The sequence below is a fragment of the Diplocloster hominis genome, assembly GCF_032380655.1.
GTDB lineage: Bacteria > Bacillota > Clostridia > Lachnospirales > Lachnospiraceae > Diplocloster > Diplocloster hominis.
Map to the genome: position 1 here is coordinate 1 of NZ_JAWDIY010000038.1, position 45,053 is coordinate 45,053.

Consider the following 45,053-nt stretch of genomic DNA (forward strand, 5'->3'; position numbering starts at 1 on the left):
GCCCGGAACACTGTCCGAGCCGTCCTGTGGCGAGTTTGTTCCGGGCCCTGCCAATAAGAGGTTCTCCCGTCTTCGGAGTTAGCCGTTCTTAGGTCCGGCCGAAGTGATTTGGCCCCGCGGGATTTGCTGCCCGGCTCCCCAAGACACGCCGCTTCCCTTCAGTCCGGACCCCAGTATCAAAATCCCCATTTCCCAAAGTTGGCCGTGAATCATAACGATTTTATATTAACGCTTTTCTGTTACGATTCCAGTCTCACCCCATATTAAAAAGAAGGTGGCCGAATAAGTATTCCGTCCTGCATAGGACAGAATGTTTTGTTCAGCACCTTCTTTTCCATTTTTCAAATCCATTATACAAAACCAGGATTATTGTTGGTCGCAGAGTGGGTCTGCGCTTCGTATATGCCGGGCGGTCAGTCTTGGGAACCTCTTTGCAGGATCGTTCCGCCTCCCAGTACACAGTCTCCGTCGTAGAAAACTACGGCTTGTCCGGGAGTTATGGCTCTCTGCGGGTCCGCAAAGGTACACCGGATGCGGTCGTCATCCGTTTTTTTGATGCGGCAGGGCGCGCCTTTGTGGCTGTAACGGATCTTTCCGGTTACTTCCAGTTCTTCCCCGTTCTCCATGCCGGGGACCGACATGAAGTTCAGGTGGTCTGCAGTTAGTGTGGCACTAAAGACGTCCCCGCTTTCTCCGATTACGACTTCATTGGTTTCCGGGCGGATCTCGGTCACAAAGACGGGATGGCCCATGGCGATGCCCAGGCCTTTCCGCTGGCCCACGGTGTAATGGATGATGCCGGCGTGGCGGCCTATGATCTCTCCGTCCTTGGTTACAAAGTTGCCCGGGGGGAATTTGGTACCGGTGTATTCTTCGATGAAACCGGCATAGTCCTGGTCCGGTACGAAGCAGATCTCCTGGCTGTCCGGTTTGGCCGCTACCCTCAGTCCGATCTTCTGAGCGATATCGCGGATTTCTTCCTTCGTGTATTCGCCTACCGGCATCAGCGTGTGGGCAAGCTGCTGCTGGGTCAGGTTATAGAGCGCGTAGGTCTGGTCTTTGGCTGCGGTGGCTGAACGGCAGATCGCATATCGGCCGTTTGGCAGCCGGGTGATACGGGCGTAATGCCCGGTGGCAATATAGTCCGCACCGATGTCCAAGCTCCGTTTTAACAGGGACTCCCATTTGACATAGCGGTTGCAGGCGATGCAGGGATTCGGTGTCCGGCCCCGCGTATATTCTTCTGCAAAATAATCGATGACATGCTTCTGAAATTCGGATCGGAAGTTCATGACATAGTAGGGGATGCCGAGGCTTTGGGCCACTCTTCTGGCATCGTCCACAGCGCTAAGACCGCAGCAGCCTCCGTTTTCCTCCTGTATGTCCCTGTCCTCTTCCTGCCAGATCTGCATGGTGACACCGATCACTTCGTATCCCTGCTCTTTTAATAAGTAGGCGGCCACCGAGGAATCCACACCTCCGGACATGCCCACCACTACTTTTTTTCTATCCATGGAGGTTCCTCCGGCTTTAGTAGTCTTCTTCGTCTTCTTCCTCACTGATATCGGATTTGGGCTTCTCCAGCCCCTCTATTTTGATATCGTGCTTTTGTGCATAATCCCACAGTGCGGCATGGATGGCTTCCTCCGCCAGAAGAGAACAGTGGACTTTTACCGGAGGCAGTCCGTCCAGTGCTTCCATAACTGCTTTATTGGTTATTTCCAGGGCTTCCTGGACAGTCTTGCCTTTGACGAGTTCTGTAGCCATACTGCTGGTGGCTACGGCTGCCCCGCAGCCAAAGGTTTTGAATTTACAATCCTGAATGATTCCGTTGTCATCGATATCCAGGTACATCCTCATAATATCTCCGCACTTGGCGTTTCCTACAGTGCCGACACCGCTGGCATTTTCTATTTCCCCTACATTTCTGGGATTTTGGAAGTGATCCATCACTTTTTCTGAGTACATAGTTTATTCCTCCTACTGATCTTTGTTTTCCCGGCCTGCCGCCTGATGCAGCTGGCGTTTATTTTTACCGGCTTCTTCAAAATTAATCTGTAATTCTCTTTCAGTCAGACGTGGCTTTTAATTCTGCCTGATAAAATCCTCATACAGAGGCGACATGCTTCTGAGCTTTGTGACAATCTTTTTAATGGATTCCACAACAAAATCGATGTCATCTTTCGTTGTCTCAGCGCTTAAGGTGAGACGCAGGGAGCCGTGAGCGATCTCATGAGGCAGTCCGATGGCCAGCAGTACATGGGAAGGGTCCAGAGAGCCTGAGGTACAGGCCGAACCGCTGGAGCCGCAGATGCCGTCCATATCCAGCATGATCAGCAGGGATTCCCCTTCTACGAACTGGAAACTGAAGTTGGCATTGTTGGGAAGGCGGCTGGTCCGGTGTCCGTTCAGTCTCGTGTAGGGCACTTCCTTTAACACGCGGTCAATCAGGTAGTCCCGAAGTTCCTTCTCCTGCGCCGTTCGGTTTTCCATCGTACGAACCGCCAGCTCCACCGCTTTTCCGAGGCCCACGATGCCGGGGACATTCTCTGTGCCGGCCCTACGCTTACGCTCCTGGGCTCCTCCGTGGACAAAGGAACGAATTTTTACACCTTTGCGAATGTACAGGAAGCCGATTCCTTTCGGTCCGTTTAATTTATGGCCGCTGGCGCTTAACATATCGATCTGGTATTCATCCACATCGATGGGCACCTGGCCGAAGGCCTGAACCGCATCCGTGTGGAATAGAATTCCGTGCTCACGGGCGATCTCACCGATTTCTTTGATGGGCTGTATGGTTCCGATCTCATTATTGGCAAACATCACGGAAATTAGTATGGTATCCGGACGGATGGCTTTCTTTAACTGATCCAGTTTTACGACTCCGAATTCGTCCACATCCAGGTAGGTTACCTCGTATCCCTGCTTTTCCAGGTATTCCCCGGTATGCAGGATCGCATGGTGCTCGATCTTCGTCGTGATAATATGTTTTCCTTTATTCGCATACGCCTCGGCGGTGGCTTTTAACGCCCAGTTATCGGCCTCGCTGCCGCCGGCGGTAAAGTAGATCTCATTATCATTGGCATGCAGGGCTTTCGCGATGGTTTCCCGGCTTGTGTCCAGTGCTTTCTTACTGATTCCGGCAAATTCATACACGCTGGATGGATTCCCGTAGTACTCTGTAAAATAGGGAATCATGGCTTCCATAACTTCCGGTGCAGTCTTTGTTGTCGCAGCATTATCTAAATAAATTAATTTTTTCATGGCCCTTTCTCTCCTTAATTTTTGCAGCCTTTGTGATAATCCTTCAGATGGCTGTCACATTGCTTTGTCTTACTTTCTTCTATTAACTGGCTTAAATAGATCTCATCCACCGTCTTGTTGACGCTGTCGTTAATCCTCTGCCAGACATACTTGGTTACACAGGCTCCCGCTCCACTGCAGCCGCCTTCGTCGCTGATCCCCGGGCACTCCACCGGGTCTAAACTTCCCTCCAGTGCCCTTAAGATATCTCCCACGGAGATCTCTTCGGAAGGTTTGGACAGCATATATCCTCCGGACGCTCCCCGGATGCTGGTGACGATACCCGCTTTCTTAAGCTTCGCAATCAGCTGTTCCAGATAGCTCTCCGATATATCCTGCCTGGCGGCGATACTTGCAATCGATACCGCTTCCTCTTCGCTGTGGACTGCGAGGTCTATCATAGCCCTTAATCCGTATCGTCCTTTTGTGGACATTTTCATAGGCTTCACCTCAATTCCCAGTAATTTACTCGGATTTCGTTCTAAGAATATCACCCTTTCCATGTTCTGTCAAGACGTCTAAAAGAATATATTTACATAGATTATAAATTTGGAGATTCCTATGAAAAAGCACATGCTGATCCGCGGAACCCTGATTTTGACCATTACCGGGCTGGTCACCAGAATCATTGGGTTCTTCTATAGAATATTCTTATCACATACGATCGGTGCGGAAGGGATGGGAATTTACCAACTGATTTTCCCCATTCACTCCATCTGTTTCTCCCTGACTGTGGCCGGTATCCAGACTGCCATCTCCCGCTTCGTGGCTGCAAAAGTCTCCACCGGTGACGACCGCAGCGCCAAGGATACCCTGTATGTAGGCCTGGGCCTTTCCACTGTTCTGTCCTTCCTGGCCAGTTACCTATTGTTCCAATACGCGCCGTGGCTGTCCGTACATATGCTGGGCGAGCCCAGATGTTCGGTTCTGCTGCAGATCACAGCGATTTCCATCCCGTTTGGTTCCATCCACGCATGTATCAACGGTTATTATTACGGGCTGCAGAAAACCTCTGTTCCCGCCATGACTCAGCTCATCGAACAGGTGGTGCGGGTGGCCAGCGTCTACCTGCTGTATCTGATCTGTCTGGAGAAAGGATTTGCCGTAACCGCTTCCATCGCAGTGATCGGGCTGGCGGTGGGGGAACTGGTCTCCACCCTGTACTCCCTGACCGCACTGGGGTACCACTTTCACCGCAATCCGGTTCAGTCCTCCAGGACGGCCACTCCCTTCTCCCAGCTTCGCAATATTTTCACCCTCTCGCTGCCCCTGACGGCTAACCGGGTACTGATCAACCTGCTGCAGAGCGCGGAAGCGATCCTCATACCGGGCCAGCTTCGACTGTTCGGAATGGATAACACCGGGGCGCTCAGTGTATACGGTGTGCTGACCGGTATGTCCATGCCGCTGATTTTATTTCCCTCCGCGATCACCAACTCCGTGTCCGTGATGCTGCTGCCGGCGGTGGCTGAGGCTCAGGCCAGAAATGACCGCCGCATGATCGGGAGGACCATCGAAAATACGATCAAGTACTGCCTGATTCTCGGCATTATGTGTACCGGTGTATTTCTGGCCTTCGGGGATGAGATGGGGCTGTTTATCTTCAATAATGAAATGGCCGGCAGTTTTATCGTTACTCTGGCCTGGATCTGCCCGTTTCTCTATCTGACTACCACCTTGTTCAGTATCATGAACGGATTGGGTAAAACCACTACGACTTTCCTTTTTAACATGTTCGGGCTTGGGGTAAGGATTGCTTTTGTGTTCTTCTGTGTCCCCCGCTATGGGATCAAGGGCTACCTGTGGGGTGTTCTGGTAAGTGAACTTGTGCTGACATTTATGGGAATGTTCGTGCTGAACCGGGAGGCGGCCATGGATTTTCCTTTGCACGACTGGGTGGTGAAACCGGTGATTTCGATTCTTATCGCCATAGGAGGCGGTCTATTGAGTTATTCCGTATTAAAAAAACTTTCGATTCCGCTGGATCTGATTGTCATGGGTATTTCAGCCGGGATTATCTGTGTGCTTTATGTTATCTTACTGCTGGCTTTTGGGGCGTTACATTTGCGGAAGCCTTATTCCGGGGTGAAGGAGGGGCGGTAAATGATTCTGTTTGCATATTTTCTCGCTGAGACAATTCAATCCCACTGCCTCACAGATAGCATGTATCTCGTTGCAAATATGCGGTAAAATCACCTCAATATCCAATGCCTTTACCAATCCATCACACCGAGTTCCCTTAATATAGGTTCTGTTTGCTTTATGAAACAGGTATTCCAGCCCTTTTGTCCCTGTATAGGCGGTCATATTGATCTTCTTGGACAATTTTAGATATGTACGCAGGCCCTCATAATCGTATAAGAACCAATCCTCAATAGATTTGCGGGCCTGTACCCTGCTGACCCGATAAGCCCCTTTATATTTCAATTCCCTGATAACCTCAGGCCAATCGATTGGCGGTTTCTTTGCAAATTCAAATACATCTGTATCATAACATAAAATAATATCGTATAAGCAGTCAGGGTAGTCTTTCTTTATTCTTTTTTCGAAGATACGTGAAACTTTACTTTTATAATTGCCAACTCCCTTTACATTCTTTAGGACGATATTGCAAAGAAACCTGCCACCACATTTCTGCCGCAAAGAAGCCAACAATACTTTATAAAATTCTTCTTCCGTATCTCCCTCAACAAAAATAACAACTACTTTATCTGTCATACTATTTCTCCAAATATTCTAATAAAATATCAATGTCATCTTTTCCACCAGACAAAAGATCAAAAATGTAGCTGCCAACTGATTCGCTGCAATCTGAAGCATCCTTCAGCAGCTGTTTGATCTTACGATCGTCAATTTTTGAGAAATCAGCAATCCCCTGATTATTTGGCTTTCCAATATAAATATCCTCTGTGTTAACATACTGCATCAAATATGGAGAATGACTGGCTATCATGATTTTACAATCTCTTGACAATTGAGACAGCACACTCAGATATCCCTGAAGCAAATTTGGGTGTACTGAATTTTCCGGTTCTTCAAATGCAATAAGCGTAATATCAGATATATCCGCCAGCACAATATAAGTCAGCATCAGGAATATTCTTTTTGCACCGTCAGACAGACTTTCAAAGTCTAATGGTTGATTCATATTATCATCCTGCACATACATGGCATATACTTTGTTTGAAACCATATACGGCACTTCATTGGAGAATTTTGATGAATAGGTTTCTCCTAAATCAATTTCTCTCACATCAATCATACTGATGTTGGGAAAAAGTTGAAAAAAAGCATTTACTAAAATGTCATATTTCGCTCTAAACTTCTTTTTAATATAGAAAATTGCTCTGGGAATATTCTCAATTTCATTGAGATCAAATTCATCGAAATTCGTATGAATAAGAGGATTTTTACAATACCATCCAGACGCATCCAAATGCCTCTCAATATATACATTGATTTTGTTTAATTCAACAATCACATCTGTATAATAAAGTGAATCGATCAGCATTAGCTTATTCACCATCAATTCATCTTTTTCTACTTTTAATATATTATTACATCTGCCGGTAACTGAAGTCTTATATAAATTTTTTTCATCTCTGCAAATCAGTTTATTATACTTTTGAGCCTTTTCGTCCTCTTTCAAAGCCAGCCATTCTTTCACAATTTCTTTGCCACTGCCATTGTTTTTAATCCAAACAAACTCAAATCCATAGTTCACAAAATATACTTTTCCATTATGAATCGTCGTAAATACAAAATCTGCCACAAAATTTTTAGAATCAATATATTTATTCAAAGGAATACCATGATTCCAAGACATCATGGTGTTTTTATCTACTTTATCTGCCCGAATAAAATCAATAGCAAATTCAATCGCCTTCATCAAATTAGATTTCCCATAGCTATTAACAGAAATTAAAGAAGTAATATCTCCAAATGTGATCTCTGTATTTTCAATATTTCGGAATCCCTCAATTCTTACACTAACTATTTTCATATTATTTAATCCTCTTCTTAAGCCATTATCTATAATCCATCTTTTCATATCCATTATACCACTTATTTCATTTCACGCAATATTATTTTTCGTTTATTTGACTATATTATATCCGATTTTATCATTCTAATTCATTTGCGAAATATTTATTTGCATTTATTTATTTTTTCAATAGAAAAGATGTTTACAAAACTCTCTGCCTGTGGCAAAATCGTTCCCCTTCCCCCTCTTTTTGTTCCCCATAATTATTATATCGAAGGGCTTCACTTTTTATAGCTATGAGCACTTAGCGGCTGATTTTTAGCCGCTTACGTGCGATGCATGAAAAATAGTCAGCGAGGCTTTTTCGAGCGCTACTATTTTTTATATAACTATGATATATGGGAATGCCCGCAATTAGATTTATAACAGGATTATTTATTAAGACTCATTAAACACGTATATCACATCGAATATTGATACAAAATATCAGTATATTAAGAAATTATGAAAAGAGATAAAAACAAAAACCCTGACAGCCAATTATCAACCGCCTGCGATCTATGAGCTTCCGTACAAACCAGATCCACCGCATCGGAAATAATCAGATTCTGAATCCAATCATTGGATTCAGCAATACAAAGTATGGGAAAGGTGTTTCATAATAGAGACAGAAAACTAAGAAAAGGAAAATAAAACAATGACTTTTGAAGAACTGTATCGGGAAGTGTTGAAACGAACTTTGAAGCCGGACAAAAAGCCGCTGCCGGAGCACGAAGCCGGCCATCTGGACTGCCTGCTGTACCCGGAAAAATATCCGCCGGTTTTGCGTACCGAGTCCTGTGAGAAGTGTGAATATGACCAGGCCTGTGAGAAGAGCTGTGTATTTGACGCGATCGTTCCTGGTCCGGATGGGAAGCTTATCATCGATCCGGATCTGTGTACCGGCTGCGGCGCCTGTATCGAGGCCTGCCATTCGGACAAGCTCACCGCCAGCAGAGATATCCTGCCCGCTTTAAAAGCGGTACGGGATAAGGAGAAACTGGCCTACGCTTTAGTGGCGCCGGCTTTTCTGGGCCAGTTCAGCGAAGATGTGACACCCGGAAAGCTGCGCAATGCCTTCAAGGCCCTGGGCTTTGACGGCATGGTGGAAGTGGCTCTTTTTGCGGATATCCTGACCTTAAAAGAAGCGCTGGAATTTGACAAGAACATTCTGCATGACGGGGATTATCAGCTGACCAGCTGCTGCTGTCCGGTATGGATCGCCATGATCCGGAAGATTTACCGGGATCTGATGCCCCATGTACCCGGTGCGGTTTCGCCCATGATCGCCTGCGGCCGCGTGATTAAAAAGCTGCATCCGGAAGCGGTTACCGTGTTTATCGGCCCCTGTATCGCGAAGAAAAGCGAGGCCCGGGAACCGGATCTGGCCGGAGCCGTTGATTATGTTCTTACGTTCCAGGAGATACGGGATGTTTTTGAGGCGGCCGACATCGATCCTGCCCTTCTGCCGGAGAGCGAAAAGGATCACTCTTCCCGGGCAGGCAGGATCTATGCCCATACCGGCGGAGTCAGTGAAGCGGTAAAATCCACCGTGGAACAGCTGAATCCCCACCGGAATATCGCGATACACACCAGACAGGCCGACGGTGTGCCGGCCTGCCGGGCCATGATCCAGCAGCTGGAGAATGGAGAGATCGACGGTAATTTCTTCGAAGGTATGGGCTGTGTCGGGGGCTGCGTCGGCGGTCCCAAAGCGATTCTGAACCGGGAAGAGGGCCGCAGGCATGTGGAGGTCTACGGCGATGACGCCGCCTATTACACTCCCCTTGAAAACCCATACGTGATGGAATTGCTTCATCGGCTGGGATTTGACACGGTGGAGGATTTACTCCACAAGAGCGATATCTTTACCAGGGATTTTTAAGCTTCTGAACTCTGCCTCAGATTCCTTATCCTTCCGGCTTTGGACCGTCTTCTTCACTCAGAATAACCGGAGCACAGATGCCTGCCTCCCCATTTTCCGTATTCTGATTGCGAATCACCACGGTACAGATTCCTGTCTTGCCAAACGCGGCAGGAATCTCTGCTTTCAGCGGTCCTAATGTCTGTTGGACCCGCTCTGCCACCTGTTCTTGATTCAGGCTGACCCAGACCTGGCCTTTGATTTCCGGAAAGTACAGGTATCTGCCTCCCTTATTTCCAGTTAAGGACAGCTGGGTTTGATAAACTCCGTATTTATCCAGCTTCCCGGTAAATTCGCTCTGGGGCCTGCCGTGGAACTCGATGGGCTCGAAGCTGTTCCGATCGTTGACATCGGCGTTTAACAGAGCGTCCGGCTTCTGGTCAAGAAGCTGGTGATACATCCTCCATCCTTCCACGACGGTGTCTTTCGCCTCTTCCACGTACGGGATATGCGCTACCGGCCGCACCGGCAGGATTACCTCCGCTTCCTTTAACCCCTCCGATCTCACACGGACAGTGACGGTATCCGAACCATGGTTTCGAATCACCGCCTGGGCATATCCGTGAAATAATTTCCGGCATGGGGCAGTATCCGGCTCGTGGGAATTGGGATCTCCGTTACCGGTGCCGATCAATACGCCTCCGCCGCTTATTTCAAAGAATACGGTCTGGTCTGCGTCAGGAATCACATGCCCTTCCTGATCCACCGCGCAGACATTAACGACGACGGCATCCAGGCCATCCCCGCAAAATTCTGCACGGCTGGTGCTGACCTTAAGCGCACAGGCCGCCTGGGGCGCCTCCAGCGTGTGCCGGGCCGCCGGCTCCTTGTCCCTGTACCCTACGGCCTTCAGCTTACCAGGTTCATAAGGAACACAGATCAGCTCCGGCTTGAAACGGTCTGCTGTCTTCCTCTGAATCATCCGTCCATTCACCGTAATTTCCACTTCCTGGCAGTTCGTTATAATCAGCACTTTCACCGGTTCGCCGGGCGTACTTCTCTCTCCCCACGGCGCCGCCAGATGCACCATGGGCGCTTCCGTCCAGAACGCCTGATATAAATAACAGGCCTCCTTTGGAAACCCGCAGGAATCATAAGTCCCGAAGAAGGTTCCCACACTCGGCCACTCAAATGGCGTGGGCTCACCCCGGTAGTCGAATCCGGTCCAGATAAAGCCGCCCGCCACATACTGCCGGTCCATCACCCAGCGCCATGCTTCCCTGTGAACAGCGCCCCAGGGAGCACAGGACTCGTCATAGCTTGCAATCTTATGGCGTTCTTCGTCATCCTCATACTCGCCGCGGACCATAAATGCGCTGGCTGTCTCAGAACCTACCAGAGGAATATCCGGATACTTGCTGTGGAACTCATCATAGCGCTGTGGATTGTAGTTGATTCCCACCGCATCCAGAGACAGGGCAGCGCCTTCCTCCTCCAGATACCCCCCGTTAAATGATCCCAGCACCGGCCTTGTGGTGTCCATTTCATGGACCGCCTTGCGCATCCTGGCCGCCATGCGTCCTCCCCGGAGTGTTCCCTGCAGCGGCTCCTCATTGAAAATAGAATACAGGATCACACTTGGATGATTCCTGGCATTGCGGATGATCCCTCTCACCTGGGCAAGCGTGTCCTCATCAGAGGAAAACGTCCGGTTTTCTTCCATCACCATCATTCCCAGCCGGTCACAGATATCCAGGATCTCCGGGTCCGGATTGTGGGCACACCGGTACGCGTTGGCTCCCAGTTTCTTCAGCAGGCTGACCCGGTATTCCTTGACCGCATAGGGGACTGCCACTCCGGTCCCCGCGTGATCCTGATGGCAGCAAAACCCCTTTAACTTTATATTCTCACCGTTGAGCCAGAATCCGGTGTCTGCATCCAGACGGATCGTGCGGAATCCGAATCTTGTGTTCAGATAGTCCCGGGAACCTGAATCTGATCCGGAGGCTTTCTCAGATCTTGTTCCTTCTTTCCTCTCTTCGGACTTTTCACCATCCGTTCCCCTGCAGACAGACCGTACTTCATAGAGGACCGGATTCCCGGTACTCCAGATTTTTGCCTGATCCACCGTAATGCTCTGCTTATAAACGGCACTCTCAAATCCGGGCACATATCCGCACACCGCAGGAAACTCCTGCTGCTTTTTCCTGTCCAGATACAGGGCGGCTTCCAGCCGCATCCTCTGATCCCGTCCGAAGCTGTTTTCGACCGTCGTCTCTACGTCCAGCTTCCATGTACCGTCCGATTGCTGTTCCGGTTTTACATATACTCCCTGGTACGCGATATGAACAGGGCTTTTTTTGACCATCCAGACATTCCGGTAGATTCCGGCCCCTTCATACCACCAGCCCTCCCAGGCGTCTGCCTCGATCCTGACAGCCAGCAGGTTGACCGCAGGAGCAAAACAGACCATATCCGTGATATCAACGCAAAAACTGTTATAACCGTAGAACTGCCGTTTACACAGGGTACCGTTTATATAGATAAATGCTTTGCTGCTCAGGCCCTCAAATTCCAACAGGATCTGCTTATTCCTGTCCTCCTCCTGAAACCGGAATTTTAAACGGTACCATCCTGTCCCCCGCTTCTTATAGCCGTGATTAGGGGACGCCTGTTCCTCAAAGGGCTTTCCCGTCACCCAGTCATGGGGCAGGTTCACCGGTTCCCAGTCCGAATCATCAAAGGACAGCTCCGCGGGGCCCTTGGCGCCGCCCGCCTTTGTATAGTCGTATATATCGTCATGCCGTACTCCGGCCGGCAGATCATTGCAGTCCGTTTCCTTAAATTTCCAGCCCCGGTTTAAGCACCAGACACCCGGCTGATCTTTATAAAATTTCATGTTCTACCTCCTCAATGGGGATTTCTATCGTAACACAGGTTCCCTCCTGCTCCCGGCTGTCAATCTTCAGGCCATATTTCTCTCCATAACGCAGTTTCAGCCGTTTATTCACATTCTGCACACCGATAGACATATGTTTTCCATTCGTCTTGTCCGTAGGATCTTCCAGGATATGACGGACCATTTCCTCATTCATTCCGATTCCGTTGTCACTGATTTTAAGCTCGATTCCTTTTTTCATCATGCAGCCGGTGATCCGGATCTGCCGGTCCCCCTGTTTTTTGGACAAACCATGCTCAATGGCATTTTCGATCAGAGGCAGCATAATATGCCTCGGTACCTGTTCATACAGGACATCCTCCTCCACATCGATCTCTATCTTCAATGATTCCCCATACCGGTACCGCTGTATGCGCACATAGGCCTCCACCGCATCCAGTTCTTCCTCAAAACTGATCAGTTCCTCCTCCCTCAAAGAGAAACGCATCAGATAGCCCAGGCTTCTGGAGACCTCGGCGATATCCTTCTCCTGATGCAGATTGGCCAGCCAATGGATGGTGTCCAGCGTGTTATACAGAAAGTGAGGGTTGATCTGCATTTGCAGTGCCTTGATCTGCGCCTGCTGCTTCAGGCTCTTTTCTTCATACACATCATGAACCAGGCTTTTCATATCGATAACCATTTTATTAAAACTTTTATGAAGCTGTCCCACCTCGTCATTATATTTCTCTGTGGTATGGATATTAAAATCCCCTTTTGCAAATTGTTCCATCGCAAAGGCCAGTTCCCTGACCGGACGGGATATCCCTCTGGCTACCCAGATACTTAATATGGTAATGACGGCCAGGATCAGCATTAAAAGGCCCACCGTGATTTTCTGCAGGTTTCTGAGCTGTTCATTATATTTTTCATCTTCCGAGATGCTGACCAGTGTCCAATCCACAGTGTCTAAGGCTACGGAGCACACCTGTTTTTGGGTATCCGCCGCATTGACCCGCCTGACCAGTCCGTTTCCTTCCGGATCTACCAGCAATTCCATATTAAAGGGAGTGTTTCCCGGATTCCCGGTCAGAATTGTGCCTCCTGCATTTACCAGAAATATCTGATCATTTTTTGTAAATACAATATTCCGGAACACATCCTCAATGTATGACTCATTTACATACAGCACGATATACCCTAAAGGTTTCTGGTTCGTAATGCTGTAGATTAATTTTCCAACCGGGATCACGGAAAGGGAATTGTCCGTGTCAAACCATACGTTTGAGCCCTTGGCGTCATAGATGGCCCCCACCGGCAGACCGGACGGGTCCGGATAGTTATCATCCTTGGTCACATAGACCGTTCCATCCAGCCTGTACAGAAAGGCTGCCCGGATGGCATCCACCTTAGTGATCTGGCTGATTAACTTATTTTTCAGATCAATTCCTATCTCGACCGCCTCATAGTCATCCAGTTTTTCCTGGTTCACCAGTTTTAACTGCTCCTGGATCTCCCGGTTGGTGGAGATATCAAATAATACCCTCTCAACAGCTTCGATGTTGTAATCAATATTTTTACCGATCTGGCTCATAGTATTCTGGATGTAATGTCTGGAATTATCCAAAATCAGTGCGGAAGAAGTCCTGTAAAAATAAGCCGTCAGGGAAGCCAGAGAAAGGAAAACCAAGCCAATCATGATCAGAATCAGCTTGGTCTGGATCGGCATATTTCCGAAGAACCGTTTGATATGTTCCAGAACCGTTTTCATTCTTCCCTCCCGCTGTTATTTCGGATAAATTCCATCAGGCTGCCCTCCGACCTGCCCGCGCAGCTTCTGCGGTATTCCATCGGAGTTTTCCCGAAGGTCTTTCGGAACAGCTGGCTGAAGTAACGCTGGTCATTGATACCGATCTTTCCGCAGATGGCATAGATCTTCAGGTCTGTGTTGGCCAGCAGTTCCGCCGCTTTGAGCATCCGCATGAGCCCCAGTATCTTTGTAAAATTATAATTGGTCTCCTTTTTGATGAGCCTGCTCAGATAAGTCGTGGAGAAATGGGTGTATTCGGCCAGGGACGTCAGGGTGATCTCGTTCATGTAATTCTTTTCAATGTAGTCCAGGATCCATTTGATCCCGCCGTCCCCGCCGGCGGAAAACACTTCATCCCTTGCCTGCTCCATATTCTCCCTGCGGACCCTCGCCGAGTCCTGCCCTAATTCTTTGACAGCCCGGCTCACCGTCTCCAGGATTTCATCCGGATTCGACGGCTTCAGCAGATAATCAAACACCCCGGTATTGATGGCCTGTTTGGCATATTCGAAGGTCCCGTATCCGGACAGCAGGATCAGTTTGCATCTGCGCTCCCCGGAAGCGATCTCTCTGGACAGCTGCAGGCCGTCCAGTCCCGGCATCCGGATATCGGTTATGACTATATCCGGCTGGTAAGCGGAGATCAGTTTCAATGCGTCCACCCCGTTATCCGCCACCTGCGTCTTTGTAATACCAGCCTTTTCCCAGGGCAGAGCCATCAGACCCTGCCGGATAATCATCTCGTCATCGACTATGAGCAATTTCATGGATTTTCCCCCCGGATTCCTTCCTACCCCTTGACGGCGCCCGCGATCATGCCGTCTATAATCTTCTCATGCAATATTACATATACAATAATTACCGGAATGACAGTGATCACAATCGCCGCGATCATTCCCACATAATCCGTGGAGTAAATCCCCTGAAATTCTGTCAGCCCGATCGGCAGCGGCATTTTCTTCTTATCTGTCAGGAATATCTGGGAGAATAATAAGTCATTCCAGATATTGATAAAAGAAATAACGGTAACCGTCACGATCCCCGGAACCACCACCGGCGTTACCACCCTGCGAAATGCCTGGAACAGGGAACAGCCGTCTATGATAGCCGCCTCCTCAAGCTCCCTTGGTACCGCGATAAAAAAGCCGGTCAGGATAAAGATCGCGGTGGGCAGCGCGAAGGTGATGTGGGGTATGATTACGGCCAGATAGGTGTTTAATATCCCGATTTTATTGAATATGGAATACAGCGGGATCACGGATCCATAGGCCGGTATCATCAGTCCCAGCAAAAAGATGCTGAGTGTTGTCTTTGAGAGCTTCCATTTTAACCGCGTCACCCCGTAGGAGGCCATGACCGACAAAACGATCGTCCCGGCCACGGATATGGCGCTTACCACCACGGAATTCAGGAAATAGATCCCGATCTTGCCGTCAACAACCGCATGCTTATAATTATCAAGCGTCCATACGCGGGGGAATCCCCAGGTATTCGTAAACAACTCCTCCTGTGTCTTAAATGAGTTCAGGATAAGCCAAAGCAGTGGGTACAGACAGGCGATTAAAAACAGAATCAATATAACATATTTTAATATAGTTAATACCCTTTGTCTATTCATACTTTCCTCCCGCCTAGTAATCAATTTTTTTGCTGGAGAATATCAGGTTGATAATCACCGTCGCGCCGATACACAGCACCAGCAGCATGGTCGCTATGGTACTGGAGTAGCCGAATTTCAGCGCTTTGAATCCCTGGGTGAACATATAGGTGGAAAGCACTTCACTGGCGTGATTCGGACCTCCTGAGGTGGTTACGGCCACCAGGTCGTATAATTTCAACGATCCGGTTACGATCAGTACGGAATCGATTTTCAGGATCGGTTTCATCAGGGGGAAGGTGATTTTGGTAAACTGCTGCCAGCGGCTGGCACCGTCTATCGATGCCGCCTCGTACAAAGCGGCGTCTATGTTCTTCATTCCCGCCAGCTGAATCACCATATGGTATCCCACGAACTGCCACATAGTGACCACGATCAGAGCCGGTATGACCGTTTTCTCGTCCGACAGCCAGATATGGACACAGGAATCCAGACCCACCGCTTTCAAGAAACCATTGACCAGCCCGAAGTCCGGGTGGTAGATAAAGGTCCACAGCATTCCAATGGCCGTACCGCATATGACGGAAGGCATAAAGTAGACGCTCTGGAATAACCTGGAGCCCTTGATTTTCTGGAATAATATGTTGGACAGCAGCAGGGCCAGCAGCATATGGGCTGCGTAGGACCCGAGCACAAACTTCAGGTTATTTGCCACCGCCTGCCGGAAGAACTGGTCCTGAAACAGATGCACATAATTTTTCAGGCCCACAAACGTGGAGTCTCCCAATAAATTGGTCTTAAAGAGGCTTAAATAAAGATTATACAGGATCGGAATCAGCCCGAATAACAGGTATACGAGGAAAGCCGGTCCCACGAATAATGCAATATATTTCTTTTTGCTGAGGATCTTATCCATCCTTTTTGCTCCTTTCCGGTAAAGTAAGCCGGCAGTCTGCGGTTCTAACCACAGACTGCCGGCCATAAACTCTACCGCCTGTTACTGTTCGGCTTCCTGCTCCGCATATTTTTGCAGGGCCGTGAACTGTTCCTGTGCATCCTTGCCTCCGGCTATGGCCAGAGAGATATTGTTGAATTCTCCGCCAACATTGGCTCCGAACTGCCGGTCCATGGGAGTGAGGGCTTTTTTCACCTGTCCCTGCAGCTTCATGATCTGTGCGGTTACCGGATCTACCTTGGATTCATCGATCTGCAGGTTTGTGGCGGAGAGCGCTCCGCAGTCTACGACGTATTTTTCCTGGATCTGCGGGTCGGATAATAATTTCAGGAACGCCATCGCCGCTTCTTTGTTTTCACATTTTTCACTGATGGCAAAAAGCTTCTCCACGCTGGCGATATGTACGTCATTGTATTCCGGGTTTTTCGCCGGTAACAGGAATACACCCACATTATCTGTGCCGCCCATGCCCTCGATCACTGCCGATGTATCCCAGGTTCCCATTGGGTACATGGCCGCTTTCTGGCTTGTGAACAGGCTTCTTCCCTCATCATAGGCAAGTCCTAAGAAGCTCTCCGGGAACGCGCCGGCCGCCGCCATCTCCTGAAGCAGTTTTCCGGTCTCCACATAGCGGGGATCGTCCCAGGTTGTTTTGCCGGATACGATATCGTCGAAGAGTTCCTTGCCCGCGACTCCGCCGGATAATTCCAGAAGCATCTGCGCAGGTACCCACGCATCCTGGCAGGCCATGGAGACCGGGATCACCCCTGCGTCCTTAAAGGTCTTGACCGCATTCATGAATTCGTCCCAGGTCGTGGGAACTTCTACGTTGTTCTCCTTGAACATCTGGGTATTATAGTAGACCGGTATAATGGCCTGGCCCATGGGAACCGCATAGATCTGATCGTTATACGTAACCGCATCAAAAACTCCGCTGTTGAAACGTCCCATCCATTCGCTGTCGGCATTCAGCCCCTCGCTCAGGGAATATACCTTGCCGCTGTTCACATAATCCTCCATGAAGCCTGCCTCCCAGGTAAAGAAGATATCCGTCACATCGTTCTGGGTCATAAGCGTAGCCAATTTCGTCTTATACTGCTCATTTTCATACCACTCCAGCTCGATCTTCGCATTAAAGTCATTTCCCGCGTTGAAGAGGTCGGCCGCGGCTGTAATGACATCGGTAAATGCCTGCTCATTGGAGCCTCCCACCGCCATGAAGGTCAGCACCGTCTCCGGCTTCGCTTCCCCGGCCTTGGCATCTGTCTGATCAGCCTCCTTGGAAGCTCCCTCCTCATTCGAGCTGGCCGCCGCGGGTTCCTCCGTGCCGGCTGCCGTATCCTTTGTTCCTCCACATCCTGCGGCTGTAACCGCCATCGTGATTCCCAGCAAAAGTGCTAAAATTTTTCGTTTCATCCCTGTTCCTCCTAAGCTTTTTTAACTGATAACGTCATTATAGAGGATTTATTTTTGGTTATATATGCTTGTTTTTATCTGAAATGTTGATTTTTTTGTCTTTTATAGACAATGTGTCCCAAAAGGTAAATACGGCATTTTATCCTTCGGGCGCCGGCTTCCTGATTGGAAACCGCCGCCCGAAGGATCTGTTTGGTCACATCTTATAGCTATTGTATCTTATTTTTGTTTTTTCTTATAGAAGTACCAAATTGCTGCAATTATGAGTAACAACAGGAGGATTCCGACCGCAACAGGCAGGACTCCTGTCCCTTCTGAGTTCTTCTGTACATTCTCGTTTTGGGTGTCTGTGTCCGTCTGGCCTGCAGCGGCATCCGAAGCTGCTTCCTTAGGTTCTTTTGTATCATTCCCATTCTGATCTTGTTCGCTGCCAGAAGATTCTGCGCCGCTGCCATCCGGATCAGAAGGTTCGGAAGCGCCCTTGGTTTTGTCCGTGCTGTCGGGAGCGTCCGCAACCGTAATATTTACGTTTACCGGTCTGCGGTAAGTGCCCTGGAAAGACACCTGGGTCTTAGGATCCTTTTCCGTATTTTGCTCCTTATCTTCGGAATCTTTCTTATCGTTATCGGAATCATTGTCCGTATCCTTGTTGTCTTTGCCCTCATCGGACAGTCCGGGCTTCCCGTTGTCGTCATTCCCAGCCGGAACCTCTACCAGTCCCGCCACCGCATCCTCAATCTCCCGAACGGCCTGATCGATCTGATCTTTTGTAGCGTCACCATTCTCCGCCACACTCCGGCCGCGCATTATAGCGGCGCCGAGCAATGAGTAGCTTTCCGGAGTATAGTTTTCCGCCTTGTACAGTCCGGCCCTTTGTATTGCGTTGAACAGAACCTCTTTCTCTTCTTTTACCTTTGCCTTCGCATTGGCTGCCGTCAGCTCTGCCGTCACCTGGTCCACCTGCTCCTGCGCCGCCGCTGGATCGTCATAGATACTCCTGGCGCTGTCATAGATTCCCTGCAGCCCTGCGATCGAGCCGGGCATAAAGCTGTCGGCACTGCCCAGAATAACCGCTGCTTTCTCCAGCGCGTTCGCAAGCGCGCTCTTATCCGCCGTATCCCGTATAAGCTGCGAGAAGCTGTTCTGAAGATCCTGATAAGCTTTCAGGATATCTGCTTCCGAAGAATCGTCATTGATCAGTCTGGCCGCGTTCAGCGCACTTATTAGTGCCTCATAGCTTGCCGGTGTATAATCATTTCCGTCCAGTTTCTCCAACAGGCCGATCAGTTCCGTTAAATCTGCCCTGTCTGCGATTTCCTTCAGATTCACGATGGCCTGTAACAGCGCATCCGCAGCGCTATTGATATCATCCTGGCCAGCCTCTCCATTTTCAGCTTTTGCGAAAATTTCCTTTGCGTAATCCAGTGCCTGGTTAAGTTCCTCCACTTTACCGGGACGCAGATTCGTGGTATCGATGGCAGCCGCCTGATCGATCAGCGTACTCAGTTCGGTGGTGTTAAGCGGCGGTGCGGTCCGCTCTAATGCCAGCCTGGCAGTCAGCAGACGATTATAAGCCTTGTTGGCTGCGCTTTGTGAAAGGTTCTCATCTGTCAGCAGCGGGCTGATTTCTCCTAAGACGATCTGGAATGCAGCCCAGCTCTCAGGCACATACTCCTCCTCGTTTAAGGCATTGCATTCTTCTATCAGTTTGCTCAACTGTGTTTTATCCGCTTTTCGTTCCAACGCCAGGTAAGCGGCTTCCAGCGCATCCAAAGCATCATCCAGTTCCTTTTGGGTCACCGCGGTCACCAGAGTGCTGCCGGCTGCGGCCAGTGCCTGTTGGAAATTCTCCCAGCCGGCAGGAGTATAATTATCATTTTCAAGCTCCCCGTATCGTTCACAGGCCTCCCGGAGTCCGGTACTGTCCATTCCTGCCGCCGTGTCGATATACACAATGAAGGCGTCCACATCGATCCGGCCCTTGCCGCTGCCTCCCATGGAAGTAATTTCTATCGTATGTTCCGTGTTCGCCAGATTCCTATTGGAATAACCCACGTACTGACTGGCTCCGTCCTGCACGTTGACGCTGATTTCATTCTCCACTACCTGGCCGTCCAGTGTCACACAAAAGCTCCCCAGATGCCCGCCGGTGGATGTGATGAATTCGATTCCGGTTCCTGTGAAAGTCAGAGCAGCTTTGTCTCCGGCATTCTTACTGTTGGTAACCGTCCCGTTCATATGCTTGCTCTCATCCCATGTCACCCATGATCCCGTGTAATGAATCCTGGAATCCCGGTCATCGATGTTTTCTGTGTGAATCCCCAATGCTTTATGTGCCGCCCGAAGCGCCGACAAAGCTCCCTCGATCTCCTGCTGTGTGCTGTCAAGATTCCACAGTACCGAGGAGGCGTCCGTCAGAGCCGACTGGAAATCCGCCCACACGTCCTCCTGATAGGAACCATTATTTTCCATTGACCGGTAGCTGTTATACGCTTCCAGCAGCCCGCTTCTGTCCGTCTGTGCCGGACTGCTGCGGTAAATATTAAATGCATCCACATCAACCCGTGTCTTTCCGGCAGTATCCATGGTCGTTATCGTAATGGTGTGCTCTCCGGGTTCCAGATCCATCTTGGAAAATCCCAGATATTGGGCCTGTCCGTCCGCGAAATTTAAATCAATCTGCGGTTCCACCACTTTATCGTCTATAGTAACACGAATCCCGCCGATATGTCCGCCGGTGCTGGTGATGAACTCGATCCCGCTTCCGTTAAACGTAAGGCTGGCGGTACTGCCTGGTGCAGCGCCCGGTTCAGAGTTCGTGATGGTACCGTTCATATGCTTCGCTTCTTCCCAGGTTACCCAGGAGCCGTTATATGTAATCCTGGGATCCCGGTCATCCACATTTTCCTTTTCCAATACCGGAAGCTCCATCAGCAGATCGATGGTTCCTGTTGCCCTGGAACCATCCAGCGCTTCTGCAGTAACCCTTACCCTGCCTCCTGAGACAGCCGTGACCACCCCGTTCTCGTCGATGCCCGCTATGGCATTGGCATCCATATTGTCGGTCAGGGATTCCATACTCCAGCGCACCGGTATATCCTGTCCATCCTTTACGGACAACTGCACGGTTTCCCCTGCCTTACACAAAACCGTCCTGCCATCCTGAGCCTCTATCGTGAAGTCCTCATGCTCCGCCCCATTTACCGGTACCATAGCCAGCAATGCCTGGGACAGCGCTTCCACCGTATTGATCTCCAAAGCAGCCTGCAGCGCATCCTTGCTTGCTTTTGTATAGTTATCATTCAGTTTCTGCGACGCTTCTTTGATCAATTCTTCCAGGCTTAATGCCGCCCGGTTTACCTGGAATCTGGGATCTTCCGACAGATTCACCCCTTTTCCTTTATATAGTACCCTGGGTGTCGCTCCGCTGGGAGAATCGATCGTACAGCTTACCAGCTCACCGTCAGCCCATTCCATGCTCAGCTGATATCCTCCGCGTCCGCGGATTCCCTTAATCGTACCACTGGACCATTGGTCCGGAATATTTTCCATTAGGTTCAGTTCATCAAACCGGCTGTCCAGAATCGCTTCTGCCACAGAATTACTGACCGGGCACCAGTATCTCCAGTCATTATTGGAGGTATTGGTTCCTGCGATTCCATGAGGCATCGCGGAAAATGCGGTCTGCGGGTCCCCGAGGCGCACCGACATCGTCGCTCTGTCCGGATGCTGTCCGCCGCCCCGGGAGAACAGTCTCTTCCCTTCCTCCTGCGCGGCATAGTACAGGGCCGGAGTATCCGCCTCATTGATCCCGGAATGATTCATGAAGATTCCCAGCAGGTGGGAGGCGTGTCTGTGACCGGCATCACCTGTCGTGTACTCGTTGTACCATTCTTTTAATCTGCCTGTATCCAGATCAATAAAAAGTTCCAGAGGGACCATCTTCTCACGGGCGGTCAGTACATCTGCCAGCAAAGTCCTGTCATATTCCACGCCGGCCTCATCCAAAGCTTCAGCCCCGCTCTCCATCATGTGAAATAGATTATTGTAAATCTCCACATCCGCCGCCGTACTGATATCAAAAGAAGCTTTGCCGCCTCCCGAAAGCTTATACCAGTGTTCCGGAGATCCGGCAGGAGCGATAACCAGATAATCCTTCAGTTCCCCGTTTACTCCGTCCACTTGTGTAAGGGTGCTGAGGGCAAAGCGCGCCGCCCCCTCCATGATCGGGTAGTACTTCTTCAGCAGTTCAATATCCTGTGTAAAATCATACTTGTCATACAGGCTGTCCAGTGCCCACATGCCGCCGGATGTCCAGCTGCCATACTCCACTGCGTCACCCCACATGGCAGTCTTGGCCCAGATATCCGTGGAGTGAGCGACTACCCAGGCACCCTCGGCAGCACCGTAGGTGGTCTGTGCTGTTTTTCCTCCTGTCGTCTCATCCGCAAAGCTTTCAAGCAGTTTAAACAGGGCGTCCGAAGTGTCCGCCAGATTTCCCGGCCCCTTGATCGCCGACATTTTTTGTATATTTTCATTCAGGTAGTATGCCGACTGGTTCGCCGGACTCCAGGAAGCATTCCATATCCCCAGCAGGTTCTGTGCGGCCTGAGAGTTCTCCCTCTCGCAGCACAGCGCGATATAGCGCCCGTACTGGAAATGACGCGCATATTCAAATGGAGTGATATCCACATTTCCATACTTTATGGTATTTCCGTCCATATCGATCCACAGACGCCTAAACAGCGACCGGAAATCCGTCTGATGATCCTCCAGCAGCTTGTCATACCCTTTCTGCACTGCCGCGTCCAGGCTCCTGCGTACATTCCCGGACACATCGATCCCGCTCCTGGCCGGATCCGTTTTAAAATCTTTATAACTCGTCTCACAGGTATACAGCAGCACAATCTCATCCGCATCGGCTACCTGTAATGAGTTTCCGGAAACAGTCATCGTCCCGTTCACTGGCAGAACCTTCACTCTGGCCTCAAAAGTGGTACCCCGGTCCTCATGCCAGGTCGCCTGATTGCCGTACTTTTCAATCGGGGCACGGCCGGTCATGACAATCTCATTTTTCTCCTGATCCACGGTGACTTTATTCACATCCGCTTTTCCAACCATCTGGGAGGGCAGTTCCAGCGTGACATTCATCTTCATTTTCTGTCCGCCGTCATTCTCAAGCTTCACCGCCATAACATTGTCCGGGTTACTGATAAAAGCCTGTCTGCTATAGGTCACCCCATCCTTCTTAAATGAAACTTCCGAGGCAGCACCATCCATATCCAGTACTCTGCTGTAGTCCGTCGTCCCGGAAGTAAGTTCCGGAAAATCCAGAATCATTCGCCCGAGCGGCAGAAACGTACTCTGCGCATTACAGGGAGCATCCCATATTTTCTTCGTCTGCGCTTCCACCTTCTTAAAAATAGCCAGACGCTCTTCATCGGAGATTCCCTCCCGGTATGCGTCCGTCAGCATTTGCCTTAATTCTTCATAAGCCGCCAGCCTCTGTTCCGGTGTATTCCCATAACTGCCGTCTCCCCCCGCATTCAGCTGCTCTCCAAAAGCCGGGTCTCCGGATCAGAACGTGGAGTGGTTAAGCTGGAATACATCCTTGGCCACGCCCCCGTTTTCCTTCGCTCCAAACACGCCATTCCCTATCGGAGTCCCCCAGGAGCCTCCCGCATTGGTCTCCGGCCCTCCCAGGTCCAGCCGCAGCTTCGTCCAATCCTCTTTCCCAGGTGAAGATGCCGACATCTCAAACGCAGAATCAGCCGGCGCTGCTGAAACAGAACCCACATCAGATATAACCGTTATTCCTGTGATACAAAGTGCCATACCGACTGCCGCCATCCGTGTCCACACTTTTCTCCTATCCGGCCACTTCATCATCCGATGCAGACCACCGCCGGATATCCACTTTCTTCTCAACATATCTCTCCTCCTGCTTCCATTTGTACTATTTTTTGCGGACTTTCCGCAAACCGCTTTAAAGCAGTCTTATTATATAATCATTTTAACGAAAAATATATTAATAGAATTGTCCCTTTTGTTTACTTTTTTGACCCATTCTGGAATTACAGCAGAAAAAGATATACAACCTGATGTGCAGAAAGTATAAGATCAGACTGACGAATAGTAATAATAACAAAATCTGCCGCGGCGGGCCGCGTAAGCGGCATCTTCCTTTCCGCCGCAGTGCGGTCCCCGCGGAGCGTTTTATTTCATAGGAGCACTTTTCTACGAAAAAAAGCCGGGCACCCGTCTCATCACGGGCTGCCCGCCGCTCACTACAAACGTTGAATTTTCCGGGTACTGGCCCGTTTCAATAATTCCACCGGAAGGATTTCCTGGTAGATATAGTCCCGCTCCCCGCTCAGAAGCTTCCTGGCGATCCGGGCCGCCTCATACCCGATCTTAAAGAAAGGCTGTTCGATGGTAGAGATCGGGACCGCAGCACTCTGGGCGATGCTCAGATTATCGAAGCCGATAAGGATCATATCGTCCGGCACCTCCATATGGATCGACTGCAGATAATTCAGGACCTCCACCGCAGTCACATCATTGGCACAAAACAGCGCGTCCGGAGGTTCCGGCAGTTCCAGCAGCCGGTCCACGATCCGCATGGATTCGTCCCCCAGCTCACCGAACTGCACGTACTTTTCATCATAAGGGATACCCGCTTCCCGAAGGGCGATCTCATAGCCCGCCTTCCTCTGCACCAGGGAGTAGGCGATGCTGACCGGCTCCATACTGACGAAGCCGATACGTCTGGCGTTGCATTTGATCAGATGCCTGGTAGCCATGTAGCCGCCGTTTACATTGTCGCACACCACCAGATTAGCCACCAGATGCTGCGGAATCCGGTCCACGAACACGAACTCGACTCCCTTTTGCATCATCTGAAAATACATAGAAAAATTCTCCGAAGAGGAACAGGGCTGTATCATAATGCATTTGGACCCATCCTCCACCAGCCGTTTTATCACCTCGCATTCCTCCTGCGCGTTTTTATGGCTGGAATGCACGGTCAGATAGTAGGAGTGATTGGATAAATAGGCGTCCGCACCCTGTATATAGTCCAGGGCGCCCGTGTAATCATTTTCATTTGCAAGCACGAAGGGAATAAACTGGATTTCCTTTTCTTCCTCCGCTTCCTCCGTCTCACCTGCGATATAAGTACCGCCTCCCTGTACGCGCCGAACGATCCCCCGCTGCTGAAGCTCCCGGATCGCCCTCTGTATGGTGATCCGGCTGGTTCCCAGCTTCTCTACCAACTGCATTTCCGTGGGCAGTTTATCTCCCGCAGTTAAATGGTGTTCTTTTATATAATTCAGCAAATATGTGGTAACCATTGCATATTTGGTTTCGTTTTGATTGCGCATACAGTCACTCCTTCTATCCCCTCTGTTTCTTATTAGATTATAAAGGTGTTTGTGCGGAAGTGCAACCGGTATTGCCAAAATCTGGTGCGTACAGTGGATCTGTCATCAATACAGAATCTTTATGCAGTCCAGCGTGCAGGCAGCCTGCCGGACAGTCAGATTCTTTCCTTTGTCCGCCAGTTTTTCACCGGTGTTTTCCATGGCGTCCGAACGGCTGACCTCTTTCCAGCTGTCAAAGGAAGCCACTGCCAGCTGTCCGTCCTTCTCTTCACAGTTATAATACCTGAGCAGAAGGCCTTTTCCATCTTCTGTTTCCTTTAAGGCCGTTACTTTTACACGGCCGTCCACATTCAGGAACCCAAAGGACTGTCCCAGCGTTCCGCTATGTACACTGTTCGAATAGGCATAGACCGGATGGGAGAAACACATAGCCCTGGACATCATCTCACACCAGTCTGCCGACGGCAGAACTCCGATTCCCAGTTCCCAGCGGTGGAAGCCCAGATCCGGGTAACGGTCAGGCGTGTACGCGGCCCGCAGCAGATTCATCAGGATCGCCTGTTTTTCCGTCCGATAGCCATATTTACTGTCTGACGTGAGCATCAGGCAACTCCCTTCCTCCACCGGAAGCGGCGCCCCATAGTAGATCGCCGGCACATCATGCCCGGCGCTTTCCCGTTCGACCACACCACCCGGGACATCATATCTGGTCTGCCCGGAGACATATCCAAAGGGCATGTAGAACTGAAGCTGGGGTGTTACTCCCCCCGGTGTTCCTGTCTCGTGCCAGTCCGCCTGTATCCGGTAACGAAGCATCTCAGACTGATCATCCAATATGACATCCACCACCAGGGAAGAATCATGGAAATCCATCTGATATGTGATCCACTGCCGGATTCCGTTATTCTTCTGCTCCAGGATACGGATCGCACACTCCTCATTCAGATCCTCGATCTTCCGGTAGGCCCCGACCATCCACGCGGAGTAATCCCTGGAATCATCTTCCAGGATATACCGGAAGTAACCGGAAGGTCTACCGGCCAGCAGCTCTGTCTGATTCTGTTTCTCCGTAAGGGAAACCAGCTTCATCGAGTCTGTGGCAAAAACAGCCTTCAGCTTCTGATTTTCCAGTACATAGACCCCATCCTCCATCCGGTGGACCCTGGGTTCATCCGTCTTGTGCACTTTCATGGGCAGTTCGTCTTCCCGGATATAATAATTGGCATATCCAAAAGGCGGGACCTGGGCGGTAAACACCAGCTTGTGGAAGCTGTGCTGCCAGTAGCTTTGGTCCTTCTTCACCACTTCATACGCTACCTGCTTTCCTTCCCCATCCGTCACTATGGTTCTGTCAAGCGCTGCCTGCCAGTCCCACAGCGTGATTTCCACGGGTTCCAGACGGGGATACTGCGTGGTATTGAACAAAGTATAGACCCGGATATTTCCCTTACCTCTGCACGCCTCTGTGATTTTCCTTCCGTCTGACGCGGCCTGGCCGGACCGCATAGGGGTTCCCATGGTATTATAACCCACTCCCGCTCCTTCCGACGTAGAGTCCTTCCCATCCGGGTAACCCATGGCCGAAGTGTCGATCAGATCCCCCACCACCTTCATGGACCGGTTCGCGCAGGCGATTCCGTAGGACATGGCTTCCTGGCTGATTCCCAATGAATAGGATACCGTATCATCCACGCAGGAGCCGGGCAGAATATCGTGGAACTGATTGAACATGATATTCCTCCAGCCTTTTTGAAGGCCGCCGCGGTTGCTTCTGGATTCCCGGCACAGGTATTCCATGGCCCCCAGCACCTCGCTGTCGTAGAAGCTGTCCTCTGCGGTACGGTTAGCCTTTTTGATCCGGGACTGAGTCGTATAGCATCCCGTGAAAATGTAATTCAATTCCCGTTCCACCACAGGATAATCTTCCCTGTTTTTCTCAAGCGCCCGAAAGAAATCATGATATCTGCCGAACTGTATCTCTGGAAGCAGCGGCCATTCCCTCATATCGATGATCCGTTCCAGGTCCCTTCTGGTGGGGCCTCCGCCATGGTCACCCACGCCATATACAAAGAGCGCCTCCCGGGTATGATTCCTCTTACAGTATCCGGGCACATAGGAAGCCATCTCATAGTCCACTGGTCCCAGATACCAGTTCGGTTCCCGGTATACCAGCACTTCTTTCCCCGAAGGCACTCTCCAGCGGTAGACTTCCTCCTGATCATTCCCCCGGCAGTGGAAATAATATTTGATCCCTCCATGGCTTAAGATCTCCGGTACGTAACGGCTGTGTCCGAAGGTATCCGGTTCAAAATCCACCTGTATGGAATCCGGGTCGATCCCCAGCAGTCCTTTCAGATATTCTTTGGTGTATAAAATATGACGGACCATGGCTTCCGTACCTGTCATATTTTTGTCCGCTTCCACCCAGCTGGACGCGGTTACCTCCCAGCGTCCCTCCTGCACCCGCTTCCGGATCTCAGGGAGCATGGACGGCGCATATTTCTCAATAATCTCATAGGTGGACGCCTGAGACTGGGAAAAAATAAAATCCGGATATTCTTCCAGCAGGTTCAGCATCGTCTGGAACGTATCGATCACAACGCTGACCGTCTCCGGCATCCCCCACATCCAGTTCATATCGATATGGGCGTGGGCCGCGCAGGTCACATGGTATTGTTTGGCTCTCCCGCTATAGGCGGACAGCGCTTCCTCCGCCTCTCTTACATCATTTTCGATCAGACCTCCCCGGGCCATTAATTTCCCGTACAGGCCATCCGCCGTCCGGCAGAAAAGCTCCGGTACGGCCTGGTCTTCCTCCTCAAACAGATTGCGCAGGAATTCCAGTTCGGCCAGAATTCTCTGTTCCCAGTAGTTCCGTCCGCATTGCTCTTTTAATTTCCAGTATAATTTTAATTCGCTCATCTTTTCCTCCATACGTGCGCTTTTCAGCACATTTAGGTATGGGTGAACATTTTTTTGTTCAACCGTTCCTCCATACGTGCGCTTTTTTGCACATTTAGGTATGGGTGAACATCTTTTTGTTCAACCGTTCCTCCATATGTGCGCTTTTCAGCACATACAGTCATCCTCTCTTAACCTTTTCCTGCCCCCGACATACTGAATCCTTTGGACATATAGTTCTGGCCGATGACATATAAAAACAGTACGGGAACCGCATATAAAATGGAAAATGCGGTGAGTTCCCCATATGAGATATCCCACATGCCTATATACTGATACATGGTGACCGCAGCCGGATATTTGCCGGCCGATTTCAGCAGAATAAACGGCACCATGAAATTCCCCCACGCTCCGATAAACGCCTGTATCGCTACACAGAAGGTACCAGGCACCATCAGGGGCACGATGATCCTTCGTATCCGCTGCCAGGTACCTGCCCCATCCACGCTGGCCGCTTCCTCCAGATACAGCGGTACGCTGTCCATAAAGTTCTTCATCATCCAAAGGGAATACGGCAGCGTCGTGGCAGCCATAAACAAGATGATACCCGCCAGGCTGTCATTGAGCTTCAGCGTTACAAACATCCGGTAAACCGGTACGATCAGCACCGTCCCCGGCAGAGACGACATAAACAGCACCGTCATCAAAAAAGATTTTTTATATTTCATCTCATATCTGGACAGCGCGTATCCGGCCAGCCCGGAACAGATAATAACCAGAACCGCCACTCCAAACGAGAGAATCAGGCTGTTCAGAAAGGACATCTGATTCGTATGGCTTTTCAGTACCGAGGCAAAATTCTGCATCGTGATCCCGGAAGGCAGCTTGGTAAATACGTTGGCACTGGGATCGACGGAGGCCATGAACATCCACAGCATGGGCAGCAGCCACATCACAGCCATAAGGATCATCACGGCATTTACAATCAGCGCAAGTTTTCTCTTTTTCTTCATGTCAATCCTCCTTGCCTGCTGCTTTTATGTAGAAAATACCGAAGATCACTCCGACCACCAGGGAAATAATAGAGATCGCCACTCCATAGCCCAGTTGAGAATTTTTAAACGCCTTGATATACATCAGGATTGGAAGTGTCTGGGTCTTTCCGCTGGGACCGCCGCCGGTCATGATCCAGATCAGGCCGAAAGATCCAAGCGTCATCAGTGTGATCAGCATGGTATTTGTCATTATCGTATTTTTGATAGTCGGTAAAATAATATAATATATTTTCTTGACCAGGTTCGCTCCGTCCAGTTTTGAGGATTCTTCGATATCCGACGGGACATCATCCAACGCCGCCTGGTACGCCAGCATGGAAAACGCCGTTCCTCTCCACACATTCGCTATGATGACCGCTGCCATCGGGAAGGTATACAGCCAGGAAACTCCGGAAATCCCCAGTCCCTCCAGAATCATATTCAAGGTCCCGCTGTCATGGAACAGGGAACTCATACAGAAAGCAGCCACCATCTCCGGCATAATCCAGCCGATCATAATGATACTTCCTACAACTTTCCGTACTTTTTTGTGACAGCTTCTCATCATATAGGCAAAGCCAAATCCCAGCAGTGTCTGTCCCACTACGGAACCCACCATAAACACCAGTGTATTTAAAATTGCTTTCTTTACCATTGGATCTGCAATCATATGCTTATAATTTTCCAGTCCGATAAATCGAAGATCGCTGGCATTGCTACCTGTTAATGCCATATTGGTAAATGAAAAATATAGGCTTAATATGACCGGTCCCACGAAAAAAATCAGCAGCAGAACAACAGAAGGAACTAAATAGATTACTTTTTTCCCAAACGATATTTGTTTATGCAACTTTTTTCTCCTTTTTTGAAGAGAGTTCAAAACTCCTTGCTTGAACGAAAAGGGGGCTGCCGGGATCTTGCTTACAGCCCCCATTTTCCTATTTGGACAGGTCCTGCGTATTCTCCTCACCTACGATGGAGATAACAGATTGAGAATAATTCTCCAGCGCCTCCGCGGGGTCATTTCCACACACGACGGAATTAACCATTTGAGATAAGAAGGTGGATACTTCCGAATACTTCTCATTGTGCGGCCGGTACTGTGCGTTCTGCAGCAGTTCCGTGGCTTCCTGCATAAACGGCCGTGAAGACAGGTCTGCATAGTTCGCAGCGTCTGTTACATCGATGGTAGGCAGCTGGCCGCACTCCATCATATAGGTCACTACCTGTTCTTTGTTATCCATCATCGCTGTGATAAAATCAAAGGCAAGTTCCTTCTCCTCAGAATGGGATGAAATAGACCACGCATAGCCTCCGGACATCGTAACGCTTCCGCCCAGATCTCCATTCTGGGTAGGCATCGGGATCAGCGACAGGGTTTTATCCCAATCCGCCCACTCAAAGCTTTGTCCGGCACTGTAAAACGCGTTGGGTACTGCGGTTGACGTAAGAACCATGCCTAATTTTCCGTCTCTCATATACTCCATCGCATAATTCAAAGAGTTGGTGTTCGTAACTTCAGACGCGCTTCCGGTCAGTTCTTCCTGCATCGTAGTCTGGAAGAATTCAAGGCTGGAGAGCATGTCCTTGCTTCTGATATTCCATTTTCCGGTTTCCGTATCAAAAAGGTGATCTTTGGTTCCGTACAGCACCATTTCAAAAGTATTGATGCTGGTTGCCTCTGAAGTCTCCTCACAGGTATACCAGAAAGGAACTACTCCTTCACATTTTTCCTTGATCTGACGGCAGCCATCCAACAGTTCCGCCCAGGTAGCCGGTTTCCAGTCTTTCGGAAGCCCTGCCTGTTCCAGTACCGCGGTGTTTGCCCAGATTCCTCTGGAATCCGTAGCCAGAGGGATACCATAAACCTTACCGTCCATACCGGTCGCCGCTTCTTTACAAGCATCAATCACAGCGCCGTTGGACCAGGATTCCCAGCTTCCCAGATATTCATCCAGCGGAGCCAGATAATTGGCTGCCGCATCCGCCGTTACCTGGAAGGAGTCTTCATAGAAAATGTCAGGTGCTGTGCTTTCATCAGAGAGCTCCAGCGCCATCTTCGTAAAATAATCTCCTTCCGATCCTACATAGGGAATCAGTTCCAGTTCTACCTTATCTTTCTGATCCCATTTGTCATATGTATCCATTGCCCATTTGTGGATCCAGCCGTCTTCCTTAGCGTCTTCTCCGCTGGCATCCAGATATGCAAAGGTTATTTTCGTTTTATCACCGGACTGTCCGGAATCAGAACTTTGCTCCGTGCCTGTACCGTTGTTTGTGTTCGCATCTGTGCCCGCTTTGTCGTCTGACTTTCCGCAGGCAGAAATTCCCAATACCGTCATACAAATTACCAATAAAATACAAATTTGTTTTTTCATTACCTTCCTTTTCCTTTCCTGATTACTCTTTTTTCATTCGACCGCAAGTATTTCTGTACCACATTCGTAGTATCCTCTGATTTTCCGTTTTCCCCCTTTTGCAATAACTAAATTTGATATGTATATGATATATCATTTTATATAATATGTCAATATATTTTTCCATATTGTCCTATATATTGTTTTATCATTTTCTCAAATTTGTATTGTCAAATTTTGTTCTCTATGATAAAATACCTGTAGGCGAAAGAAGCAATTCTGCGCAGGAAGGAGAAACCGATGATACATAAAAAAATCGAACAATTTTCCATGAAAGCTCATGATCCCTATACTCCTTTTTTGGGAAACTCTATGGAAACAGGGGAAGAACTGTTAGGCGTCACGGACTGGATTCCGGCAAAAGTACCGGAAAGCGTATACAAAACGCTGTTAAGAGAGGGCTATATAGAAGATCCCTTTATAGACCAGAACAGTTTAAAGTGTGAATGGGTTCCCAACCGCTGGTGGGAATACCGGGCGCATTTCCCGCTGCTAAGAAACGGCGGCCGGCATTACCGGCTTAGGATCGATCATCTGGATTATACCGCGCATCTGTGGTTTAATCACCAGCCGATCGGAGACAGCACCAATTTATTTGTCCCATTTTGCAAAGATATCACGCCTTTTATCCAGGAGGATAACGAATTATCCATTCTAATCGAGCACGCTCCCACAGAACACGGACAGATCGGCTATACGTCCAGAACCCATACCCAAAAACCCCGTTTTAATTACAAATGGGACTGGTGTATGCGGTTGGTGAGCATAGGCATTGACAGCCCTGTATATATCGAAGAATTCGGTGACACCTCCATTGAATCCCTGCGGGTGGAACAGACATTTTCCGATGACAATTCCTGTACCTTGTCCGGTGAGGTGGAGCTGTACGGATTCGGCGATACCGAACAGCAGCTTCAGCTGGAATTATCCTTTCACGGGGAAACGGTAGCCGAACAGGTGCTTACGGTTCCCGTCTCCAGCGGCTGTCAGCAGGCATTTTCATTTTCCATGGATATCGCTTCCGTTCAGCTGTGGTGGCCCAACGGCCATGGTGAACAGCCTCTGTACCAGCTGCGGGTCATCACGGGCAATACAAAGGGGGAATGCTCCGATGAGAAAACCTACTCGGTGGGCTTTCGTTCCATCCGGCATTTACCGAGTATCGGAGGTCCCAGGGACGCATTTCCCTACCGTATGCAGATAAACGGCAAGGACATTTATCTGAAAGGGGTGAACTATCTGCCGCCTGAGATGCAGCAGGCCGACATCACCCGGGACCGTCTCCGGAAGCTGGTTCAGAATATTGCAAACGCCAACTGTAATCTCATTCGGGTATGGGGAGGAGCTTACATCGGATCAGAAGATTTATACGATATCTGCGATGAGCTGGGCATATTGATCTGGCAGGAATTCACACAGAGCAGTTCCGGGATTGACAATGTCCCGTCCAAAGACCCTTATTTTATGGCCCAGCTTGCAGAAACGGCAAAAGCGGCTGTGCCCGGAATCCGTACCCATCCGTCTCTGGCTCTGTACAGCGGCGGCAATGAACTGACTGACTTTGACGGGGTTCCGGCTACTTTCGGGGACGAGAACGTGGGTATGCTTCAAAAGATCGTATCGGAAAATGACAGCAGATACATGCTTCCCACTTCCGCTTCCGGACCCAACGAATTCCTGGATATCACCACTCCCGGGAAAAACCACGATGTCCACGGCCCCTGGAAATATGAAGGCACTACCCAGCACTATACCCTATATAATAAATCGGACAGTCTGCTGCACAGCGAGTTCGGTGTGGACGGCATGGCAAACTACGATACGATGAAGCGGTTCCTCTCCCCCGGGAACCTGACCGTCACCAATATGCGGGATAACCTGGTCTGGCGGCACCGGGGTGAGCTGTGGGATACCTATGACAGAACCTGCCGGATATTCGGCACTTTCCCGCAGGAATCTCTCCGGGAATTCATCATGTGCAGCCAATACATACAGGCGGAAGGCCTCCGCTATGCTCTGGAAGCGAACAGAAGAAGAGCTTTCCAGAACTGCGGAAGCATTATCTGGCAGTATAACGAACCCTGCCCGCATGTGTCCGGCACTAATCTGGAAGATTACTATGGCGAGAAAAAACTGGCCTACTATTTTGTAAGGGACGCCTTCCGCCCGCTCACCGCTTCCCTCAGATATGACAAATTACTGTTTACATCCGGGGAAATTGTACCACTGCAGGTAACCGTCCTCAATGATTCCGACCCGTTTCACGGCGGACTATCGGTATCCGTAAAAACGGAAGAAGGACAGGTATTATATCAGCAGGACAATCCGGTTTTTGTACCCGGGAACCAGAATATGTTCCTTGAACCATTTACCGTCACGGTTCCGGATACGCGTGCACTGTCTGTCACATTGAGTCTGACCGGTAGTGGTCCCGCGGTTGTCTCTAACTATATTTTGTTTGTAACCGGGGCAGATCAGATCGCAGATCGGGCTGTAGCTGTCAGGGAATATCTCTCCTATATGGGGACTGTATGAAATTAGCCGTCAGCTTAGATAAAAGTTATAAGTTGATGCAGTACGCTGCTGGTGCATGATACTATGCCCAAAATGAAAAGCCCCCTGTGCATTGGAACCTAATATGTTCCTATCCGCAGGGGGCTTTCATATATTTATGCTTCTTTATGTTTGGTTGTTTTTGTATGTTTGGTTGTTACAATCACAGTGCCTTAACAATTTCCGGCAGTAACTCTTTTACCTGCCCGTATAGGACCAGATCAGCTTTTTCATCCAGAAAATGCGGCTGGCTTTTCAGGAGGATAATTTTACCGCCTGTAAAATCATTAAAAGTCTGCTCATAACCGGAGGAATTCAGGTCCAGTTCCAGAGCGAGCAGCACATCGGCCTGTTCGATCGCATCCACAGACCTGGTCATGACGCCATTATCCACCATATCCCCATACAGGCGGATCGATGGTCTGATGATAGACTTACACACATCACAGGTGGGTACTTTTGTACTTTTCTTGAGGTCCTCAATACTGTAATCCTTTTTGCAGTGGATACACTGATTCCGGTAGATACTTCCGTGCAGCTCGATCACGTTCTTACATCCGGCTCTCGTGGGCAGCCCGAAAATATTCCGGGTGATAATGGATTTTACTTTACCTTTTCTCTCAAGCTCTGCCAGTGCATAGTAGGAATCACTGGGTTCTCCCTGGTTGCTAAGAATGACATCCCGGTAATATTTGTAGAACATTTCCGGCCGGGTGACAAAAAACACACTGCTCAAAATCTCTTCCGGGGAGTAGCCGTACTTAGATTCCACTTCATAGGCAACCTCCTGCACTCTGAGTCTGGGGACACCGCACTCTTCCTGCAGTTTATTTCCCAACAGGCATACCAGATGCTTCGATTCCCGGATATAATTTGTCACTAACTCCAGATTCATAGAACCTCACCTCTTTCTTCCTAGTACTAACTCTATTTTCCCATTTATGCCAGATTGTGTCAATGTATTTACGGGAATTCCCTGAGTTGACTGAGGATCAAAAAAAGGGCTGATAAGATGTGAAGAAGCTATAAACAGAATTCCTGCATGATATCACTGACATGCTCTATACGATCAGCCCGGGCAGCATTGGTGCCGCAGAAAAGAAGGCCATGGTCGATGTCTCCCTGGACTGCGCGGATCAGAGCATCTGTGATGCAGTAAGGGATATGGGCCGGATCACAATGTTCCAGACATTTGTGGCAGCGGGTGGGGCGGTGCAGATCTAAGGCTGCCTCATCCACAAACCGGTTGTGAATGGCCCGCCCGGGCATCCCTACCGGGCTGTCGACGATAATAATGTCATCTTCGGAGGCATTTAAGTAAGCCTGCTTATAACTCGGATGGGCATCACACTCATGGGTGGTGACGAAACGAGTGGCCATCTGTACGGCGTCGGCACCCAGCGAACGTGCATGGTCCATATCGGATCTGGTATATATCCCGCCAGCTACCGCTACGGGAATAGGCTGCTGATACTTGATTTCATATTCCCTGATTACAGATAGGATATTTTTAATCTCCGTGTCGTAATCCAGCGTATCGATACGCTGTAGCTGGTCCCTGCAAAAGCCTAAGTGACCTCCGGCCTTTGGCCCTTCAATGATGACCATGTCCGGAGCTCTGTGATCTTTGCGGTCCCACATTTTACAGATGACAGAAGCTGATTTGGCGGAAGACACGATGGGAGCAATGCTGGTACCGCTTCCTTTTACAAGGGCCGGAAGGGCCAGAGGTAAGCCGGCGCCGGATATGATCAGGTCTGCTCCCGCATCTGCGGCGGCTTTTACATAAGAAGCGTAGGGTTTGGTGGCTACCATAATATTGACCCCGATGATTCCTTCAGGGGCAATTTGCCTGGCTTTTTTTATTTCATCGTGGATCGCACGGATATTGGCCGCTGCCGGATCTTTGTCAAAATCAGGGTCCCGGAATCCAATCTGGGCGGCAGAAATGATACCAACCCCGCCGGCCTTCGCTACAGCACCGGCCAGGCCGGACAGGCTGACCCCTACTCCCATACCTCCCTGTATAACCGGTACGGTGGCTTTCCGGTTTCCGAATTTTAGTTCTTTATTCATAAAAATCTCCATTCCGCCGCCAATTTGACGGCATAAATAGTTAAGGAAGGCCTGCTTTCTTTCACATACATTTACTATACTCTGCCGCCGGCAGACGGCTTTGGGAATACACATTTCCAGTATTTTGAGAATACATGTTTCTAGTATTTCAGAAAACGCTCATAACGCTGGCCGGCGATCTCTTCTTTGTCCTTACTCAGATAGTTTTGCAGGAACTTACGGATTTCGTTTTTCATGGGACCGCAGATTTCTTCCAGGTTATGGGGATTTGCAGGCTCTGGTTCCGGTATGATTTTATCTATGACTTTAAGTTCCGACAGGTCCGACGCGGTTATTTTCATGACCTCAGCCGCTTCATCACATCTTTTGCTGTCTTTCCACAGGATCGATGCGAACCCTTCCGGAGACAGTACGGAGTATACGGCATTTTCCATCATCCAGACTTCATTTCCCACAGCCAGAGCCAGGGCTCCGCCGCTGCCTCCTTCTCCGATGACGATGCAAAGGACCGGCACCTGCAGCGCGGACATTTCCAACAGATTTCTGGCGATGGCTTCTCCCTGTCCCCGTTCCTCGGCCTCTAACCCACAGAACGCTCCGGGGGTATCTACAAAAGTAATCACCGGACGGCCGAATTTTTCCGCCTGCTTCATCAATCGAAGCGCTTTGCGGTATCCTTCGGGATTCGGCATACCGAAGTTGCGGAATACATTTTCTTTCGTATTACGTCCCTTTTGCTGCCCGATCACGGTTACCGGTATCTCGTCCAGCCAGGCAAGGCCTCCGACTACTGCCCCGTCATCCCGGAAAGTACGGTCTCCATGCAGTTCCATGAAATCTTCAAACAGCGTCTGGATATAATCCACTGCAGTGGCACGGTCCGGCATTCTGGCCGTGCGGACGCGCTCCCATGCAGACCTTTCTGTAGCATTGCCGGCATCTATAGGTTCTGTATTTCCTGTGTCCGGGCCATTGGCACGGTCCGTCAAAACAGCATGATGCTGATCAGCGGACTGGACCTTAGCAGAGTTGGACTTCTGAATAGACTTTTGAATAGACCTCTGAATAGGCTTATGCATCAGGATCAGTCTGTGCAAGGTGTCTTTCAGGTCTTTCCTCTCTACGATACCGTCGATGATTCCGTGTTCCACCAGGAATTCCGACCTCTGGAATCCCTCCGGAAGCTTCTGCCCTATGGTCTGCTCAATGACTCTGGGACCGGCAAAACCCACCAGCGCGCCCGGTTCCCCCAGAATAATGTCTCCCAGCATGGCGAAACTGGCCGTGACCCCGCCTGTAGTGGGATCGGTTAACACGGAAATATAGAGCAGTCCCGCGTCGGAGTGGCGCTTCAGGGCCGCCGCCGTCTTGGCCATCTGCATCAGGGAAATCATCCCTTCCTGCATCCTGGCTCCGCCGGAGCAGGTGAAGATAACCAGCGGAAGCCGCCGGGCGGTGGCGCGTTCAATGGCTCTGGTCAGTTTTTCCCCGACCATGTGACCCATGCTGCCCATCATAAATCGGGAATCACAGATCCCTAAGACGGCATCTTCCCCATAGATTTTCCCCTGCCCGGTGATGACAGCTTCGTTCAGCTTCGTCTTCTCCCTTGTCTGCTCCAATTTATCTTCATATCCTTTAAACTCCAGAGGGTTTCCGCCGTACAGATCCGCATCCCACTCTTCAAAGGTATGCCGGTCCACCACCATCCGAATCCGGTTTTTGGCCTTTACCCGGAAATATCCTCCGCATTTGTAACATACATAGCGGTTGGAGGCCACGTCCTCTTTGTAAAGCATTTCCCTGCATTTCGGACATTTGATCCATAGGCCCTCGGGCACCTGGGGTTCTGCGCTGTCTTTTGTCTTATTCAGCGTTATATAGACCGGTTTTTTAAACATTTCTTTTAACATGGCAGATGCTCCTCAATAAAATGGGTATTGGTATTGCCGCTCTGAAAATCAGGATGATTGATGATCTCGTACTGGAAATCAATATTTGTGGTAATTCCTTCGATGACCAGTTCCCCCAGTGTGCTCTGCATCTTCCGGATCGCCAGCTCCCGGTTTCTGTCATAGACGATCACCTTTACAATCATGGAATCATAATTGGGCGGAACCGTATAATCCTGGAACAGGGCGGTTTCGATCCGTACACCGTTACCGCCCGGCAGATGCAGATTCGTCACGGTTCCAGGACAGGGCATAAAGTGTCTGGCCGGGTTCTCCGCATTGATCCGGCATTCCAGCGCATGGCCGCGGATGGTGATCTCTTCCTGGGTAAAGCTTAGAGGCTCTCCCGCCGCGATGCGTATCTGCTCCCGTACCAGATCAATACCGGTTACCATCTCGGTTACCGGATGCTCCACCTGAATCCGTGTGTTCATTTCCATAAAATAATAACTGCCGTCTCTGTCCAGCAGGAATTCGATGGTTCCGGCATTTTCGTAACCGGCCGCTTTGGCAGCGCGGATCGCCGTGTCTCCCATTTCCCTGCGCAGTTTCTCATCGATGGCACAGGAGGGGGATTCCTCGATCAGCTTCTGATGTCGTCTCTGGATAGAACAGTCCCGTTCACCCAGCTGTACTACATGACCGTATTGATCCGCCAGAATCTGGAACTCGATATGCCGGGGGCGCTGTACATATTTTTCAATATACATGGCATCGTCGCCGAAAGCGTTGATCGATTCCCGTTGGGCGGTGGAAAACTGTCCCTCGAATTCTTCCGCTTTTTCCACGATACGCATCCCCTTGCCGCCTCCGCCTGAGGATGCCTTGACAATGACCGGATATCCGATCTGGTCCGCGGCTTTCCTGCCGTCCTGTACCGTATACACGGCTTCTTTTGTGCCCGGCACCACCGGAACCCCCGCCTCCATCATGGTATGTCTGGCTTCTGATTTATTTCCCATCCGGCTGATCACTTTCGCCGGGGGACCGATAAAAGTTATATGGCATTTCTCACACATTTCCACAAAGCGGCTGTTCTCCGATAAGAATCCGAATCCGGGGTGGATCGCGTCCGCTCCTGCTGCGATGGTGGCGCTTAAGATCCGCTCCATATTCAGATAGCTCTCCGCGGCCGGCGCAGGCCCAATGCAGATCGCTTCATCAGCCAGCTGGGCGTGAAGTGCATCCCGGTCCGCCTGTGAATAGACCGCCACGGTCTTTATCCCCATCTCCCGGCAGGCCCGGATGATCCGAACCGCGATCTCTCCTCTGTTGGCAATTAATATTTTCTGAAACATAGACACTCCTATCCGATGGCAAAGGTCAGCTCAGCTGACGCTGCGATCTGTCCATCCACCCGTGCCGTCGCTTTTCCGACGCCGATCGGGCCTTTTTGTTTGATCATTTCCACTTCCAGCGAAAGCACGTCGCCGGGCAGCACCTTCTTCTTAAACTTAGCCGAGTTGATCGCGCCAAAGTAGGCGATTTTCCCCTTGCATTCCGGCTGGCTTAAAATAACCACTGCGCCCACCTGTGCGAGGGCTTCTATAATCAATACCCCCGGCATCACCGGTTCCTGCGGAAAATGTCCGGCAAAAAAAGGTTCATTATAGGTGACACACTTCGTTCCCACCGCCCGTTTGCCCGGCTCCAGCTCTTCGATCCGGTCCACCAGCAAAAACGGCTGGCGGTGCGGGATGGTTTCCATAATCTGCTTAATATCCATAACCATGTCTCTATTCTCCTGCCCTTCGAATTTGGGACATGTCCATTTCGGTTTGGGACATGTCCGTTTCAGTTTGGACATGTCCCAGATCGATTTGGACATGTCCCCTTTCGTCAACGGATGCGGAAAAGAGGCTGGTCGTACTCTACCATCTGTTCATTGCCGATCAGAACTTCTTCCACAATGCCGTCGTATTCGCTTTCGATCTCATTCATCAGTTTCATTGCCTCCACGATACCCAGAACCTGACCTTTTTTCACGGTGTCTCCGGCCTGGACGAATGCTGCGGCATCTGGTGAAGGAGCATTGTAGAAGGTGCCCACCAATGGAGACTTGATAAGATTCCCTGCTGCGGCTTCCGTATCTGGTGCCGCTGTGACCGAAGGGATGGGGCCAGGCGCGGCCGTTACCTGAGAATTCTCTCCGCTTACATTCACGATCTGGGTGTCCCGACGGGACTCCAGGGAAATTTTCATATCCCCCTCTTCCAGTGTAAAACTGGACAGAGCGGATTCGGATACTGTATGGATCAATTTTATAATATTATCTAATTCCATAATTACCTCCAGTGGTGCATTTACTGCACCTTTTGTTCAGGTATGGGTGAACTTTATGTTCAACCGTACCTCCAGTGGTGCATTTACTGCACCTTTTATTCAGGGATGGGTGAACTTAAGGACGATATTTTCGGATCAGTACGCTGGCGTTATGACCGCCGAATCCCAGCGAGTTACTGAGTGCATACTCCACTTCCCCTGCAATACCGTTTCCCGGAACATAGTTGAGATCCAGTTCTTCATCCGGTACCTGGTACCCCGCAGTCGGGTGGATATAACTGTCCGTTATGGTTTTGACACAGGCAATCAATTCAACGGCGCCCGCGGCTCCCAGTAAATGTCCGACCATGGATTTGGTGGAGTTAACCTTAAGCTTGCAGGAATGCTCCCCAAATACTTTTTTTATCGCCCTGGTTTCAAACAGATCGTTGTGGTGGGTACTGGTGCCGTGCGCATTGATGTAGGTAATCTCATGAAGGTCTGCGCCGGATTCCTGAATGGCTCTGCGCATTGCCTGCGCGGCTCCCTCTCCGTCTTCCGCAGGAGAAGTAATGTGATAGGCGTCGCTGGTAGCTCCGTATCCGACTACCTCAGCCAGAATGCGTGCCCCCCTGTGCTTCGCATGCTCCAGTTCTTCCAGAATCAGGACGCCGGCGCCCTCACCCATGACAAAACCGTCTCGCTCCTTGTCAAAGGGAATGGAACAGCGGTCCGGGTCTTTGGAAGTGGACAGGGCCGTCAGGGCGGCAAATCCGGCTACTCCGATGGGCGTAATCGAGCTCTCCGCGCCTCCTGCCAGCATCACATCCGCATCACCAGTCTGAATACTGCGGTAGGCCTCCCCCACCGAGTGGGTCCCGCTGGCACAGGCAGTTACCACATTGATGCTTTTCCCTTTTAGCCCATATTGGATAGACACATTGCCGGCCGCCATATTTGTGATCATCAGAGGCACCAGCAGCGGGTTTACCCGGCCGGGCCCTTTTTCCAGCAGTTTCTGATGTTCCCGCTCCATGGCCTGCAGGCTTCCGATACCGCTGCTGACCGCACAGCCTACCATGTAGGGGTCCTCCTCTTCTATCTTAAGGTCCGCATCCGCTATGGCTTCCCCCGACGCAGCCACTGCATACTGGCAGAAGGCCTCCATTCGTTTTGCCGCCTTGAAGTCCATGTAATCTCTGGGGTTGAAATCCTTTACTTCTGCCGCGATGCATGCTTTGTATTCAGACGCATCGAATTTGGTTATTTCCCGGAATCCGGTTTTTCCTGCTTTTAAACCTTCCCAGAAGTCCTGTACATTGAGTCCGATGGGGGTGATCGCTCCCATACCCGTAATCACTACTCTTCTCATATCGCCATACCTCCGTCCACATGAATAATCTGTCCCGTTATATAACTGGCCTGATCGGAAGCTAAAAAGCTGACAACACCGGCGATCTCATCCGGAGTTCCCATCCGTCCCAGCGGGATCTGCGTCTTAACCTGTTCTTTCAGCTTATCCGTAAGTACAGCGGTCATGTCGGTCTGTATGAATCCGGGAGCCACCGCATTTACACGAATCCCGCGGCTGGCCAACTCCCTGGCCATGGTCTTGGTCAATCCGATCACTCCGGCCTTGGAAGCGGCATAATTCGCCTGCCCGGCATTTCCCAATACTCCGGAGACGCTGGAAATATTGATAATATTGCCGGCTCTTTGCTTAATCATCTGCCTGGCACTGTGCCGGATCGTATGGAAGGTTCCTTTCAGGTTGATATCCATCACCTGGTCGAAGTCTTCCTCACTCATCTTCATAATCAGGCCGTCCCGGGTGATACCCGCGTTATTTACCAGAATATCCAGCCGCCCGTACTTATCAACGACTGTCCGTATCATAGCTTCCACCTGCTGAAAATCCGCTACATTGCACTGATAGGTCATGGCAGTTCCGCCATTTTCCATTATCTTCCCTGCCGTCTCGTTGGCCGCCTGTTCAGAGCCGCTGTAATTGATGACAACCGCAGCTCCCTGTTCTGCTAACGAAAGCGCGATAGCCCTTCCGATTCCACGGCCCGCCCCGGTCACCAGCGCGATCTTATCTTTTAACATTTCATTTCCTCCATTACCTTCTTCAGGTCATCGGGCTTTTCGATATTCATCACTTTCGCATCTCTATGGATTTTTTTCACAAAACCGCTGAGTGTCCTTCCCGGACCAATTTCCAAAAAGGTATCGATACCGTCTGCAATCAGCCGTTCCACGCTCTGCTGCCATAAGACGGAGGAATAGACCTGTCTTCCCAGCAGAGGTTTGATCTCTTCCGAATCTGTCACATATTCCGCGGTCACATTTGTGATATAGGGGATCTGAGGGTTCCGAAGCAGGATAGGTCTTAACACCTCTTCCAGCTGCCTTCCCGCATGTTCTAATAATTTAGAGTGAAATGGTCCGCTGACTTTTAACGGAACTGTTCTTCTGGCTCCGGCCTCTTTTAATGACTCACAGGCTTTCGCCACCGCATTTTCCTCTCCGGTTATGACGATCTGTCCGGGGCAATTATAATTGGCGACAGACACGATACCTTCTGTCTCCCCGCAAATCTTCCGGATCAGCTCCGCGTCAGTTCCCATAACAGCCGCCATAGCACCTCCTGCCGGTACGGCTTCCTGCATCAGGATTCCCCTTTTGCGCACAACCGCCACCGCATCCGCAAAGCTCATGGCTTTTCCGGCCAGAATCGCCCCATACTCACCCAGGCTTAATCCGGCCGCCGCGTCCGCGCGGACCCCTTCCGCCTCGATAACGGCCAGCATGGCCGCCGAAACCGTCAGCATGGCTGCCTGTGTATATGCCGTTATATCCAGCCTCTCATTTTGCTCGAAGCAAAGCTCCTTCATATCCATAGAGAGAACATCCGAGGCCGTCTCAAATATCCGGCGGCTTTCTGCAAACTGATCATAAAATTCTTTTCCCATGCCGGCATACTGGGCTCCCTGCCCGGGAAATATAAAAGCTAGTTTCATATGTGTTTCTCCTGTTATTTTCATTTCTCAGCCTATTCCGCTTATAGCAGACCGAATTTCGCGTCACGATATACTTTGATATTCAAACCATTTATTCAAAAGAATGGAGACGCCTCTTCCGTTTTTTTATCAATCATAATATACGGATGAAAGTGTACGTCCCCTATGTTTTATCCTATGTTCCAGTCTTTCTCCAGCAAAGCTTTGGCTTCCCCGATCATTTCCTGAATGATTTCGGCACAGCTTTGCTCCTTCTTGACCAATCCGGCGATCTGTCCGGCCATTACCGTACCGCTCTTGACATCGCCATCCATCACTGCCTTACGAAGAGATCCCAGTGTCATATATTCCAGTTCTTCAAAGGAAGCGCCCTCCTGTTCCAATTTCAGATACTCTCTGGTCATTTGGTTACGCAGCGACCGCACCGGATGGCCGGTAGTGAGGCCCGTCACCTCGGAATCGATATCCCGGGCCTTTATCACTTTCTGTTTATAATTCTGATGTACAATGGATTCCTCCGCCACAACAAACCGGGTCCCCATCTGAACTGCTTCCGCTCCCAGCATCAGCGCAGCTGCCATTCCTCTGCCATCGCCGATACCGCCGGCCGCGATCACCGGGATCTGCACCGCATCCGCCACCTGCGGAACCAAGGCCATCGTAGTCGTCTGTCCGATATGTCCGCCGGACTCACATCCTTCCGCCACTACCGCGTCCGCCCCGTGTTTCTCCATCCGTTTCGCCAGCGCCACCGAAGCTACAACCGGGATCACACGAATCCCCGCCTCCTTCCACATAGGAATAAAAGGTTCCGGGTTCCCGGCCCCGGTAGTCACCGCAGCCACTTTCTCCTCTGTAACCATCAACGCGATATCCTTCGCATGGGGGCTCAATAACATAATATTTACGCCAAAAGGTTTATCCGTCAGCTCCCTAGCTTTCCTGATCTCATCCCTTACAACCTCCACAGGCGCGTTGGCTGCTCCGATCAGGCCGAAGCCTCCGGCCTGTGATACCGCCGCCGCCAGGGAATGTTCCGCCACCCAGGCCATTCCGCCCTGAATAACCGGATATTGTATATTCAGCAGTTCAGTTACTCTGGTTTTCATCTATTCCACACCTTTAGCTTTAAGGTAATCCATAACTTTGCCAACCGTAGTCAGTTCCGTGAGATCCTCCGCCGGAATTTCCACTTCATAATTTTCCTCCAGCGCCATAACCAGCTCGAACAGATCCAGCGAATCCGCGCCCAGGTCCTCCTTAAAAGAAGTTACCTCGGAAATCTCCGCTTCCTCCACATTCAACTGCTCCGCTATGATCTCTCTCATTTTTTCCAACATGATTATATTCTCCTTTATTTTGAACAACAAATATTTTGATATTCAAAGTATATCTCCCAGGTCCACTTCTGTCAATAGTTTTTTTGATAGGGTTTTATGTTCATTGTTACTATTCACGGCCAATTTTGGTAAATGGGGATTTTGTGAACGAAGGTCCGGGAAGGGAGGGAGGCGGTCCGGCCTTTGGAACCGGGCGGCGAATCCCGTGGGGCCAAATCACTTCGGCCGGACCTAAGAATGGCTAACTCCGAAGGCTGGAGAACCTC

33 protein-coding genes are annotated in these 45,053 nt (G+C 50.1%); 3 read left to right on the top strand and 30 right to left on the bottom strand.

The genetic code is table 11. From position 1 onward, the window contains the following. Positions 1-413: 413 nt before the first annotated feature. The 4 genes from mnmA to ABC831_RS22495 form a co-directional block, all read right to left on the bottom strand. The gene (mnmA, locus tag ABC831_RS22480) at positions 414-1,514 is read right to left on the bottom strand and encodes a tRNA 2-thiouridine(34) synthase MnmA (protein ID WP_343250314.1); all 1,101 of its coding nucleotides are present in this window, start codon (positions 1,512-1,514) and stop codon (positions 414-416) included. A gap of 16 nt (positions 1,515-1,530) precedes the next feature. Then, complete coding sequence (gene nifU, locus ABC831_RS22485) at positions 1,531-1,968, bottom strand: Fe-S cluster assembly scaffold protein NifU (RefSeq protein ID WP_343250315.1); 438 nt, start codon at positions 1,966-1,968, stop codon at positions 1,531-1,533. 117 nt (positions 1,969-2,085) lie between these two features. After that, a complete protein-coding gene (nifS, locus tag ABC831_RS22490; protein ID WP_343250316.1) occupies positions 2,086-3,264 on the bottom strand; it encodes a cysteine desulfurase NifS in 1,179 nt (392 codons plus the stop codon). A 14-nt stretch (positions 3,265-3,278) separates the two neighbouring features. After that, a complete protein-coding gene (locus ABC831_RS22495) occupies positions 3,279-3,743 on the bottom strand; it encodes an RrF2 family transcriptional regulator (RefSeq protein WP_343250317.1) in 465 nt (154 codons plus the stop codon). A gap of 121 nt (positions 3,744-3,864) precedes the next feature. Here ABC831_RS22495 and ABC831_RS22500 point away from each other — a divergent pair, with 121 nt between their 5' ends. Next, positions 3,865-5,406 (top strand): putative polysaccharide biosynthesis protein, encoded by a 1,542-nt coding sequence (locus ABC831_RS22500; RefSeq protein ID WP_343250318.1) that lies wholly within the window; start codon positions 3,865-3,867, stop codon positions 5,404-5,406. On the opposite strand, the gene ABC831_RS22505 is transcribed toward ABC831_RS22500, so the two are convergent. Next, a complete protein-coding gene (locus ABC831_RS22505; protein WP_343250319.1) occupies positions 5,362-6,021 on the bottom strand; it encodes a hypothetical protein in 660 nt (219 codons plus the stop codon). The two genes, ABC831_RS22500 and ABC831_RS22505, sit on opposite strands and share 45 nt — an antisense overlap. Position 6,022: 1 nt before the next feature. Beyond that, a complete protein-coding gene (locus tag ABC831_RS22510) occupies positions 6,023-7,354 on the bottom strand; it encodes an AAA family ATPase (protein ID WP_343250320.1) in 1,332 nt (443 codons plus the stop codon). 631 nt (positions 7,355-7,985) lie between these two features. On the opposite strand from ABC831_RS22510, the gene ABC831_RS22515 reads away from it, so the two are divergent. Then, positions 7,986-9,212, top strand: a complete 1,227-nt coding sequence (locus ABC831_RS22515; protein WP_343250321.1) for a [Fe-Fe] hydrogenase large subunit C-terminal domain-containing protein — start codon at positions 7,986-7,988, stop codon at positions 9,210-9,212. Positions 9,213-9,237: 25 nt separating this feature from the next. On the opposite strand, the gene ABC831_RS22520 is transcribed toward ABC831_RS22515, so the two are convergent. From ABC831_RS22520 to ABC831_RS22580, 13 genes are all read right to left on the bottom strand, one after another. Further along, positions 9,238-12,090: a glycoside hydrolase family 2 TIM barrel-domain containing protein gene (locus ABC831_RS22520; protein ID WP_343250322.1), complete on the bottom strand. Its 2,853-nt coding sequence runs from the start codon at positions 12,088-12,090 to the stop codon at positions 9,238-9,240. Further along, the gene (locus ABC831_RS22525) at positions 12,077-13,840 is read right to left on the bottom strand and encodes a cache domain-containing sensor histidine kinase (protein ID WP_343250323.1); all 1,764 of its coding nucleotides are present in this window, start codon (positions 13,838-13,840) and stop codon (positions 12,077-12,079) included. The genes ABC831_RS22520 and ABC831_RS22525 overlap by 14 nt, the downstream gene beginning before the upstream one ends. Further along, positions 13,837-14,646, bottom strand: a complete 810-nt coding sequence (locus tag ABC831_RS22530) for a response regulator transcription factor (RefSeq protein ID WP_343250324.1) — start codon at positions 14,644-14,646, stop codon at positions 13,837-13,839. Before ABC831_RS22530 ends, ABC831_RS22525 begins: the two co-directional genes overlap by 4 nt. A gap of 23 nt (positions 14,647-14,669) precedes the next feature. After that, positions 14,670-15,497 (bottom strand): carbohydrate ABC transporter permease, encoded by an 828-nt coding sequence (locus ABC831_RS22535; protein ID WP_343250325.1) that lies wholly within the window; start codon positions 15,495-15,497, stop codon positions 14,670-14,672. 13 nt (positions 15,498-15,510) lie between these two features. Continuing rightward, positions 15,511-16,392, bottom strand: a complete 882-nt coding sequence (locus ABC831_RS22540; protein WP_343250326.1) for a carbohydrate ABC transporter permease — start codon at positions 16,390-16,392, stop codon at positions 15,511-15,513. An 81-nt stretch (positions 16,393-16,473) separates the two neighbouring features. Then, the gene (locus tag ABC831_RS22545) at positions 16,474-17,847 is read right to left on the bottom strand and encodes an extracellular solute-binding protein (RefSeq protein WP_343250327.1); all 1,374 of its coding nucleotides are present in this window, start codon (positions 17,845-17,847) and stop codon (positions 16,474-16,476) included. Positions 17,848-18,066: 219 nt separating this feature from the next. Continuing rightward, positions 18,067-23,322 (bottom strand): glycosyl hydrolase family 95 catalytic domain-containing protein, encoded by a 5,256-nt coding sequence (locus tag ABC831_RS22550; RefSeq protein WP_343250328.1) that lies wholly within the window; start codon positions 23,320-23,322, stop codon positions 18,067-18,069. 102 nt (positions 23,323-23,424) lie between these two features. Continuing rightward, positions 23,425-23,778: a hypothetical protein gene (locus ABC831_RS22555; RefSeq protein ID WP_343250329.1), complete on the bottom strand. Its 354-nt coding sequence runs from the start codon at positions 23,776-23,778 to the stop codon at positions 23,425-23,427. Positions 23,779-24,134: 356 nt separating this feature from the next. Further along, complete coding sequence (locus tag ABC831_RS22560) at positions 24,135-25,229, bottom strand: GntR family transcriptional regulator (protein ID WP_343250330.1); 1,095 nt, start codon at positions 25,227-25,229, stop codon at positions 24,135-24,137. Between the two features lie 105 nt (positions 25,230-25,334). Next, complete coding sequence (locus ABC831_RS22565; protein ID WP_343250331.1) at positions 25,335-28,151, bottom strand: glycoside hydrolase family 38 N-terminal domain-containing protein; 2,817 nt, start codon at positions 28,149-28,151, stop codon at positions 25,335-25,337. A gap of 170 nt (positions 28,152-28,321) precedes the next feature. Beyond that, complete coding sequence (locus ABC831_RS22570) at positions 28,322-29,143, bottom strand: carbohydrate ABC transporter permease (protein ID WP_343250332.1); 822 nt, start codon at positions 29,141-29,143, stop codon at positions 28,322-28,324. Between the two features lies 1 nt (position 29,144). Next, the gene (locus ABC831_RS22575) at positions 29,145-29,897 is read right to left on the bottom strand and encodes a carbohydrate ABC transporter permease (protein WP_343250333.1); all 753 of its coding nucleotides are present in this window, start codon (positions 29,895-29,897) and stop codon (positions 29,145-29,147) included. Positions 29,898-30,102: 205 nt separating this feature from the next. Beyond that, entirely contained in the window at positions 30,103-31,542 is a 1,440-nt protein-coding gene (locus ABC831_RS22580) for an extracellular solute-binding protein (protein ID WP_343250334.1), read from the bottom strand. Positions 31,543-31,821: 279 nt separating this feature from the next. On the opposite strand from ABC831_RS22580, the gene ABC831_RS22585 reads away from it, so the two are divergent. Continuing rightward, a complete protein-coding gene (locus tag ABC831_RS22585; RefSeq protein WP_343250335.1) occupies positions 31,822-34,116 on the top strand; it encodes a glycoside hydrolase family 2 protein in 2,295 nt (764 codons plus the stop codon). 181 nt (positions 34,117-34,297) lie between these two features. Here the strand turns inward: ABC831_RS22585 and ABC831_RS22590 are convergent, their stop codons facing one another. The 11 genes from ABC831_RS22590 to acpP all read right to left on the bottom strand — a co-directional run bounded on the left by ABC831_RS22590 (position 34,298) and on the right by acpP (position 44,787). Beyond that, on the bottom strand, positions 34,298-35,029 hold the full coding sequence (locus ABC831_RS22590) for an SIR2 family NAD-dependent protein deacylase (protein WP_343250336.1): 732 nt from the start codon (positions 35,027-35,029) through the stop codon (positions 34,298-34,300). A gap of 128 nt (positions 35,030-35,157) precedes the next feature. Beyond that, positions 35,158-36,210, bottom strand: a complete 1,053-nt coding sequence (locus ABC831_RS22595) for an NAD(P)H-dependent flavin oxidoreductase (protein WP_343250337.1) — start codon at positions 36,208-36,210, stop codon at positions 35,158-35,160. Positions 36,211-36,350: 140 nt separating this feature from the next. Next, positions 36,351-38,123: an acetyl-CoA carboxylase carboxyltransferase subunit alpha gene (locus ABC831_RS22600; protein WP_425524617.1), complete on the bottom strand. Its 1,773-nt coding sequence runs from the start codon at positions 38,121-38,123 to the stop codon at positions 36,351-36,353. After that, complete coding sequence (locus ABC831_RS22605; protein ID WP_343250338.1) at positions 38,117-39,460, bottom strand: acetyl-CoA carboxylase biotin carboxylase subunit; 1,344 nt, start codon at positions 39,458-39,460, stop codon at positions 38,117-38,119. The genes ABC831_RS22600 and ABC831_RS22605 overlap by 7 nt, the downstream gene beginning before the upstream one ends. A gap of 8 nt (positions 39,461-39,468) precedes the next feature. After that, positions 39,469-39,894 carry a 3-hydroxyacyl-ACP dehydratase FabZ gene (gene fabZ, locus ABC831_RS22610; RefSeq protein WP_343250339.1) on the bottom strand — a complete coding sequence of 142 codons (426 nt, stop codon included), beginning with the start codon at positions 39,892-39,894 and terminating at the stop codon, positions 39,469-39,471. A gap of 107 nt (positions 39,895-40,001) precedes the next feature. Next, positions 40,002-40,445, bottom strand: a complete 444-nt coding sequence (gene accB / locus ABC831_RS22615; protein ID WP_343250340.1) for an acetyl-CoA carboxylase biotin carboxyl carrier protein — start codon at positions 40,443-40,445, stop codon at positions 40,002-40,004. Positions 40,446-40,560: 115 nt separating this feature from the next. Further along, positions 40,561-41,796, bottom strand: coding sequence for a beta-ketoacyl-ACP synthase II (fabF, locus tag ABC831_RS22620; protein ID WP_343250341.1), 1,236 nt, complete (start codon positions 41,794-41,796; stop codon positions 40,561-40,563). Next, positions 41,793-42,533: a 3-oxoacyl-[acyl-carrier-protein] reductase gene (gene fabG, locus ABC831_RS22625; protein ID WP_343250342.1), complete on the bottom strand. Its 741-nt coding sequence runs from the start codon at positions 42,531-42,533 to the stop codon at positions 41,793-41,795. The genes fabF and fabG overlap by 4 nt, the downstream gene beginning before the upstream one ends. After that, the gene (gene fabD, locus ABC831_RS22630) at positions 42,527-43,447 is read right to left on the bottom strand and encodes an ACP S-malonyltransferase (protein ID WP_343250343.1); all 921 of its coding nucleotides are present in this window, start codon (positions 43,445-43,447) and stop codon (positions 42,527-42,529) included. Before fabD ends, fabG begins: the two co-directional genes overlap by 7 nt. Before the next feature lie 170 nt (positions 43,448-43,617). Next, on the bottom strand, positions 43,618-44,556 hold the full coding sequence (fabK, locus tag ABC831_RS22635; protein ID WP_343250344.1) for an enoyl-[acyl-carrier-protein] reductase FabK: 939 nt from the start codon (positions 44,554-44,556) through the stop codon (positions 43,618-43,620). Continuing rightward, positions 44,557-44,787, bottom strand: a complete 231-nt coding sequence (acpP, locus tag ABC831_RS22640; RefSeq protein WP_343250345.1) for an acyl carrier protein — start codon at positions 44,785-44,787, stop codon at positions 44,557-44,559. It lies immediately after the preceding gene. Positions 44,788-45,053: the final 266 nt, after the last annotated feature.

What these genes read in the sequence shown, in the direction of transcription:
- ABC831_RS22545 (WP_343250327.1), bottom strand. Translation starts at nt 17,847, where the DNA reads ATGAAACGAAAAATTTTAGCACTTTTGCTGGGAATCACGATGGCGGTT.
- ABC831_RS22510 (WP_343250320.1), bottom strand. Translation starts at nt 7,354, where the DNA reads ATGAAAAGATGGATTATAGATAATGGCTTAAGAAGAGGATTAAATAAT.
- ABC831_RS22515 (WP_343250321.1), top strand. Translation starts at nt 7,986, where the DNA reads ATGACTTTTGAAGAACTGTATCGGGAAGTGTTGAAACGAACTTTGAAG.
- fabK (WP_343250344.1), bottom strand. Translation starts at nt 44,556, where the DNA reads ATGAAAACCAGAGTAACTGAACTGCTGAATATACAATATCCGGTTATT.
- fabZ (WP_343250339.1), bottom strand. Translation starts at nt 39,894, where the DNA reads ATGGTTATGGATATTAAGCAGATTATGGAAACCATCCCGCACCGCCAG.
- ABC831_RS22575 (WP_343250333.1), bottom strand. Translation starts at nt 29,897, where the DNA reads ATGGCATTAACAGGTAGCAATGCCAGCGATCTTCGATTTATCGGACTG.
- ABC831_RS22600 (WP_425524617.1), bottom strand. Translation starts at nt 38,123, where the DNA reads ATGTTAAAAGAAATGTTTAAAAAACCGGTCTATATAACGCTGAATAAG.
- ABC831_RS22535 (WP_343250325.1), bottom strand. Translation starts at nt 15,497, where the DNA reads ATGAATAGACAAAGGGTATTAACTATATTAAAATATGTTATATTGATT.
- ABC831_RS22540 (WP_343250326.1), bottom strand. Translation starts at nt 16,392, where the DNA reads ATGGATAAGATCCTCAGCAAAAAGAAATATATTGCATTATTCGTGGGA.
- ABC831_RS22520 (WP_343250322.1), bottom strand. Translation starts at nt 12,090, where the DNA reads ATGAAATTTTATAAAGATCAGCCGGGTGTCTGGTGCTTAAACCGGGGC.
- accB (WP_343250340.1), bottom strand. Translation starts at nt 40,445, where the DNA reads ATGGAATTAGATAATATTATAAAATTGATCCATACAGTATCCGAATCC.
- ABC831_RS22580 (WP_343250334.1), bottom strand. Translation starts at nt 31,542, where the DNA reads ATGAAAAAACAAATTTGTATTTTATTGGTAATTTGTATGACGGTATTG.
- ABC831_RS22495 (WP_343250317.1), bottom strand. Translation starts at nt 3,743, where the DNA reads ATGAAAATGTCCACAAAAGGACGATACGGATTAAGGGCTATGATAGAC.
- ABC831_RS22585 (WP_343250335.1), top strand. Translation starts at nt 31,822, where the DNA reads ATGATACATAAAAAAATCGAACAATTTTCCATGAAAGCTCATGATCCC.
- fabG (WP_343250342.1), bottom strand. Translation starts at nt 42,533, where the DNA reads ATGTTAAAAGATAAGATCGCGCTGGTGACCGGGGCGGGCCGTGGAATC.
- ABC831_RS22505 (WP_343250319.1), bottom strand. Translation starts at nt 6,021, where the DNA reads ATGACAGATAAAGTAGTTGTTATTTTTGTTGAGGGAGATACGGAAGAA.
- ABC831_RS22595 (WP_343250337.1), bottom strand. Translation starts at nt 36,210, where the DNA reads ATGAATAAAGAACTAAAATTCGGAAACCGGAAAGCCACCGTACCGGTT.
- ABC831_RS22500 (WP_343250318.1), top strand. Translation starts at nt 3,865, where the DNA reads ATGAAAAAGCACATGCTGATCCGCGGAACCCTGATTTTGACCATTACC.
- ABC831_RS22570 (WP_343250332.1), bottom strand. Translation starts at nt 29,143, where the DNA reads ATGAAGAAAAAGAGAAAACTTGCGCTGATTGTAAATGCCGTGATGATC.
- ABC831_RS22560 (WP_343250330.1), bottom strand. Translation starts at nt 25,229, where the DNA reads ATGCGCAATCAAAACGAAACCAAATATGCAATGGTTACCACATATTTG.
- fabD (WP_343250343.1), bottom strand. Translation starts at nt 43,447, where the DNA reads ATGAAACTAGCTTTTATATTTCCCGGGCAGGGAGCCCAGTATGCCGGC.
- ABC831_RS22555 (WP_343250329.1), bottom strand. Translation starts at nt 23,778, where the DNA reads ATGTTGAGAAGAAAGTGGATATCCGGCGGTGGTCTGCATCGGATGATG.
- ABC831_RS22530 (WP_343250324.1), bottom strand. Translation starts at nt 14,646, where the DNA reads ATGAAATTGCTCATAGTCGATGACGAGATGATTATCCGGCAGGGTCTG.
- mnmA (WP_343250314.1), bottom strand. Translation starts at nt 1,514, where the DNA reads ATGGATAGAAAAAAAGTAGTGGTGGGCATGTCCGGAGGTGTGGATTCC.
- nifU (WP_343250315.1), bottom strand. Translation starts at nt 1,968, where the DNA reads ATGTACTCAGAAAAAGTGATGGATCACTTCCAAAATCCCAGAAATGTA.
- ABC831_RS22605 (WP_343250338.1), bottom strand. Translation starts at nt 39,460, where the DNA reads ATGTTTCAGAAAATATTAATTGCCAACAGAGGAGAGATCGCGGTTCGG.
- ABC831_RS22525 (WP_343250323.1), bottom strand. Translation starts at nt 13,840, where the DNA reads ATGAAAACGGTTCTGGAACATATCAAACGGTTCTTCGGAAATATGCCG.
- ABC831_RS22590 (WP_343250336.1), bottom strand. Translation starts at nt 35,029, where the DNA reads ATGAATCTGGAGTTAGTGACAAATTATATCCGGGAATCGAAGCATCTG.
- fabF (WP_343250341.1), bottom strand. Translation starts at nt 41,796, where the DNA reads ATGAGAAGAGTAGTGATTACGGGTATGGGAGCGATCACCCCCATCGGA.
- ABC831_RS22550 (WP_343250328.1), bottom strand. Translation starts at nt 23,322, where the DNA reads ATGCTGACGGACGCATACCGGGAGGGAATCTCCGATGAAGAGCGTCTG.
- nifS (WP_343250316.1), bottom strand. Translation starts at nt 3,264, where the DNA reads ATGAAAAAATTAATTTATTTAGATAATGCTGCGACAACAAAGACTGCA.
- acpP (WP_343250345.1), bottom strand. Translation starts at nt 44,787, where the DNA reads ATGTTGGAAAAAATGAGAGAGATCATAGCGGAGCAGTTGAATGTGGAG.
- ABC831_RS22565 (WP_343250331.1), bottom strand. Translation starts at nt 28,151, where the DNA reads ATGAGCGAATTAAAATTATACTGGAAATTAAAAGAGCAATGCGGACGG.